The sequence below is a fragment of the Buttiauxella cochleicola genome (genome assembly GCF_021283185.1).
Taxonomy (GTDB): domain Bacteria; phylum Pseudomonadota; class Gammaproteobacteria; order Enterobacterales; family Enterobacteriaceae; genus Buttiauxella; species Buttiauxella massiliensis.
In genome coordinates this window covers 517,693-575,363 of the sequence record NZ_JAJSOS010000001.1, presented here as the reverse complement: position 1 = coordinate 575,363, position 57,671 = coordinate 517,693, and the positions used below count along the sequence as shown (strand labels likewise).

At 50.1% G+C, this 57,671-nt stretch carries 55 protein-coding genes (1 of these 55 running past the window's edge); 33 read left to right on the top strand and 22 right to left on the bottom strand.

Annotation, left to right across the window (positions count from 1 at the left end):
- Nucleotides 1–347 carry the 3' end of a DUF3999 domain-containing protein gene (locus LVQ76_RS02555; protein ID WP_232920882.1) on the top strand. The gene continues 1,051 nt to the left of window position 1, outside the view, so only the last 347 of its 1,398 coding nucleotides appear in the window; its start codon lies beyond the left edge, outside the window; its stop codon occupies nt 345–347.
- Between the two features lie 61 nt (nt 348–408).
- Here LVQ76_RS02555 and LVQ76_RS02550 read toward each other — a convergent pair whose 3' ends face one another.
- Both LVQ76_RS02550 and acpH read right to left on the bottom strand, forming a co-directional pair.
- A complete protein-coding gene (locus LVQ76_RS02550) occupies nt 409–1,011 on the bottom strand; it encodes a peroxiredoxin C (RefSeq protein ID WP_034457921.1) in 603 nt (200 codons plus the stop codon).
- 200 nt (nt 1,012–1,211) lie between these two features.
- Nucleotides 1,212–1,793 carry an ACP phosphodiesterase gene (gene acpH / locus LVQ76_RS02545; RefSeq protein ID WP_232920881.1) on the bottom strand — a complete coding sequence of 194 codons (582 nt, stop codon included), beginning with the start codon at nt 1,791–1,793 and terminating at the stop codon, nt 1,212–1,214.
- A 103-nt stretch (nt 1,794–1,896) separates the two neighbouring features.
- Between acpH and queA the strand changes: the two genes are divergently transcribed.
- The 6 genes from queA (at nt 1,897) to LVQ76_RS02515 (ending at nt 7,682) form a co-directional block, all read left to right on the top strand.
- Nucleotides 1,897–2,967, top strand: coding sequence for a tRNA preQ1(34) S-adenosylmethionine ribosyltransferase-isomerase QueA (queA, locus tag LVQ76_RS02540; RefSeq protein WP_034457925.1), 1,071 nt, complete (start codon nt 1,897–1,899; stop codon nt 2,965–2,967).
- 80 nt (nt 2,968–3,047) lie between these two features.
- A complete protein-coding gene (gene tgt / locus LVQ76_RS02535; RefSeq protein WP_232864091.1) occupies nt 3,048–4,175 on the top strand; it encodes a tRNA guanosine(34) transglycosylase Tgt in 1,128 nt (375 codons plus the stop codon).
- 21 nt (nt 4,176–4,196) lie between these two features.
- Entirely contained in the window at nt 4,197–4,529 is a 333-nt protein-coding gene (gene yajC, locus LVQ76_RS02530; RefSeq protein WP_034457929.1) for a preprotein translocase subunit YajC, read from the top strand.
- A 27-nt stretch (nt 4,530–4,556) separates the two neighbouring features.
- A complete protein-coding gene (gene secD, locus LVQ76_RS02525; RefSeq protein WP_151995543.1) occupies nt 4,557–6,404 on the top strand; it encodes a protein translocase subunit SecD in 1,848 nt (615 codons plus the stop codon).
- A gap of 10 nt (nt 6,405–6,414) precedes the next feature.
- Entirely contained in the window at nt 6,415–7,386 is a 972-nt protein-coding gene (gene secF, locus LVQ76_RS02520; RefSeq protein ID WP_120066277.1) for a protein translocase subunit SecF, read from the top strand.
- A gap of 119 nt (nt 7,387–7,505) precedes the next feature.
- Nucleotides 7,506–7,682: a hypothetical protein gene (locus LVQ76_RS02515; RefSeq protein WP_232920880.1), complete on the top strand. Its 177-nt coding sequence runs from the start codon at nt 7,506–7,508 to the stop codon at nt 7,680–7,682.
- Here LVQ76_RS02515 and LVQ76_RS02510 read toward each other — a convergent pair.
- Both LVQ76_RS02510 and LVQ76_RS02505 read right to left on the bottom strand, forming a co-directional pair.
- Nucleotides 7,679–8,557 carry a nucleoside-specific channel-forming protein Tsx gene (locus LVQ76_RS02510; RefSeq protein WP_151995542.1) on the bottom strand — a complete coding sequence of 293 codons (879 nt, stop codon included), beginning with the start codon at nt 8,555–8,557 and terminating at the stop codon, nt 7,679–7,681. The two genes, LVQ76_RS02515 and LVQ76_RS02510, sit on opposite strands and share 4 nt — an antisense overlap.
- Nucleotides 8,558–8,937: 380 nt before the next feature.
- Entirely contained in the window at nt 8,938–9,498 is a 561-nt protein-coding gene (locus tag LVQ76_RS02505; RefSeq protein WP_232920879.1) for a SadB/YajI family lipoprotein, read from the bottom strand.
- A 151-nt stretch (nt 9,499–9,649) separates the two neighbouring features.
- On the opposite strand from LVQ76_RS02505, the gene nrdR reads away from it, so the two are divergent.
- The 6 genes from nrdR (at nt 9,650) to pgpA (ending at nt 13,849) form a co-directional block, all read left to right on the top strand.
- Nucleotides 9,650–10,099: a transcriptional regulator NrdR gene (gene nrdR / locus LVQ76_RS02500; RefSeq protein ID WP_064516598.1), complete on the top strand. Its 450-nt coding sequence runs from the start codon at nt 9,650–9,652 to the stop codon at nt 10,097–10,099.
- Between the two features lie 5 nt (nt 10,100–10,104).
- Nucleotides 10,105–11,220 (top strand): bifunctional diaminohydroxyphosphoribosylaminopyrimidine deaminase/5-amino-6-(5-phosphoribosylamino)uracil reductase RibD, encoded by a 1,116-nt coding sequence (gene ribD, locus LVQ76_RS02495; RefSeq protein WP_232920878.1) that lies wholly within the window; start codon nt 10,105–10,107, stop codon nt 11,218–11,220.
- Between the two features lie 79 nt (nt 11,221–11,299).
- Nucleotides 11,300–11,770: a 6,7-dimethyl-8-ribityllumazine synthase gene (ribH, locus tag LVQ76_RS02490; RefSeq protein ID WP_034457942.1), complete on the top strand. Its 471-nt coding sequence runs from the start codon at nt 11,300–11,302 to the stop codon at nt 11,768–11,770.
- Nucleotides 11,771–11,790: 20 nt separating this feature from the next.
- Nucleotides 11,791–12,210 carry a transcription antitermination factor NusB gene (gene nusB, locus LVQ76_RS02485; protein WP_232864096.1) on the top strand — a complete coding sequence of 140 codons (420 nt, stop codon included), beginning with the start codon at nt 11,791–11,793 and terminating at the stop codon, nt 12,208–12,210.
- 168 nt (nt 12,211–12,378) lie between these two features.
- Nucleotides 12,379–13,356, top strand: a complete 978-nt coding sequence (gene thiL / locus LVQ76_RS02480; RefSeq protein WP_232920877.1) for a thiamine-phosphate kinase — start codon at nt 12,379–12,381, stop codon at nt 13,354–13,356.
- Complete coding sequence (gene pgpA, locus LVQ76_RS02475; RefSeq protein ID WP_151995538.1) at nt 13,334–13,849, top strand: phosphatidylglycerophosphatase A; 516 nt, start codon at nt 13,334–13,336, stop codon at nt 13,847–13,849. Before thiL ends, pgpA begins: the two co-directional genes overlap by 23 nt.
- 684 nt (nt 13,850–14,533) lie before the next feature.
- Here pgpA and LVQ76_RS02470 read toward each other — a convergent pair.
- The 4 genes from LVQ76_RS02470 to xseB form a co-directional block, all read right to left on the bottom strand.
- On the bottom strand, nt 14,534–15,508 hold the full coding sequence (locus LVQ76_RS02470) for an aldo/keto reductase (RefSeq protein WP_232920876.1): 975 nt from the start codon (nt 15,506–15,508) through the stop codon (nt 14,534–14,536).
- 54 nt (nt 15,509–15,562) lie between these two features.
- Nucleotides 15,563–17,425, bottom strand: coding sequence for a 1-deoxy-D-xylulose-5-phosphate synthase (gene dxs, locus LVQ76_RS02465; RefSeq protein ID WP_232864280.1), 1,863 nt, complete (start codon nt 17,423–17,425; stop codon nt 15,563–15,565).
- A 71-nt stretch (nt 17,426–17,496) separates the two neighbouring features.
- Nucleotides 17,497–18,396, bottom strand: a complete 900-nt coding sequence (gene ispA, locus LVQ76_RS02460; protein ID WP_232864099.1) for a (2E,6E)-farnesyl diphosphate synthase — start codon at nt 18,394–18,396, stop codon at nt 17,497–17,499.
- Nucleotides 18,397–18,639 carry an exodeoxyribonuclease VII small subunit gene (xseB, locus tag LVQ76_RS02455; protein WP_034493701.1) on the bottom strand — a complete coding sequence of 81 codons (243 nt, stop codon included), beginning with the start codon at nt 18,637–18,639 and terminating at the stop codon, nt 18,397–18,399.
- Nucleotides 18,640–18,843: 204 nt separating this feature from the next.
- On the opposite strand from xseB, the gene thiI reads away from it, so the two are divergent.
- Nucleotides 18,844–20,292, top strand: coding sequence for a tRNA uracil 4-sulfurtransferase ThiI (gene thiI, locus LVQ76_RS02450; protein WP_232864100.1), 1,449 nt, complete (start codon nt 18,844–18,846; stop codon nt 20,290–20,292).
- Nucleotides 20,293–20,329: 37 nt separating this feature from the next.
- Here thiI and LVQ76_RS02445 read toward each other — a convergent pair whose 3' ends face one another.
- Entirely contained in the window at nt 20,330–21,019 is a 690-nt protein-coding gene (locus tag LVQ76_RS02445) for an IclR family transcriptional regulator (RefSeq protein ID WP_232864101.1), read from the bottom strand.
- Nucleotides 21,020–21,190: 171 nt separating this feature from the next.
- Between LVQ76_RS02445 and LVQ76_RS02440 the strand changes: the two genes are divergently transcribed.
- From LVQ76_RS02440 to LVQ76_RS02430, 3 genes are read left to right on the top strand one after another with little or no spacing between them, the layout of a single operon-like run.
- Nucleotides 21,191–23,524 carry a molybdopterin-containing oxidoreductase family protein gene (locus LVQ76_RS02440; RefSeq protein ID WP_232864102.1) on the top strand — a complete coding sequence of 778 codons (2,334 nt, stop codon included), beginning with the start codon at nt 21,191–21,193 and terminating at the stop codon, nt 23,522–23,524.
- Nucleotides 23,525–23,526: 2 nt separating this feature from the next.
- Nucleotides 23,527–24,075 (top strand): 4Fe-4S dicluster domain-containing protein, encoded by a 549-nt coding sequence (locus tag LVQ76_RS02435; RefSeq protein ID WP_232864103.1) that lies wholly within the window; start codon nt 23,527–23,529, stop codon nt 24,073–24,075.
- A 9-nt stretch (nt 24,076–24,084) separates the two neighbouring features.
- The gene (locus tag LVQ76_RS02430; RefSeq protein ID WP_232920875.1) at nt 24,085–24,885 is read left to right on the top strand and encodes a dimethyl sulfoxide reductase anchor subunit family protein; all 801 of its coding nucleotides are present in this window, start codon (nt 24,085–24,087) and stop codon (nt 24,883–24,885) included.
- A 12-nt stretch (nt 24,886–24,897) separates the two neighbouring features.
- Here LVQ76_RS02430 and yajL read toward each other — a convergent pair whose 3' ends face one another.
- Both yajL and panE read right to left on the bottom strand, forming a co-directional pair.
- Entirely contained in the window at nt 24,898–25,488 is a 591-nt protein-coding gene (gene yajL / locus LVQ76_RS02425) for a protein deglycase YajL (protein WP_232904172.1), read from the bottom strand.
- On the bottom strand, nt 25,448–26,362 hold the full coding sequence (gene panE, locus LVQ76_RS02420) for a 2-dehydropantoate 2-reductase (RefSeq protein WP_232864106.1): 915 nt from the start codon (nt 26,360–26,362) through the stop codon (nt 25,448–25,450). Before panE ends, yajL begins: the two co-directional genes overlap by 41 nt.
- Nucleotides 26,363–26,489: 127 nt before the next feature.
- On the opposite strand from panE, the gene LVQ76_RS02415 reads away from it, so the two are divergent.
- Nucleotides 26,490–26,981: a YajQ family cyclic di-GMP-binding protein gene (locus LVQ76_RS02415; protein ID WP_064516617.1), complete on the top strand. Its 492-nt coding sequence runs from the start codon at nt 26,490–26,492 to the stop codon at nt 26,979–26,981.
- 14 nt (nt 26,982–26,995) lie between these two features.
- On the opposite strand, the gene LVQ76_RS02410 is transcribed toward LVQ76_RS02415, so the two are convergent.
- From LVQ76_RS02410 to LVQ76_RS02375, 8 genes are all read right to left on the bottom strand, one after another.
- The gene (locus LVQ76_RS02410; protein ID WP_232864107.1) at nt 26,996–28,360 is read right to left on the bottom strand and encodes an MFS transporter; all 1,365 of its coding nucleotides are present in this window, start codon (nt 28,358–28,360) and stop codon (nt 26,996–26,998) included.
- A gap of 147 nt (nt 28,361–28,507) precedes the next feature.
- Complete coding sequence (cyoE, locus tag LVQ76_RS02405; RefSeq protein WP_232864108.1) at nt 28,508–29,395, bottom strand: heme o synthase; 888 nt, start codon at nt 29,393–29,395, stop codon at nt 28,508–28,510.
- Nucleotides 29,396–29,530: 135 nt separating this feature from the next.
- Entirely contained in the window at nt 29,531–29,860 is a 330-nt protein-coding gene (locus tag LVQ76_RS02400; protein WP_034457975.1) for a cytochrome o ubiquinol oxidase subunit IV, read from the bottom strand.
- The gene (locus tag LVQ76_RS02395) at nt 29,860–30,474 is read right to left on the bottom strand and encodes a cytochrome o ubiquinol oxidase subunit III (RefSeq protein WP_151994737.1); all 615 of its coding nucleotides are present in this window, start codon (nt 30,472–30,474) and stop codon (nt 29,860–29,862) included. Before LVQ76_RS02395 ends, LVQ76_RS02400 begins: the two co-directional genes overlap by 1 nt.
- A complete protein-coding gene (cyoB, locus tag LVQ76_RS02390; RefSeq protein ID WP_232864109.1) occupies nt 30,464–32,455 on the bottom strand; it encodes a cytochrome o ubiquinol oxidase subunit I in 1,992 nt (663 codons plus the stop codon). The genes LVQ76_RS02395 and cyoB overlap by 11 nt, the downstream gene beginning before the upstream one ends.
- A gap of 19 nt (nt 32,456–32,474) precedes the next feature.
- Nucleotides 32,475–33,422 (bottom strand): cytochrome o ubiquinol oxidase subunit II, encoded by a 948-nt coding sequence (gene cyoA / locus LVQ76_RS02385; protein WP_064516627.1) that lies wholly within the window; start codon nt 33,420–33,422, stop codon nt 32,475–32,477.
- 473 nt (nt 33,423–33,895) lie between these two features.
- A complete protein-coding gene (ampG, locus tag LVQ76_RS02380) occupies nt 33,896–35,371 on the bottom strand; it encodes a muropeptide MFS transporter AmpG (RefSeq protein ID WP_232920874.1) in 1,476 nt (491 codons plus the stop codon).
- A gap of 48 nt (nt 35,372–35,419) precedes the next feature.
- Nucleotides 35,420–35,998 carry a lipoprotein gene (locus LVQ76_RS02375; protein WP_034457986.1) on the bottom strand — a complete coding sequence of 193 codons (579 nt, stop codon included), beginning with the start codon at nt 35,996–35,998 and terminating at the stop codon, nt 35,420–35,422.
- Nucleotides 35,999–36,303: 305 nt separating this feature from the next.
- Here LVQ76_RS02375 and bolA point away from each other — a divergent pair, with 305 nt between their 5' ends.
- The 9 genes from bolA to LVQ76_RS02330 all read left to right on the top strand — a co-directional run bounded on the left by bolA (nt 36,304) and on the right by LVQ76_RS02330 (nt 47,004).
- Nucleotides 36,304–36,621 carry a transcriptional regulator BolA gene (gene bolA, locus LVQ76_RS02370; RefSeq protein ID WP_034457988.1) on the top strand — a complete coding sequence of 106 codons (318 nt, stop codon included), beginning with the start codon at nt 36,304–36,306 and terminating at the stop codon, nt 36,619–36,621.
- 356 nt (nt 36,622–36,977) lie between these two features.
- Nucleotides 36,978–38,276: a trigger factor gene (gene tig, locus LVQ76_RS02365; protein WP_232864112.1), complete on the top strand. Its 1,299-nt coding sequence runs from the start codon at nt 36,978–36,980 to the stop codon at nt 38,274–38,276.
- A gap of 320 nt (nt 38,277–38,596) precedes the next feature.
- On the top strand, nt 38,597–39,220 hold the full coding sequence (clpP, locus tag LVQ76_RS02360; protein ID WP_064516635.1) for an ATP-dependent Clp endopeptidase proteolytic subunit ClpP: 624 nt from the start codon (nt 38,597–38,599) through the stop codon (nt 39,218–39,220).
- A 133-nt stretch (nt 39,221–39,353) separates the two neighbouring features.
- Complete coding sequence (gene clpX, locus LVQ76_RS02355) at nt 39,354–40,628, top strand: ATP-dependent protease ATP-binding subunit ClpX (protein WP_120066138.1); 1,275 nt, start codon at nt 39,354–39,356, stop codon at nt 40,626–40,628.
- A 251-nt stretch (nt 40,629–40,879) separates the two neighbouring features.
- Complete coding sequence (gene lon / locus LVQ76_RS02350) at nt 40,880–43,234, top strand: endopeptidase La (protein ID WP_151994741.1); 2,355 nt, start codon at nt 40,880–40,882, stop codon at nt 43,232–43,234.
- Between the two features lie 210 nt (nt 43,235–43,444).
- A complete protein-coding gene (gene hupB, locus LVQ76_RS02345; RefSeq protein ID WP_151994742.1) occupies nt 43,445–43,717 on the top strand; it encodes a nucleoid-associated protein HU-beta in 273 nt (90 codons plus the stop codon).
- A 357-nt stretch (nt 43,718–44,074) separates the two neighbouring features.
- Nucleotides 44,075–45,946: a peptidylprolyl isomerase gene (ppiD, locus tag LVQ76_RS02340; protein WP_232864113.1), complete on the top strand. Its 1,872-nt coding sequence runs from the start codon at nt 44,075–44,077 to the stop codon at nt 45,944–45,946.
- A gap of 163 nt (nt 45,947–46,109) precedes the next feature.
- Nucleotides 46,110–46,481: a helix-hairpin-helix domain-containing protein gene (locus LVQ76_RS02335; RefSeq protein WP_232864281.1), complete on the top strand. Its 372-nt coding sequence runs from the start codon at nt 46,110–46,112 to the stop codon at nt 46,479–46,481.
- 124 nt (nt 46,482–46,605) lie between these two features.
- Nucleotides 46,606–47,004 carry a YbgC/FadM family acyl-CoA thioesterase gene (locus LVQ76_RS02330; protein WP_151994744.1) on the top strand — a complete coding sequence of 133 codons (399 nt, stop codon included), beginning with the start codon at nt 46,606–46,608 and terminating at the stop codon, nt 47,002–47,004.
- A 49-nt stretch (nt 47,005–47,053) separates the two neighbouring features.
- On the opposite strand, the gene queC is transcribed toward LVQ76_RS02330, so the two are convergent.
- Both queC and LVQ76_RS02320 read right to left on the bottom strand, forming a co-directional pair.
- On the bottom strand, nt 47,054–47,749 hold the full coding sequence (queC, locus tag LVQ76_RS02325) for a 7-cyano-7-deazaguanine synthase QueC (RefSeq protein WP_232904165.1): 696 nt from the start codon (nt 47,747–47,749) through the stop codon (nt 47,054–47,056).
- 64 nt (nt 47,750–47,813) lie between these two features.
- Entirely contained in the window at nt 47,814–49,517 is a 1,704-nt protein-coding gene (locus tag LVQ76_RS02320; RefSeq protein ID WP_232864115.1) for an SgrR family transcriptional regulator, read from the bottom strand.
- A 103-nt stretch (nt 49,518–49,620) separates the two neighbouring features.
- Here LVQ76_RS02320 and cof point away from each other — a divergent pair, with 103 nt between their 5' ends.
- The gene (gene cof, locus LVQ76_RS02315) at nt 49,621–50,442 is read left to right on the top strand and encodes an HMP-PP phosphatase (RefSeq protein ID WP_232920873.1); all 822 of its coding nucleotides are present in this window, start codon (nt 49,621–49,623) and stop codon (nt 50,440–50,442) included.
- A gap of 42 nt (nt 50,443–50,484) precedes the next feature.
- Here the strand turns inward: cof and LVQ76_RS02310 are convergent, their stop codons facing one another.
- Nucleotides 50,485–51,534 carry a PLP-dependent cysteine synthase family protein gene (locus LVQ76_RS02310; RefSeq protein ID WP_151994748.1) on the bottom strand — a complete coding sequence of 350 codons (1,050 nt, stop codon included), beginning with the start codon at nt 51,532–51,534 and terminating at the stop codon, nt 50,485–50,487.
- A 114-nt stretch (nt 51,535–51,648) separates the two neighbouring features.
- On the opposite strand from LVQ76_RS02310, the gene LVQ76_RS02305 reads away from it, so the two are divergent.
- The 5 genes from LVQ76_RS02305 (at nt 51,649) to amtB (ending at nt 57,636) form a co-directional block, all read left to right on the top strand.
- Nucleotides 51,649–52,110, top strand: coding sequence for an Lrp/AsnC family transcriptional regulator (locus tag LVQ76_RS02305; RefSeq protein ID WP_064516763.1), 462 nt, complete (start codon nt 51,649–51,651; stop codon nt 52,108–52,110).
- Between the two features lie 66 nt (nt 52,111–52,176).
- Nucleotides 52,177–53,955: a SmdA family multidrug ABC transporter permease/ATP-binding protein gene (locus LVQ76_RS02300; RefSeq protein WP_232920872.1), complete on the top strand. Its 1,779-nt coding sequence runs from the start codon at nt 52,177–52,179 to the stop codon at nt 53,953–53,955.
- Nucleotides 53,948–55,726 (top strand): SmdB family multidrug efflux ABC transporter permease/ATP-binding protein, encoded by a 1,779-nt coding sequence (locus LVQ76_RS02295; protein WP_232920920.1) that lies wholly within the window; start codon nt 53,948–53,950, stop codon nt 55,724–55,726. The genes LVQ76_RS02300 and LVQ76_RS02295 overlap by 8 nt, the downstream gene beginning before the upstream one ends.
- Before the next feature lie 253 nt (nt 55,727–55,979).
- Nucleotides 55,980–56,318 (top strand): P-II family nitrogen regulator, encoded by a 339-nt coding sequence (gene glnK / locus LVQ76_RS02290; RefSeq protein ID WP_034458018.1) that lies wholly within the window; start codon nt 55,980–55,982, stop codon nt 56,316–56,318.
- Between the two features lie 31 nt (nt 56,319–56,349).
- On the top strand, nt 56,350–57,636 hold the full coding sequence (gene amtB, locus LVQ76_RS02285; RefSeq protein WP_151994751.1) for an ammonium transporter AmtB: 1,287 nt from the start codon (nt 56,350–56,352) through the stop codon (nt 57,634–57,636).
- The last annotated feature ends 35 nt before the right edge of the window (nt 57,637–57,671 follow it).

Here is a 57,671-nt window from a genome sequence, read left to right as displayed (position 1 = left end):
TTACCGGCAAACGGGAGAGCCAGATTCTGATCTTTAACGCTCAGGGTACCGCGCCATTTACTCTGGCATGGGGCAATAGAACGGCAAAAAGTGCTGCGCTGGACATCGGGATGCTCATTCCACCGGAACTCCGCAAAGAAACGGGGCTTGAGACTTTCGCCTCGGCGCAGGCGCAAGAACAAATCACCTTAGGCGGTGAGGCACGCTTGAATGCGGTTTCTCCCGTTGAGCGGAAAAGCCAGTGGCAGACAGTGCTGATTTGGGGCGTATTGATACTTGGCGTGGCGGTATTGCTGTGGATGGCGATGAAACTCTGGCGCGAAGTGCGCAGCGAAAAGAAAGAGTAAGGGTCGATTAGTAATAAAAAAGGCCGCTTGCGCGGCCTTTCTCGTCAAAAACGTTTAGCTATTACAGGCTAGAAACGTTTTCGCTCAGGTATTTAGCAACGCCGTCTGGAGACGCGTTCATGCCTTCTTTACCTTTTTCCCACTGAGCTGGGCACACTTCGCCGTGCTCTTCGTGGAATTGCAGCGCATCAACCATACGCAGCATTTCATCAACGTTACGGCCCAGCGGCAGGTCGTTAACAACCTGGTGACGCACGATACCGTTTTTGTCGATCAGGAAAGAACCACGCAGAGCAACGCCTGCGTCTGGATGTTCGATGCCATAAGCTTTCTGAATTTCACGCTTAATGTCAGCAACCATCGCGTATTTCACTTCACCGATGCCGCCGTTTTCAACAGGGGTTTTACGCCATGCGTTGTGAACGAATTCGGAGTCAAAAGATACACCAACGACTTCTACGCCACGTTTCTGGAATTCTTCGTAACGCTTGTCAAAAGCAATCAGCTCAGACGGGCAAACGAAAGTGAAGTCCATTGGCCAGAAGAACACAACGGTGGTTTTACCATTGGTGTGTGCTTTGAAGTTGAAGTTTTCAACGATTTCACCGCTACCGAGAACGGCTGCAGCTGTAAAGTCAGGGGCTGGACGAGTAACCAGGACCATATGTACTCCTGTTAATTTTGTTAAAGTGAGTGTTAACGCAACGGGGGGAGTATAGGGGTGGCAATCCCTCTAACTCAAGCACACTGCGCCGATTAATCAGATAGGATTTACCTATCAAAAAATGAATATTGGCACAGCGGCGATCCAAAATAGCCCTTTTTTGTAAAAGGGCAAGAATTTAATCGTGAGGCTGCGACAGGCTACAAATTCTTTTGCTCGGCCATCGCCATCATGCGTGGGTAAAACTGCCAGAACAGCTCTTCAAGCTCACCATAGTGAGCATCAAGATCTTGCCAGGAAGCTCGCAAAGCATCTAGTTTTGGTCTACGACTAGCCATGCCATTGAGAACATTAGCAATAAATGCCATGTCGCTATAACGCTCCATCCAGCGCTCTTCCCACAGATATTGATTCAGATTGATAAAGCGCGGTGGGGTGTCCGATAAGAACGGTTCAATATTGGCGCGGGCGCTGGAGATAAACTCTGGTAGCGGGATATCCGGGCTTAGCGTTTGCCAATGGCGTGAAACGAAATGATCCCACATAACATCCAGCGTAATCGGTGCGACACGGCGCGTTTGAGGACGGAACCATTGACGTGCAATCGCCACTTCCGGTAAACCGTCGGTCAGAACATCCACACGACGATGCATTCGGATGCCTGCCACCACATCGCCTGGAAAACTTTCATCCGGGTTGCCACGTACGAAATCAGCCAGCAAATTACCCAGAAGTGAGCTGTCAGCAAGGCTTGCGAGATGTAAATGGGCGAGAAAATTCATAGTAACCTTATTCGTAAATAGCGTAAGGGCGGCTTATTCCTTGCAGGGAAAGTCCCCTGGCACTAGACTGTAGCGCCACTTTTTAAGTCTTGAGTTCTAAACCATGCGCGTTGCCGATTTTTCCTTTGAATTACCTGAATCCTTGATTGCTCATTATCCACAAGCACAGCGTAGTGGGTGTCGTTTGCTGTCGCTGGAAGGGCCGACGGGTAATTTAACGCATGGCACTTTCACCGATTTGCTCGATAAGCTCAACCCTGGAGATTTGCTGGTCTTTAACAATACCCGCGTAATCCCGGCGCGTCTTTTTGGTCGTAAAGCGAGCGGCGGTAAGATTGAAGTGCTGGTCGAGCGCATGCTTGATGACAAACGTATTCTGGCGCATATCCGTGCTTCTAAAGCACCGAAACCGGGTGCTGAGTTGTTGTTGGGCGATGATGAAAGCGTACATGCCACGATGGTTGCGCGCCACGATGCGCTGTTCGAAGTGCAGTTTGAAGATGAACGCAGCGTGCTCGATATTTTAAACAGTATCGGCCATATGCCGTTGCCACCGTATATTGACCGTCCGGATGAAGAGTCTGACCGCGAGCTGTACCAGACGGTATATAGCCAGAAACCAGGTGCTGTTGCGGCTCCGACTGCGGGTCTGCACTTTGATGAGCCGTTACTGGAAGCACTGCGCAGCAAGGGTATTGAACAAGCGTTTGTCACGCTGCACGTAGGCGCCGGGACATTCCAGCCAGTGCGCGTTGATAGCATCGAAGATCACATCATGCATTCCGAATATGCGGAAGTGCCACAAGATGTTGTTGATGCCGTATTAGCCTGTAAAGCACGTGGTAATCGCGTTATCGCGGTTGGCACGACATCAGTTCGTTCGCTTGAAAGCGCGGCACAGGCTGCAAAAAATGACCTGATCGAACCTTTCTTTGGCGATACACAAATTTTCATCTACCCAGGTTATCAATACAAAGTGATTGATGCGCTGGTGACCAATTTCCACCTGCCGGAATCGACTCTGATCATGCTGGTTTCCGCGTTTGCTGGTTATAAAAACACCATGAACGCCTATAAAGAAGCCGTAAGTTCCGAATATCGCTTTTTTAGTTACGGGGATGCCATGTTCATCACGTACAATCCGCAGGCTATTGATGAGCGCCCAGGCGCGTAATCACTAAATTCTACGCCGCCGGTTACTCCGACGGCGTTTTGTCTTAACCATCAGACTGTTTCTCTGATGCTGGAGGAAATGTGAAATTTGAATTAGATACTACCGACGGACGCGCTCGTCGTGGCCGCCTGGTGTTCGACCGTGGCGTTGTAGAAACGCCTGCGTTCATGCCTGTTGGCACTTACGGCACCGTGAAAGGGATGACGCCGGAAGAAGTTGAAGCCACTGGCGCGCAAATTATTCTGGGTAACACCTTCCACCTGTGGTTGCGTCCTGGCCAGGAAATCATGAAGTTGCACGGTGACTTACATGATTTTATGCAGTGGAAAGGTCCAATCCTGACTGACTCCGGCGGTTTCCAGGTCTTCAGCCTTGGTGACATCCGTAAGATTACCGAAGCTGGTGTGCACTTCCGCAACCCAATCAACGGCGATGCAATTTTCCTCGATCCAGAAAAATCGATGGAAATTCAATACGATCTTGGCTCCGATATCGTAATGATCTTCGATGAATGTACCCCGTATCCAGCTGACTGGGATTACGCTAAGCGTTCAATGGAGATGTCTTTGCGTTGGGCACAGCGTAGTCGCGATCGCTTTGATTCTCTTGAGAATAAAAATGCGCTGTTCGGTATTATTCAGGGCAGTGTTTACGAAGATTTACGAGATATCTCGGTAAAAGGTCTGGTAGAGATTGGCTTTGATGGCTACGCTGTCGGCGGCCTGGCTGTAGGTGAACCGAAGGAAGACATGCACCGTATTCTGGAACATGTTTGTCCGCAAATTCCTGCTGACAAGCCACGTTACCTGATGGGCGTAGGGAAGCCGGAAGACTTGGTTGAAGGTGTTCGTCGCGGTATTGATATGTTCGACTGCGTGATGCCAACCCGTAACGCACGTAATGGTCATCTCTTCGTCACTGATGGCGTGGTGAAAATCCGTAATGCGAAGCATAAAGATGACACTTCGACGTTGGATGCTGAGTGTGATTGCTATACGTGTCGCAATTATTCACGTGCCTACTTGTATCATCTTGACCGTTGCAACGAAATACTCGGTGCACGCCTCAACACGATTCATAACTTGCGCTATTACCAGCGTTTAATGGCAGGTTTACGCAAGGCCATTGAAGAGGGTAAATTAGAGCAGTTCGTAAGTGATTTTTACGAGCGAATCGGTAAACCAGTTCCACCTTTGAATGTTGATTAATTTAATAATGAGGGATTTTTAATGAGCTTTATCATTTCTGATGCGGTTGCTGCAACAGGTGCTCCGGCGCAGGGTAGCCCGTACTCTTTGATTCTTATGCTGGTGGTATTTGGTCTGATCTTCTATTTCATGATCTTGCGCCCACAGCAAAAACGTACCAAAGAGCATAAAAAGCTGATGGACTCCATCTCTAAAGGGGATGAAGTGCTGACTACTGGTGGTCTGGTTGGTCGCGTAGTGAAAGTAGCTGAAACTGGCTATATCTCTATCGCGTTGAACGACACCACTGAAGTGGTTATCAAGCGTGATTTCGTAGCTGCCGTTCTGCCGAAAGGCACTATGAAGGCGCTGTAATATTCGTTTTTCCCTAAGGGAACTACCGTGCTAAACCGCTATCCTTTGTGGAAGTACATCATGCTGATCGTCGTGTTTATCGTCGGTCTGCTATACGCACTTCCCAACCTATATGGTGAGGATCCGGCAGTTCAGATCACTGGCGCGCGCGGCGTCGCCGCCAGTGAGCAAACGCTGATCCAGGTCCAGAACACCTTAAACGCAGAAAAAATCCCCGCTAAGTCTGTGGCCCTGGAAGAGGGTGCGATTCTTGCACGCTTTGACACCACTGATACACAGCTTCGTGCTCGTGAGGCTCTGATGAGCGTCCTTGGCGATAAGTACGTTGTGGCACTTAACTTAGCTGCGGCCACTCCTCGCTGGTTATCCGCTATTTCCGCAGAACCGATGAAACTCGGTCTGGATCTTCGTGGTGGCGTGCACTTCCTGATGGAAGTGGACATGGATACCGCGCTGAGCAAGTTGCAGGAACAAACCATTGATAACCTGCGTAGCGATCTTCGCGATAAGAGCATTGCGTACACCAACGTGCGTAAAGCCGATAACTATGGCGTCAATGTTGTTTTCCGTGACAGCCAAACGCGTGATCAAGCTATCTCCTATTTAACTCCACGCCATCGTGATCTGGTGATTTCTGCTCAAGGCAGCAACGCAATGCGCGCTGTAATGACAGATGCTCGCCTGAGTGAAGCGCGTGAGTATGCCGTTCAACAGAACATCAATATCCTGCGTAACCGTGTAAACCAACTGGGTGTTGCTGAACCATTGGTACAGCGTCAGGGTGCGGATCGTATTGTTGTTGAACTGCCAGGTATTCAGGATACTGCGCGTGCGAAAGAGATTCTTGGCGCGACTGCAACGCTTGAATTCCGTCTGGTCAACACTAATGTGGATGCTTCCGCTGCGGCTTCTGGCCGTGTACCGGGTGATTCCGAAGTGAAACAGACCCGTGAAGGTCAACCGGTTGTCCTGTACAAACGTGTGATTCTGACCGGTGACCATATCACTGACTCCACTTCCAGCACCGATGAATACAACCAGGCTCAGGTGAATATTTCACTCGATAGCGCTGGCGGTAACATCATGTCTAACTTCACCAAGGACAACATCGGTAAACCGATGGCAACCCTGTTTGTGGAGTACAAAGACAGCGGTAAGAAAGATTCAACAGGTCGTGCGATTCTGGCGAAACAAGAAGAAGTTATTAACGTGGCGAACATTCAGTCGCGTCTGGGTAACAGCTTCCGTATCACCGGTATTAGCAATCCAAATGAAGCGCGCCAGCTTTCTTTGCTGTTGCGTGCGGGTGCATTGATTGCACCAATTCAGATTGTTGAAGAACGTACCATCGGCCCAACTTTGGGTATGGAAAACATCAAGCAAGGTCTGGAAGCGTGTCTGGCAGGTCTGGCCGTTTCAATCATCTTTATGCTGTTCTTCTATAAGAAGTTTGGCCTGATTGCGACCTCTGCACTGTTGGTTAACCTGGTAATGATTGTTGGGATTATGTCCCTGCTGCCGGGGGCAACGCTCACCATGCCAGGGATTGCGGGGATCGTGTTAACCCTTGCCGTCGCCGTCGATGCCAACGTACTGATAAACGAACGTATTAAGGAAGAACTTAGTAACGGACGTTCGGTACAACAGGCTATCCACGAGGGCTACCAGGGCGCGTTCAGCTCTATTTTCGATGCTAACATCACGACGCTTATCAAGGTCATCATCCTGTATGCCGTAGGCACCGGGGCAATTAAAGGCTTTGCGATCACGACCGGTATTGGTGTGGCGACGTCCATGTTTACTGCTATCGTCGGTACCCGTGCCATCGTAAACCTGTTGTACGGCGGCAAACGCGTCAACAAGCTGTCTATCTGAGGAGTGCGTTGTGGCACAGGAATATACTGTTGAACAATTGAACTACGGCCGTAGAGTCCATGACTTTATGCGCTGGGATTTCTGGGCTTTCGGTATCTCCGGTTTCCTGCTAATCCTTTCTGTCGTGATTATCGGCGTGAAAGGTTTTAACTGGGGTCTGGATTTCACTGGCGGTACGGTTATCGAAATCTCGCTGGAAAAACCAGCGGATTTAGACCAGATGCGCGAAGCACTACAGAAGGCTGGCTTTGCTGAGCCGCTGGTTCAGAACTTTGGTAGCAGCCGCGATATTATGGTGCGTATGCCACCTGCTCAAGGGGAAACCGGCGGGCAAGTGCTGGGCAGCAAAGTTGTTCAGGTGATTAACGAAGCGACTAACCAGAATGCCGGTGTAAAACGCATCGAATTCGTCGGCCCAAGCGTGGGTGCGGATTTGGCGCAGAATGGTGCTCTGGCGCTGTTAGCGGCACTGATCTCTATTCTGGTTTATGTAGGCTTCCGCTTTGAGTGGCGTCTGGCTGCGGGTGTGGTTATCGCGTTGATGCACGACGTGGTGATTACGCTGGGCGTGTTGTCGTTATTCCACATTGAGATTGACCTGACAATCGTTGCATCTTTGATGTCGGTTATCGGTTACTCACTGAATGACAGTATCGTAGTATCTGACCGTATTCGTGAAAACTTCCGTAAGATTCGTCGCGGAACACCTTACGAAATCTTCAACGTTTCTTTGACGCAGACACTGCATCGTACGTTGATTACATCCGGTACTACCTTAGTCGTGATTCTGATGCTCTATCTGTTTGGTGGTGCGATGCTGAAAGGCTTCTCACTGACCATGCTTATTGGTGTTTCAATCGGTACTGTTTCTTCTATCTACGTGGCGTCTGCACTGGCGTTGAAACTGGGCATGAAGCGTGAGCACATGTTGCAGCAGAAAGTAGAGAAAGAAGGTGCGGATCAACCGTCGATTCTGCCTTAATAGTCAGGGTATTTGCTGATATCAAAAACCGCGGCCATGGTGCTGCGGTTTTTTTTCGCCAGTATAAAAGTCTGCTGACAGTATGCTCTCAGGAGGGACTAGTTTATCGGAGTTTTCGAGTGGATCTGGATCGCTGCTTGTCGGTCAAAACTACAGGATTGTACTTCTCAGAGCGTTCCGACCGTTCTCTAAACCATTTTATTGAGTTGCAGCAAATTGAAGGTTCTCTTCCAGAAACAAAAAAAGCCGACCGGCAATTAGCGGGTCGGCTTTTTAAAGATTCAGACAGCTATTAGAAGTTGTAACCAACCACTAAGTAACCACCCCAACCAGTAGAGCGCACGTTCTCATTCATAAAGCTAAGATCTGCGTCATCGTTCCACTGGCCACCGTTGTGCCAGTAACGGGCAACAACTGCATAGTGGAAGTGATCGTAGTTCAGAGAAAGAACATGGCTGGAAGCGATAGAGTTGCTGGTGCGAGCTTGTTTGCCTTTCTGGTCGAGGAAATTGTCATCACCCAGATCGGAGCCCCAGTCGAAGTTGGTGAAACCGATGTAGCTCAGGTTACCGCCCCACAGGGAAGTAATCGGTACAAAGTATTTCACTTTGAAGCGGTAGCCATCCCACTCGTTTTCGTTGGATGCGCCATAGTTCTGCCATTGGTATTTAGCGTACACGTTCATTGACAGGCTCATTGGCAGGCCAGTATCGATGTCGGTACCCAGACCCATGTACCAGGTGCTCTGGCGGCCATCTTTGTTGCGACCCATATCGTAGATATAGTTGTTTGCAACATACCACTCTTTGAACGGACCGAAGCTCAGGTCAGTGCCAGTCAGTTTATCGATAGAGAAACGCGGTTCGATTTCCATAAACAGCGGAGAACCGTGGTTCCAGATACCTTTTGCGTCAGTGTTACCACCGAAGAAGACTGGTGCATCCATGTAACCATAGAAGTCGAACCAGTCTTTCTTAGCGAAAGCTTCATATTCCAGGTAGGTATCGTTACGGATTTGTGGCCCGAAACGGGTGTGGTAGCTGCCCACAACGTTAACGCTTTGGTGCCACCAATCAGAGAGGTATTCGGTATTTTTTGTTTCTTCAGCCTGAGCCGTGAAAGAGCTTGAAAGCGCCAGGACGGTGCTAGCCGCCAAAATAATTTTTTTCATTTTATATGCCACTGTTTTTTACATGGATCCCGTGAGGGCAGGAGGTGTTTTATCACCTAAGGTCATCAACCATTAACTTGGCTTTTTATTGACGCGCCTATTATAGAAATCCCTGCTCACAAAAATATGTTTCATTTCACATTATCGTTAAGTACGTAATCGATTGCGTTCTCAATTGCGCACATTAAAAACGGGCGAGATTCTACCTGCTTCTGAAATTTAAGCAAATAGCTGGTCCGCTGTTACAGGTATATGTGATTAAGATCACTAGATTTATTCACTAAAGTGAAAGGTATTGATCGTGTTTCATTTGTTTAGTTGTAACAAAAAACACAGATGTTACTGAGGGTTACCCCCGCAAGTGCGAGGGCAATTATCTATTATTGGGCTGGTAGTGCCTGAGAAGGGTCGACTGGTTGTATATCGTGAATTCTCACAAAACCTAATTGTTCCGGCGAAAGACCTGAAAGCAACAATGGAATACTGACATCGCTCGGTGCTAACACGCTAGCTGGCGCACTGAATTGCTGCGACTGGACGTTCACTTCCTGGTAGTTATCCGTGGTGCCCTGATTTTGTCCCCATTCTACCTTGCCGGTAAAAGCGGGCAGAGGATCGTTAGACTCGCCTTTGATAACGAGTATCGCACGGGTGCCATTTGCTTCTGGAGTCATGCTGCTCAGCGACATTTGCAAATTGCCTAACTGACTATTCAGGCGTGCCGGGGTTTTAGAACCTGGTAACAAGTAGACGCCAGTCGTTGATTTCGCATTCAGCGCATTTTGTTGCGTCAACTTGATTGTCTGGTCAGTGAGCTTTGTCATTTCTTTATTCAATGAGCCTACTTCACTCTTCATTTGGCGCACTTCAGTTTGTTGGGCACAGGCGCTGAGACTCACCAGGCTGGTAACCAGGAGGATTCTTAGGTAACTCTTTGTCATCTCTAATTTTTCCTTGAAGTTTTATCCTGATTTAAGCGTAGCTTGTCGCTCATGAAAAGTCATATTTGTTGGGATGATGTGGCGTTACCTTTGTACTCCCGCTACTTCGCGGTAAACTATTGTTCATTTAAATAATCCTTCAGGACGCGCCATGCATTGCCCATTCTGTTTCGCAGTAGACACCAAAGTGATTGATTCCCGGCTTGTCGGCGAAGGGTCATCCGTGCGTCGCCGCCGTCAATGCCTGGTTTGTCATGAACGCTTCACAACTTTTGAAGTGGCGGAACTAGTGATGCCACGTGTCGTGAAAAGTAATGATGTTCGCGAACCGTTTAATGAAGACAAGCTACGTAGCGGTATTCTAAAAGCACTGGAAAAACGCCCAGTGAGCTCTGACGACGTTGAAATGGCAGTAAACCATATCAAATCCCAATTGCGTGGCACGGGCGAGCGTGAAGTACCCAGCAAAATGATCGGCAATCTGGTTATGGAACAGCTTAAGAAACTCGATAAAGTGGCGTATATCCGCTTTGCTTCGGTTTATCGCAGCTTTGAAGATATCCGCGAGTTTGGCGAAGAAATTGCCCGTTTACAGGATTAATGCTGATGTCGCTTGATGAAAAGTTTATGGCTCGTGCGCTGCAACTGGCAAAGCGCGGGAGTTTCACCACCATGCCGAACCCAAATGTCGGTTGCGTGATCGCCAAAGATGGCGAAATCGTCGGTGAAGGTTTCCATTTTCGTGCGGGCGAACCTCATGCAGAAGTTCACGCATTGCAGATGGCAGGTGACAAAGCACAAGGTGCAACAGCGTATGTCACGCTGGAGCCTTGCAGTCACCACGGTCGCACACCTCCATGTTGCGATGCGTTAATTGCGGCTGGTGTTTCGCGTGTGGTTGCCGCGATGCAAGACCCGAATCCACAAGTTGCCGGGCGTGGTTTGTACCGCCTGAAAGAAGCTGGCATTGAAGTCAGCCATGGTTTGATGATGAACGAAGCTGAGGTAATTAATCGTGGCTTCCTGAAGCGTATGCGCACTGGCTTTCCATATATCCAACTTAAACTCGGCGCGTCGCTGGACGGACGCACCGCAATGGCAAGTGGTGAAAGTCAGTGGATCACTTCGCCTGCGTCACGCCGTGATGTGCAGCGCTTGCGTGCGCAAAGTGCAGCGATTCTAAGCAGCAGTGCAACGGTGTTGGCTGACGATCCGTCTTTAACTGTGCGTTGGAATGAATTAGACAGCGCGACTCAGGCAGTTTACGCCGAAGAAAACTTACGCCAGCCAACGCGCATTATTCTCGATCGTGAAAATCTCGTGACGCCGCAACACAAAATTGTCGCTCAGGCAGGCGAAACCTGGCTTGCACGTTGTAAAGCGGATGAGCAAATATGGCCTGATGGTGTTGAGCAATTTATCGTGCCAGAGCATAACGGTCATCTCGATTTGGTCGTCATGATGATGTTACTGGGCAAACGCCAGGTGAATTCCATTTGGGTAGAAGCGGGCGCAACACTTGGTGGGGCATTACTTCAAGCCGGTCTGGTTGATGAGTTGATTGTGTATGTAGCACCGAAATTATTAGGTAACGACGCACGTGGCTTATGTAACCTGCCAGGGCTTGAAAAATTAGCCGATGCGCCAGAATTTAGCTTTAGTGAAGTCCGTCAGGTCGGCCCTGATTTGTGCCTGCATTTGACGCCGCGATACAGTCGCTAGTAAAACGTAAGCGGGCACGAAAAGTTTATGATAAAATCCGCCCCCCTAACGGGGCTAAACAGAACCGTAAAGGAAGAATATGAACATCATTGAAGCAGCCGTTGCTACTCCAGACGCTCGCGTCGCCATCACCATCGCGCGTTTTAACAACTTCATCAATGACAGCCTGCTGGATGGTGCGCTTGACGCCCTGAAACGTATCGGCCAGGTTAAGGATGAAAATATCACCGTGGTCTGGGTTCCGGGTGCTTACGAGTTGCCACTGGCGGCAGATGCACTGGCGAAAACCGGTAATTATGACGCGGTGATTGCGCTGGGTACGGTTATCCGTGGCGGCACAGCTCACTTTGAATATGTTGCTGGTGGTGCCAGCAATGGCCTGGCACATGTTGCGCAGGAAAGTGGTATTCCAGTCGCCTTTGGCGTGCTGACCACCGAAAGTATTGAACAAGCCATCGAACGCGCTGGCACAAAAGCCGGTAACAAGGGTGCAGAAGCTGCACTGACCGCGCTTGAAATGATTAATGTATTGAAAGCCATCAAGGCCTGATTTTTTGTAAGGGGAAATCTGTGAAACCTGCTGCTCGTCGCCGTGCCCGTGAGTGTGCCGTTCAGGCGCTATACTCCTGGCAGTTATCTCGAAATGACATCGCTGATGTCGAATACCAGTTCCTGGCGGAACAGGACGTCAAAGACGTTGACGTTGTCTACTTCCGCGAGCTGTTGATCGGGGTGGCTACTAACAGCGCGTATCTGGATGGGCTCATGAAGCCTTACCTGTCCCGTCAACTCGAAGAGTTGGGTCAGGTAGAAAAAGCGGTTCTGCGTATTGCACTGTTTGAATTGGCTAAGCGTGATGACGTGCCATACAAAGTGGCAATCAACGAAGCCATTGATCTTGCGAAAACCTTCGGTGCCGAAGATAGCCACAAGTTCGTAAATGGTGTGCTTGATAAGGCTGCTCCACAGATTCGTCCCCGCAAAAAGTAATCTTCTGGCCGGTGATTATTCATGAGTTTTTGAGCTACAGCTAACAACGCTGTAGCCTAAAGAATATTGAATACCCGGCCTTTTTTTATTCTATATCCGTTAGTATTCGAGTTGCAGCGAACAACCCCGCAGCTTGCAGTATGACGGGTATATTCAGAGGCGTAACGAATGGCATGCGGTGAGTTTTCCTTAATTGCCCGTTATTTTGATCGCGTAAGCAGTTCCCGTCGCGATGTGGAAACCGGAATCGGCGATGATTGTGCATTGCTGACGGTAGCCGAGAAGCAACTTTTAGCGATAAGCACCGATACGCTTGTCTCAGGTATCCACTTCCTGCCGGATATCGATCCTCGCGATTTGGGCTACAAAGCTCTGGCGGTTAATCTAAGCGATTTGGCTGCTATGGGCGCCGATCCGGCCTGGCTGACGCTGGCTATTACCCTTCCTGAAGTCGATGAAAGCTGGCTTGAAGCCTTCAGCGATAGTCTGTTTGAACAACTCGAATACTACGATATGCAGCTCATCGGCGGTGATACCACCCGTGGTCCGCTCGCGATGACGCTGGGTATCCACGGCCTTGTGCCGGTGGGGCGTGCGCTTAAACGTAGCGGAGCGCGCCCTGGCGACTGGATTTATGTCACCGGCACACCTGGCGATAGCGCGGCAGGTCTGGCTATTTTGCAGGATCGTTTAGCCGTTAAAGATGCCACACAATCTGCGTATCTGAAAAAACGCCATTTGCGACCGGCGCCGCGAATCCTTCATGGTCAGGCATTACGTGATTTAGCGAGCAGCGCGATTGATCTTTCCGACGGGCTAATTTCCGATTTGGGTCATATCCTTAAAGCCAGCGAATGCGGAGCGCGTATCGATCTCGACGCTCTGCCATATTCGGACGCCGTAAAAGCAAACGTCAGCGCCGAGCAGGCCCTGCAATGGGCGCTTTCTGGCGGAGAAGATTACGAGCTGTGCTTTACGGTGCCGGAACTCAATCGTGGCGCGCTGGATGTTGCTATTGGCAATCTTGGGATTCCATTTACTTGCATCGGCCAGGTTGGGCCTGAGTCCGAAGGGCTACAATTCTTGCAGAACGGCAAACCTGTAACGTTGAACTTAAAAGGATATGACCACTTTGCGTCGCTCTAAAGATGTGGCAAAAAGCCGTCTCAAGCTCAGCAATCCCTGGCATTTACTGGCTACCGGTTTTGGTAGTGGTTTAAGCCCGATTATGCCGGGAACGGCGGGGTCGCTTGCAGCGATCCCGTTCTGGTACCTGATGACCTTCCTGCCGTGGCAGGTTTACTCCATGGTCATCATGCTCGGTATTTGTATCGGCGTTTATCTTTGCCACCAGACCGCACGCGACATGGGCGTTCATGACCACGGCAGTATCGTGTGGGATGAGTTCATCGGCATGTGGATTACGCTGATGGCGCTGCCCATCAACGACTGGCGCTGGGTAGCCGCAGGGTTTGTGGTGTTCCGTATTCTCGATATCTGGAAACCATGGCCAATCCGTTGGTTCGACCGTAACGTTCACGGCGGAATGGGGATTATGGTGGATGATATTGTCGCGGGCGTTTTCTCCGCGGGGATTATTTACCTGATTGGGCACCACTGGCCGATTGGGTTGTTCTAGATTAATCGCCCCTCTCCCTGATGGCGAGGGAGAAACCGACTATTCCCTCTCCTGTATTGTCTCTTAGTCACATCTCTGTGAGTCGCGAGACAGTTCCGTTCACCTGGTGTTCAGTGTTTCATATAGCCACTGAACCGGTGAACGACTTAGGGTGGCCACCGTCGCCACCCTAAGAACCCGGACTCCCGGCAAATCAATCGCCGCAAGCGGTAAACCTCCATTTTGCCTCCGTGTCCGGGTCGGTTGCGATTCGTTCCAGACGATCGCGCCCTCCAGCCGTTCCCGACGGCTGGACCCGGCCACCTGGAGTCAAAATGGAGGCGATTGAAGCCGGAACCAAAGGTCAACGTCAAAACCGAAAGACCACACCGAGCCGGTTTTGACCTTGTTCCCGGTATAAATTGCCCCAGTGTTCCCCATAAATCAGGGTTGAGCTGCCGGGAGCAGCGAAAGAGAGCGATCGTCGGGAACGAGTCGCGAACGACCCTGATGTTGGGGATAAGCTGGGGTTTACCGCGCAGCGGCAATTTAATGACCGGGCGACGGGGTCGCCAGGGGGATGTCGTTATCCACCTGGCACGTTCACCGTTTTCGGGCATTAAAGAGATAACTGAACGCACGGGTGAACGGAAAATCAGCAAGGCTTGCAGAACTCACCCTGACAAAATTGCCAGGGTGAGGGCGTTACTTAAATCCAGCCCTTTCATGCGGCTGATAAACCGTTTCCAGCTCGGCAATCTCTTCCGGCTTCAGCGTTAAATCTACCGCGCCAAGCAAATCATCCAGTTGATGCTCACGCGAAACGCCAATAATCGGTGCCGCAATGCCCGGTTTACTCAGCAGCCACGCCAGCGCAACTTGCGCCCGCGACACGCCTTTATCGTCAGCCACATTTGCCAGTCGTTCGGCAATCATCGCATCGTTGTCTTTACTGCCGTCGTATAGGTTTTTACCCACTTCATCGGATACTGAACGTGCGGTAGTATCGCCCCACGGACGGGTGAGTTTGCCTCGCGCCAGTGGGCTCCACGGGATCACCGCTATCCCTTGCTCGTAGCATAGCGGCAGCATATCCAGCTCTTCTTCACGATAGATCAGATTGTAGTGATCCTGCATGGTAGCGAAACGCGCCCAGCCGTGTTGATCCTGCAAGGTCAGCGCCTGTGCGAGTTGCGAACTGTGCATCGACGACGCGCCGATATAACGCGCCTTACCCGCTTTCACCACGTCATTGAGCGCCTCGAGTGTCTCTTCGATTGGCGTGTTGTAATCCCAGCGATGGATTTGTAGCAGATCGACGTAATCGGTGCCGAGGCGGCGCAGGCTGTCATCGATTGAACGCAGTATCTGCGCACGGGAAAGACCTTCGGTTAAATCACCCACCGGGAAATAGACTTTGGTAGCGAGAACCGCATCTTCACGACGCATGAAATCTTTAAGGGCGCGCCCGACAATCTCTTCGCTGCTACCGTCGGAATAGCTGTTGGCGGTATCAAAGAAATTAATGCCGTTATCGATGGCGTGTTTGATGATGAGGCGGCTGCTCTCTTCGGGAAGCGTCCAGGCGTGATTGCCACGGTCTGGCTCTCCAAAGGTCATGCAACCCAGGCAAAGACGGGAAACCCTGAGGTCTGTTTTTCCTAACGTGTTGTATTGCATGGTTCCACTCCGGCTATTCAGGTTCTTTAAGCATAGCAGGAGTGGAGGAGGGGATTATTTAAGCCAGTCGCGAATCTTCGCTTCCATGCCCGGAGCATCCAGGCCGATAGCCGCACGCGCTTCTTCCTGGGTGCCTTGCGGGATAAAGTAATCCGGCAGACCGAGATTGAGAACCGGAACCACTTTGCGTTTTGCCATCAGCACTTCATTCACACCGCTACCCGCACCGCCGATAATGGCATTCTCTTCAATGGTCACTAACGATTCATGGCTGGCGGCCAGCTCAAGAATCAGCGCTTCATCCAGTGGTTTCACAAAACGCATATCGACCAGCGTCGCGTTAAGAGACTGCGCAACGGCTTCAGCTTCTGGCAGCAGCGTGCCGAAGTTCAGCAGCGCGACTTTCTCACCAGCGCGTTTCTTCACACCTTTACCGATTGGTAATGATTCCAGCGGCTGCAATTGCGCGCCAGTACCGTTGCCACGCGGATAACGCACGGCAGATGGGCCAGCGTTGTAGTGATAACCGGTGTGCAGCATTTGGCGGCATTCGTTTTCATCACTTGGGGTCATGATGACCATTTCCGGAATGCAGCGCAGGAAGGAGATGTCGAACGCGCCCTGGTGGGTTTGCCCGTCAGCACCAACAATCCCCGCACGGTCGATGGCAAATAACACCGGCAATTTTTGGATGGCGACGTCGTGGATTACTTGATCGTACGCGCGTTGCAGGAAGGTCGAGTAAATGGCGACAACCGGTTTGTAACCGCCAATAGCGAGGCCTGCCGCAAATGTCACGGCGTGCTGTTCAGCAATAGCAACATCAAAATACTGCGACGGATACTGGCGTGAAAACTCCACCATGCCCGAGCCTTCACGCATCGCAGGCGTGACTGCCATCAGTTTGTCGTCTTTGGCTGCGGTTTCGCATAACCAGTTACCAAAGATTTTCGAATAGCTTGGCAGGCCGCCCGCAGCTTTGGGCAACGTGCCGCTTTGCGGGTCAAATTTAGGCACCGCATGGAAGCTGATTGGGTCTTTTTCAGCAGGCGCGTAACCACGACCTTTTTTAGTCATGATGTGCAGGAACTGCGGGCCGTTCAGGTCGCGCATGTTTTTGAGCGTGTTCACCAGGCCGACCACATCGTGTCCATCAACCGGGCCAATATAGTTAAAGCCCAATTCTTCAAACAACGTGCCCGGAACCACCATACCTTTCAGGTGCTCTTCGGTACGTTTGAGCAGCTCTTTAATCGGCGGTACGCCAGAGAAAACTTTCTTGCCGCCTTCACGCAGCGATGAATAGAGTTTGCCCGAAAGCAGTTGTGCGAGGTGGTTATTGAGCGCACCGACGTTCTCGGAAATCGACATTTCATTGTCGTTGAGAATAACGAGCATATTTGGGCGAATGTCGCCCGCATGGTTCATCGCTTCAAACGCCATACCCGCAGTGATTGCGCCATCGCCAATCACACAAACTGTGCGGCGGTCTTTGCCTTCTTTTCCTGCGGCTACTGCGATACCAATTCCCGCACTGATTGAGGTGGATGAGTGGCCCACGCTCAATACGTCATATTCGCTCTCGGCGCGCCACGGGAACGGATGCAAACCACCTTTCTGGCGGATAGTGCCAATTTTGTCACGACGACCCGTAATGATTTTATGCGGATAAGCCTGATGACCGACATCCCAGATTAACTGGTCGAACGGAGTGTTATACACATAGTGAAGCGCTACGGTCAGTTCAACCGTGCCAAGGCCAGAGGCAAAGTGCCCACTGGAGCGACTTACGCTATCGAGCAGGTAACGACGCAGCTCGTCACACAGTTTCGGCAAGCTATCTTTTGGCAACAGGCGTAGCTCAGGGGCTGATTCCACCAGTGCGAGGGTCGGGTATTTGGCAATATCAAAACTCATTAGAAACTCATCGTGGTGTTTACTCTTCATCCTTCAAGCCTGCGCCCGAATGCCAAAGGGTAAGTTAATAATTATTTATCACGTTGGATTATATAGCTCGCTAACGCTTCCAGTGCGGTAGTGTCTAACGACTGGCGAGCCAGGCCTTCCAACGCCCTGAGAGAATCCTGGTAGAGATCCCAAGCTTTAGTTTTGGCATTTTCAAGCCCCAACAAGGCCGGATAGGTACTTTTACCCAGATGCTGGTCGGCGCCCTGGCGTTTACCCAGTGTAGCGGTATCACCAATAACGTCGAGGATATCGTCCTGAACCTGGAATGCCAGCCCGATGCTTTCAGCGTAACGGTCAAGCAACGGCAGGGCGTTACGGCCTGCATCACCTGCGCTCAATGCACCCAGACGAACGGCGGCACGAATTAGCGCACCTGTTTTATGGCGATGAATGCGCTCAAGGCTTTGCAAATCTACATGCTTACCTTCCGCTTCCAGATCCAGTGCCTGGCCACCGCACATTCCCGCAACGCCACTGGCTGTTGCCAGTTCTTTTACCATTGCCAGCCTGTCGGCAATCGCCACGCCAGTCATAGGTGCATCACTGAGTATAGAAAACGCCAACGTTTGTAGGGCGTCTCCGGCCAAAATGGCACTGGCTTCACCGAACTTAATGTGACAGGTCGGCTGCCCACGACGTAAATCGTCGTCGTCCATGGCAGGTAAATCATCATGAATCAATGAATAAGCATGGATACATTCGATTGCCGCAGCAGGTGCATCCAGCGTCTCTTGCGCTATGCCGAACATTTCCCCGGTCGCATAAACCAGGAAAGGGCGCAGTCTCTTGCCACCAAATAGTGCGCCATAGTGCATAGCCTCAACCAGAGGAGTGTTCTGAAACGGTAGCGGTGCCAGAAAACGCAGCAGCGCATCGTTGGCCCGCTCGGCGTGGGCCTGCAACTGATGGTTAAAATCCATTTACTCGTTATCCGGGGTAAAAGGCTTGAGTGGGGCGTCTTCGCTATCGTTTAGCAGGATTTGTACGCGTTGCTCTGCCTGTTGCAGTTTCACTTGACCCTGACGCGCCAGTTGCACGCCACGTTCAAATTCATTTAACGCCTCTTCGAGCGCTAAATCTCCGCTTTCAAGACGAGTAACAATCTGCTCAAGCTCCACAAGCGCAGTTTCAAAACTGGCCGGGACTTCGGTTTTTTTCGGCATAGTGAATGTCTGACTCTAATAATTTTTGCGACTCTGCAATGGTAGCGGAAACTGACAAGCAAGTAACCATGAGCATGTTGGTTAGCAGATGTTAGTGATATACTTGCGCGCCTCGGATGCAGCGGCAACTCGCCGTTGCAGTTCTTTAAGTCTTCCAGCCCGCATGGTTTACCGTGCCTGGCTCATCAACGAATCATAGCCGCCATGAAGTTTATCATTAAATTGTTCCCGGAAATCACAATCAAGAGTCAATCTGTGCGCATACGCTTTATTAAGATGCTCACCGGGAACATTCGCAACGTTTTAAAACACTACGATGAAGATCTGGCGGTTGTTCGCCACTGGGACAACATTGAAGTTCGCGCTAAAGATGAAAATCAGCGCATCGCCATTCGTGAAGCATTGACCCGCATTCCTGGTATTCACCACATTCTGGAAGTTGAAGATGTGCCGTTTACCGATTTGCACAATATCTTCGAACAGGCGCTGGAACTTTATCGCGAGCAACTGGAGGGCAAAACCTTCTGCGTGCGTGTGAAACGTCGTGGTAAGCATGAGTTTAGCTCGATTGAAGTTGAACGCTATGTCGGCGGCGGCCTGAATCAGCACATTGAATCAGCGCGCGTAAAACTGACTAAGCCTGAAGTGACCGTTAATCTGGAAATCGAAAACGATCGCCTGCTGCTGGTGAAAGGCCGTTACGAAGGTATCGGCGGCTTCCCGATTGGTACGCAAGAAGATGTGCTGTCGCTGATTTCCGGTGGTTTCGACTCCGGGGTTTCCAGCTATATGCTGATGCGTCGCGGTTGCCGCGTGCATTATTGCTTCTTTAACCTCGGTGGTGCGGCGCACGAAATCGGCGTTAAACAAGTGGCGCATTATCTGTGGAACCGTTTCGGTAGCTCCCACCGTGTGCGTTTCGTGGCGATCAACTTTGAGCCTGTTGTTGGCGAAATCCTCGAGAAAGTCGAAGACGGCCAGATGGGCGTGGTGCTCAAACGTATGTTCGTACGTGCCGCTTCCCGTGTGGCAGAGCGCTACGGCGTGCAGGCGCTGGTGACTGGTGAAGCACTGGGTCAGGTTTCCAGCCAGACGCTGACCAACCTGCGTTTGATCGACAATGTTTCCGATACGCTGATTTTGCGCCCGCTTATCTCTCACGATAAAGAGCACATCATCGATCTGGCACGTGAAATTGGTACCGCTGATTTCGCTCGTACCATGCCGGAATACTGTGGTGTTATCTCGAAGAGCCCAACCGTTAAAGCGGTGAAGGCGAAGATTGAAGCAGAAGAAGCCAACTTTGACTTCTCTGTCCTCGATCGTGTGATTGAAGAAGCCACCAACATCGATATCCGTGAAATTGCCAATCAGAGCAAAGAAGTGGTAACGGAAGTTGAAACCGTTGATGCGTTTGGCCCGAATGACGTGCTGCTGGATATCCGTTCTATCGACGAGCAAGACGATAAGCCATTCAAGCCAGAAGGCGTGGAAGTGGCATCACTGCCATTCTATAAACTGAGCACCGCATTCGGCGATTTGGACCAGAGCAAAAACTATTTGCTGTGGTGCGATCGTGGTGTGATGAGCCGTTTGCAGGCGCTGTATCTGCGTGAGCAAGGTTTTGAGAACGTGAAGGTTTATCGCGCTTAAATTATTCGACAAGGGTCTTTCTCACAGGAGGACCCTTTCACAACTCCAGTGTCGATAACGCTTGTTTCAATTCCCGTGCAATCTCAGGAATCTGTTCTTTTTCGAAGAATCCCATTGTGACACCAATAGCCAACAGGTTGCCTTTACGGTTCAGTATCGGGCAGGCGATTGATTGCGCACCAGGGATTCCCTGCGCAGGTTTATAGCGCACGGCGTATCCCCGTCTTGTTGTCTCTTCAATTAATTGCTGTTCTCGCTCATTCGCTGGCGTGTAATTGCCAAAGCACATATACACTTGCCCGGCAGCACTTAAGTGAAGCGGGATTGGCGTATTATCGCGAAAATCAATTTCGACATTTCGAAAACTGCGGTGATAGTGGCGTAGAACAAGATTGCCCGATTGAGCAATGACCATACCAGTTGAGAGATTCATCCGATCGCGAAACTCGCACAGCAAGTTGTTGATCAAAGAGAGTGGATCGGCGTGAGTTGCTGCACTACTGGCGAGCCGCACAATCGTGTCACCCAAGCAGTACTGCCCGCTGCCATCCTGAAACAATATTCCCGTCCGGCAAAGTGAAACAAGATACTTATGCAGACGGCTTTTTGATAAGCCGCAACCTTTTGCTATATCCGTTGCTCTAGCCCGGCCATGCTGCGTGGCGATGTACTCCATAATGGAGACCGCAATATCGACTGAATTAACACCTTGTATCGTTTCTGGCATGGTATATCCCGTTCTCAATCTTCGCTGAGTCTATCACTAAACCCTCTGATATCGATCCGACTTCACATTCCTTAAACCTTGATTTCGGGATTAAACGATCGTTGATATCTCTCAAGTTCACCATTGGTTTACCATGGTTCACTAATGGTGATTAAAAACAGGAGGTATTTCATGGAAGCGTTGAGCAAATATCGATTACAACGAAGAATGTTACTTAAAGGGATGGGCGTTATTGGGTTAGCTTCACTTACACCCTGTATGTTGGGTTTACGTCAGGCAAACGGCGAGCCACTACCACGGGTGCGCCTGAAACTCTCGGATTACAAGACCTACCGCTCCACCTGTGCAATGGAGTGCTTGCATTGCAATTTGACTGCCTTTGTCTGGCAAGACCGTTTGATGAAAATCGAGGCAAGCAAAGATTTCAATGTGAAATGTTGCCTGCGCGGTATTAGCCGTACCAAATGGGTATATCACCCACTACGTTTGACCCAGCCACTTTTGCGTACCGGTGAGAAAGGGAAAGGGATTTTTAAACCGATCGGTTGGGATGAAGCTCTCGATCTTATCGAAAATAAGATTCGTGACACGATTGAGGCTCATGGCAATGAAGGGCTGTTAATCACTACCCATGCCGGGAATATGGACTCCATCAAGAATGATATGGGGAAAGCCTTTTTCGACTATCTGGGTGGATCAACCAAACAGGCGGGATCTCTTTGCTGTGCAGCGGTGACTGCAGCCATGATACCCATGCTAGGCCTACGCTATGCAGATACACGCGATACGATAGCTGACAGTCGTTACATTCTTTGCTGGGGGAACAATCCAGCAGTAACCATGCATGCTTATTTCAAAAATTATAGTCAGGCGCAGCGCAATGGCGCACGCATGGTGGTTATCGATCCTCGTTTCAATGAAACGGCGGCAAAAGCAGATGAGTGGATCCCTATTGTTCCGGGTACTGACATTGCTTTGGCTTTGGGGATGATCAAAATCATCATTGATGAAAAGCGTTATGACGCGGAATTTTTGAGAGCACATACCGGTGCCGTTTATCTAATAGACGCACAGCAAAAATTATTGCGTGAAAAAGCTGAAGATCCGGATAGCTATCTGGTCTTCGATACCCGCAGTCAGCGCGTTGTGCGTCATGACTTACCCGGAGTAATACCTGCTCTTTTCAGCAACGAATTGCCAGTTGGCAGCGCGTTTACCACCGTTCTTGACCAGATAAAACAAGAAGCAGAGCCCTGGAATGTTCAACGAGTAACAGAAGAAACTGATATTCCTGAACAGACGGTATTGCGACTTGCTCGTGATTACGCCAGCACAACACCTTCGATGATTATCCAGAATATGTCCGGTGCGCAACGCACTGAATTTGGGACTTATGTCGCTGCGAGCCAATTCTATCTGGCATTGCTCACTGGGAATATTGGTAAACGGGGCGCTGGTGTTTGCGATGCCGGTGGCGCAAGGCAGATGGCTAAGTTCTCCCCCATTATCCCACCTGCACCAAATGCAAAAAAAATTGCGCCAATTCCTGTGTCGAAAATTGGGGAATGGATTGTCCAGCAGAAACCTCATCCTGTTAAGTTCTGGTGGAACATGACGATGGGAGCTATGACTCAACTCCCCAATACCAACCAGGTTCGGGAAGCCTTCAAAAGCGTTCCTTTTGTTGTGGTTGCGGACAACTTGATGACTTCCTCGGCGCTGTATGCGGATCTGGTGCTTCCAGTTACGACCATTTTTGAAGATGTAAGCCTGATGGCTGGTGTGCGTAGTCATTACGTGCAATTGATGGAAAAGGCTGTGGAACCGCCGGGTGAAGCGAAACCTGATTATTGGATTTTTGCCCGACTCGCAGAGCGCTTTGGCTTTGGTGAGGTGTTCAACCAGCCAATAGAGCACTACATCGATGCTTGCCTGGAAGGTTCTGGTATTACTCGTGAGATGTTGGCTAAAGGACCTGTTCGCCCAACGGAGGGCGATTGGATTCCATTCAAAGACGGGCAATTCCGGACCAGTACGGGCAAAGCAAATCTGTTTATAGAAGAGTGGCAAAAGAAAAACTTTTCACCGGTGGTCACCTGGAAACAGGTTTCTGAGTCAGTAAAAGGCTCTCCTGAGCTCGCGAAAAAATATCCTCTAATGGCGGTACAGCGAAAGCTGGCCCGCAGCGTTCATTCTAGCCACGGCATGAATGAATGGATCCTCGAGGTTCAACGTAACCGTCCAAACGTGATGATTCATCCCGATGATGCGCGCTCGCGCGATATCAGCGCTGGCGAATGGGTGGTGGTTTATAACCATCGCGGCGAACATCGGGCGATAGCGGATGTAACCACTCATATAAAGCGTGGTGTGGTGTCGTTAGATAACGGTTGGTGGGAACAACAGGGCGGTAGTAGTAGCCATGTAACGAATGATCATGTGGAACCATTAAGCAACGGACATTGCTGTAACAGTACGTTGGTTGATGTGAGAAGGGAGGCGTAACTGTGGCTAAACAATATGGTTTTCTCATCGATATGAAAAACTGCTATGGCTGCAAAACATGCAGCATGGCGTGTAAATCAGAAAACGAAACACCTCTGGGCGTGCTTTGGCGACGTGTAAGGGAGTGTCGGACGGATGATCCAAACAGTCAGGCATTTATTACGATGTCCTGTAACCACTGTGACGATCCTCAATGCATAAAAGTTTGCCCGGCGAATACCTACCATAAACGTCCTGATGGCATCGTAGTACAGGATCACGACCGCTGTATCGGTTGCCGTATGTGCATTATGGCTTGTCCATATAACGCACCCGTGTTCGATCCCAATGAAGGTAAAACGAGTAAATGTAATCTTTGTGCCGAGAGGCTAGATGAAGGTTTATTACCGCGTTGTGTTGAGTCTTGCCCTGCAGGGGTGCTGCGCTTTGGCGAAATTTCGGCACTACGAGCGGAATATCAAACTCCCTGGGAACGGCTGGAGAAACGTTATCACCTGCCTGACCACCGGATCAGTGGGCCAAATATCGTGATCATTCCTGCGGATGAATAAGGAGCTTATATGGAAATTTATGAATTACCGCTCGTGTTCTTTACTGTTCTGGCGCAATGGGGGATAGGTGGTGTCATCGCTTTAACTCTTTGCCTGGTTGGGAGAGATAGGGTTTTTGATACGCTAACAACGCGCAAAATTGCATCAGCTTTTTGGCTGGTAACTGTAGTAGGTTCCTGTGCTTCTTTGGCACATTTGGGGTCGCCATTGGGAGCCTATCGGGCTTTTGCTGGGATAGGGCGCTCATGGCTTAGTCGTGAAGTCGTTGCCTTTATTTTGCTTAATGGCGCTCTGACGTTGTGGCTCATAATGTGCTGGTTTGCGAACGGTTCAGTATGGATGAAAGCCGCCAACTGGGGCGTGTGTTTACTGGGCATTGGCGCAATACTTGTAAGCTCTCAGATCTATTACCAGATGACGCTGCACCCATTGTGGAACACACTCGCCACTCCGTCCGCTTTCTTCGGCACCTCAATATTGCTTGGATTTGCCAGTGTCAGCGTCATGGCAAATTATGTTCAGCAAAATCTCCCGGCTACGCTTAAATTTGGGTTGTTGCTGGGAATCGCGTTGGTCGCAATGTCGCTGTGGATGCGATACAGAATTCCCGGTGCGGAAGCCAGCAGTGCGTTGTTCTGGTGGCAGTTGCTGGCAAGTCTTGTCGTAAGTGGCTGGCTATTATCTCGCGCAGGCAGTAGAAAAATCCCGTTATTTGCAGGGATATTGCTGGTAGGGATAATTCTATCGGGTGAATTTGCAGGCAGGATGTTGTTTTATGGCAACGTCATGAGCGGAGCGCCCTGGTTTTAGGGCGCTTACAGATTAGACCCGATAATCGAAAATACCCGGAGGCAAGACAACCTGAGCCGCTACTTCAGCGGCTTTTTCTTTCCCTGCCAGCAGATGGATAATCTTTAGGGCAAAATCCATCGCAGTACCTGGCCCTTGACTGGTCAACAGGTTAAAACGCGGATCCCAGACCATACGTTTATCTTGCCATTGTTCTTCTGGAATCGTCTCTTTTAGCCCAGGAAAACCAGTCATATTGGCGATTGGGAAAAGTTCATGCGGAACTAATACCGTACCGGCTGCGGCACATATAGCGGCAACGATGCGTCCTGAAAGATGGAATTGGCGCACGGTTTCAACCAGCAGTGGGCTGTCGCGGAAACATTCCGCACCTTTTAAGCCGCCCGGCAACACGATGATATCGAACTCACCGTCCGCCACTTCAACCAGCGGTGCGTCAGCCAGCAGTTTTACCCCACGCGAACAGGTAATCGTCAGATCCCCATCGCTGGCAACGCTTGCTGTAGTAACGCTAATACCGCCACGGACCAGAAGATCGATAGTGGTGACAGCTTCGGTCTCTTCAGTCCCAGGAGCCAGACAAACCAGTGCTCGAGCGCTCATATTCATTCTCCTTACGCTTTATTTGCTCATACAAGCGGCTGTTCACCGGCACTGAAAGGCCATGGGCGCGCGCGCGTTGCAGTAAATAACCAGTAATGTAATCAATCTCAGTGTGGCGTTCGATGCGCACATCCTGAAGCATCGATGAAATGTTTTCCGCCGTGCTTTCGATAACTTCGCCGACATAATAAATCAAGTCTTCGGCCGTAGTGTGGTGACCTTCACGTTCCATTACTCTGGCGACCTCATGGCATATCTCATCAACTTCGCTCTGATGATGGCGCAGCTCACCATTCGGGCAATTGTAGAGTGCAGTAAGTGGGTTTATCACACAGTTCACAGCCAGTTTTTTCCAGTTCGCTGCAAGAATGTTGTCGTGCCAGGCTATTTCAGGTAACGCATGGTGCAGCATATCTGCAAGAAAGCTAAAATCGTTGCCCGCAGCGTTCCCAGGCCCAATATGTGTGATGCCATTGGCTACGTGAATAATGATGTTGTTATCGCGTCGGGCAGCATGCGTGGTAGCACCTGATAAAAGGGGTTGGTGCAATGCCCCTAATTCTTCGAGAGTGCCCATACCATTATGTAGCAGCAGAATAGGGCAGTTAGTCGGAAGTTTGCCGGCCAGTGCTTTCACGGCGTCAGAAACCTGCCATGCTTTTAGTGTCACCAGCAATAATTCACTACTTGCGAGAAAATCAGGATCGTTGGCGATAAGCGTTTGGTTGAACACGCTACCATCGGTTTCGACCAGATTGACATGGCAAAAAGGTTGCGGCACGCGCAGCCATCCTTGAACTTCATGTCCCTGCTTAAAAAGCGATGCCAGCCAGAGTTGGCCGAGCGCACCGCAACCTAGCACGGTGATTTTCATTTTGCCTCCTGGCAGCAGATGTTTTGCTTAATCTATATTATACAGGGCTCTCTCCTGCTTTAACGGGTTGTTTTGCGCGGCCCAGCAGGTATTATGCAACGCAACAAAAAGAGAGGGAGAAGAAAGCATGCCATCTTTTGACATTGTGTCTGAAATTGATATCCAGGAAGTGCGTAACGCGATTGAAAACGCGGAACGTGAGGTTGCTACTCGTTTTGACTTCCGTAATGTGCCGGCAACATTTGAACTGAATGAGAAAAATCAGTCCATCAAAGTTGCCAGCGAGTCTGACTTCCAGGTCAACCAACTGTTGGATATTCTTCGTGCCAAGCTGCTTAAGCGCGGTATCGAAGGAGCTTCAATTGATGTGCCGGAAGAGTTCGTGCACAGCGGTAAAACCTGGAGCGTTGAAGCGAAGCTCAAGCAGGGCATTGAATCGACTATCGCCAAGAAAATTGTGAAGCTGATTAAAGACAGCAAGACCAAAGTTCAGGTGCAGATTCAGGGCGAAGAGCTGCGTGTAACCGGCAAATCTCGCGACGATTTACAGGCCGCAATGGCGCTGGTTCGTGGTGGTGATTTGGGGCAACCGTTCCAGTTTAAAAACTTCCGCGACTGATTTTTAAAGGGGCTTTATGCCCCTTTCACCAACTGTTCAATCTCAAATCGATTCGTTAGCTTGCTGTCTATCTTCACGTAGGCGCTGCGTTCCTGCGCGATAATATTCACATCACTCACGCCATGTTGAGCCAGCAAACGCTGTTTTAGTGATTCGTCTGCGGTCACATCTTCCGGAAGTTCAATTCGCAGGCTTGCCACATACGGTGGCTCAGTCATAGTGCTACTGACTAGTAGCCACACCATTGCCAGTAATGCGCCCATCAAGAATACCGTCTGCGAATCAAATAACCCGTCAATCCATCCGCCCAGTGAACCGCCAATGGCTACGCCTAAAAACTGGCTGGTGGAGTAAATCCCCATCGCCGTTCCTTTGTAACCTGCCGGAGATTCCTTGCTGATAAGCGACGGTAAAATAGCCTCCATTAGGTTAAAGGCGAGGAAGAACAATTGGACACCCAACACCAGTTCCCAGAAGTGCGGGCCGGAACCCCACAGAACAATTTCAGCGATTAGCAATAATGCAACACAGCCCACAAACACGCGTTTCATACGGCGTTTTACTTCCGCATAAATGATAAATGGAACCACTGAAGCAAAAGCAATCAACATAGTGCAAAGGTAAACTTTCCAGTGCTCAGACGCCGGGAACCCCGCCTGCTCGAGTTGGCCTGGGAGCGCGACAAACGTCGACATCAACATGATGTGCAGGCACATGATGCCGAAGTTCAGCTTCAGTAGTTTCGGCTCGGCCAGCACTTTGCTAAAGCAGCCTTTCACCATGCCGGACTCGCGGTTCAACACATGGCTTTTGGTGTTTGGCACCACCCACAGGGTGATTAAAATGCCGCAACTTGCCAATACGGCAATCATCCAGAACAGTGCGTTTAAGCCGAGGCTATGGGTGATGATTGGGCCTAGTACCATGGCGATGGCAAAGGTGACGCCGAAGCTTACGCCGATAAAAGCCATGGCTTTGGTACGATTCTGTTCGCGGGTTAAATCCGAAAGCAGTGCCATTACAGCCGCAGCAATTGCACCTGAGCCTTGTAATGCACGGCCAAGAATAACGCCCCAGATAGAGTCAGACAGCGCAGCTATTACGCTACCAAGCACGAATATCAGCAAGCCACCGATAATTAGCGGTTTGCGGCCAATACGGTCGGAAAGCAGACCAAAAGGAATCTGGAAGACAGCTTGAGCAAGACCATAGATGCCGATGGCAATACCAATTAGCGCTTCACTGGCACCCTGTAGCGCCATTCCGTAAGTAGTAAGAACCGGTAGCACCATAAACATGCCGAGCATGCGTAGTGAAAATACCGTGCCTAAACCCCACGTCGCTCGTAACTCGACGGGCGTCATTTTGTAATCGTTCATTACCACCTCAGATAAAAAGCAGGCCTTAGTGTAGTGCGTGGGCAGGGGAGGGTAAATGGCTGGTTGTTTAATAAATATTACAATGTGGAATGCTTGATGGCACTAATAAAAAAGGGCGCAATTGCGCCCTTTTATGAGGTTCATGACTTACCAGACGTAAGTCATAAGATTTTGTGAATCTGGCACCATGAAATCGACCGACATCATCACGCTTAATGAGGTAATAGCAACGATTGAAAAGACGAACAATTTGCGCGCCCAGACTTTATCGTCTTCCACTTTATAACCACGTAATGCCATGCCCAACCACCAGACGCTGACTGCAGCAGCAACGACCAGATATTTCCATCCGGCATAACCACCCAGCGACAGCATCAACGTTGCGACAGCAAAAGCGATGATATAAACTGTGATGTGGTTTTTCGCGACCGAAATCCCTTTAACCACCGGCAACACCGGAATGTTGGCGGCCTGGTAATCTTTAAAGCGGAAGATAGCTATCGCGTACGAGTGCGGCATCTGCCACAGGCTAAAGATAGCCAGCAGGATTAAAGCACCGGCATCAAATTCATTGGTTACAGCGCAGTAACCAATAACCGGCGGTGCAGCACCTGACAGGCTGCCAATTAGCGTGCCGTAAACGGATTTGCGTTTCATGTACAGGCTATAAACGCCGACATAAACCACAAAGCCCATTACACCTAACCACATAGCCAGCGGATTAGCACCAAACCACAGCAGCATGAAGCCAGCAATACCCAACAAGGTGGCGTATACCAGCGAGGTTTTCGGCGCAATCAAGCCTTTGACCAAAACCCTGTTCTTGGTTCTCTCCATCTTGCGGTCAATATCGCGGTCGATGAAGTTGTTATAAACACAACCCGACGCCACGACCAACGACACCCCAACCAGGGTGGAGATAAACAGGGAATAATCAATACTGCCCTTTGAGGCCAGTAAAAATCCGCCAATGACAGAAATTAAATTGCCGAAAATAATTCCTGGTTTTGTTACTTGCAGGTATTGCTTAATCATATATACCCGTCATCCTTCAGATTGCAGGGGTGTTGGCTGCCCTCTTTCACCCCGGTCACTTAGCTTACTAAGCTCCCGGGGATTCACTCGGTTGCCGCCTTCCTGCAACCCGAATGATTTGGGTATAGGCCGTTCTTAGTGAACCATCATGTTCTGGTTGAGGTTCCACATAATCCAGATAGAGCCGACCACCAGAATGGCTATTATCAGCGCAGTAAAGGCAAAGGCCACCAGGTTCCAACGCTCCTCAGAAGAGGTGTTCATGTGCAGGAAGCACACCAGGTGAACCAAAATCTGTACCACAGCACTTACCAGCACCACGCCAAGAATGACGGCATGGGATGCTGTACCTGTCATCACCATCCAGAACGGGATTGCCGTCAGGATGATAGACAGGATAAAACCAGTCATATAGGTTTTAACGCTACCGTGGTGGGCGCCAGCGTGTTCATTTGAATGGCTCATTACATCGCCCCCATCAGATAAACAACCGAGAATACACAGATCCAAACCACATCCAGGAAGTGCCAGAACAAGCTCAGGCACATCAGGCGAGTGCGGTTAGCAGGGGTCAAGCCGCGACGGTAAACGTGGAACATCATCAACGCCATCCAGACCAGACCCGAAGTTACGTGCAGACCGTGCGTACCAACCAGGGCAAAGAAGCCTGACAGGAAGCCGCTACGATCCGGACCGAAACCTTCTTTGATCAGGTGATGGAATTCATAGATTTCCATCGCGACGAAGCCCGCACCAAACAGGAAGGTCAGCGCAAGCCAGGAGATAACCTGGCTCTTGTTGCCTTTGTTCATGGAGATGATCGCCATGCCGTAGGTGATGGAGCTGAACAACAGCAGGGCAGTTTCAACCAGCACAAATGGCAGTTCGAAAATGTCTTTCCCTGCCGGGCCGCCGGCAGTGCCATTCACCAGAACGGCATAGGTAGCAAACAAGCAACAGAACAGAATGCAGTCGCTCATCAGATAGATCCAGAAACCAAAGACCTTATTGGTTCCTGCATCGTGATGCCCATGCTCAGCGGCGTGGGCGTTAGCGTGAGTGAGAGTTTCAGTTGACATTTTTCAGCCCTGCTTTGGTAATTTCATCGAAGTGCTGGTTTTCCAGTTTTTCGACTTCCGCAACCGGAACGTAGTAATCCACATCTTCGTCGAAGCTTTTCGCAATCCAGGTGATGATGATGCCTGCGAATGAAGCAATCGCCAGCCACCAGATGTGCCAGATCATCGCAAAACCAAACACGGTAGCGAACGCAGCAATTACGATGCCCGCAGCGCTGTTACGTGGCATATGAATCTCTTCATAATGCGTTGGCTGTTTGTACGCTTCACCTTTCTCTTTCATTTCCCAGAATGCATCACGTTCATGAACGTGTGGCAGGTGGGCAAAGTTGTAGAACGGAGGAGGGGAAGAAGTTGCCCACTCCAGCGTACGGCCACCCCACGGGTCACCAGTCAGATCACGGTTCTGCTCACGGTCACGGATTGATACGTAGAACTGAATCAGCTGGCACAGGATGCCCAGAGCAATCAGCGCTGCACCGCAAGCTGCAACAACCAGCAGAGTGTGGAACTGCGGATCAATCTGTTGGCTCAGGCGACGGGTCATACCCATGAAGCCCAGCACGTACAGCGGCATAAATGCGACGAAGAAGCCGATGATCCAGAACCAGAATGCACGCTTGCCCCAGGTTTCGTTCAGCGTGAAGCCGAAGGCTTTTGGCCACCAGTAAGTCAGGCCAGCGAAGCAACCGAACACCACACCACCGATAATCACGTTATGGAAGTGAGCAATCAGGAACAGGCTGTTGTGCAGTACGAAGTCAGCACCCGGAACCGCTAACAGAACACCGGTCATGCCACCGATAGAGAAGGTGACGATGAAGCCAATGGTCCACAGCATCGCGGAGTTGAAGACGATACGACCCTGATACATGGTGAACAGCCAGTTGAAGATCTTCACCCCTGTTGGGATGGCGATAATCATAGTGGCGATACCGAAGAACGCATTGACGTTCGCGCCGCTGCCCATGGTGAAGAAGTGGTGCAGCCAAACGATGAACGACAGTACCGTAATCGCGATGGTCGCCCACACCAGAGAGGTGTAACCGAACAGGCGTTTTTTCGAGAATGTCGCAACCACTTCTGAGAACACACCAAACACCGGCAGCACCAGGATATAAACTTCCGGGTGACCCCATGCCCAGATGAGGTTGATATACATCATCATGTTGCCACCCATATCATTGGTAAAGAAATGGGTGCCAAGGTAGCGGTCAAGGGTCAACAGTGCGACGGTCACGGTGAAGATTGGGAATGCCGCGATAATCAGTACGTTGGTACACAGCGAAGCCCAGGTAAACACCGGCATTTTGAACATTGTCATGCCAGGCGTACGCATATTCAGGATAGTAACGAAGAAGTTAATACCCGTTAATGTCGTACCGATACCCGAGAGCTGAAGTGCCCATATCCAGTAGTCGACGCCAACCCCCGGACTGTATTCAATGCCCGATAGCGGCGGATAAGCCACCCAACCGGTTTGCGCGAATTCACCTACCCCAAGAGACAGGTTAACCAGCACCACACCCACAACAGTGAACCAGAAGCTCAGGTTGTTCAGGAATGGGAAGGCAACGTCACGCGCACCAATCTGCAACGGCACGACAACGTTCATCAAGCCGATAACAAATGGCATCGCCACGAAGAAGATCATGATTACGCCGTGGGCGGTAAAGATCTGGTCGTAGTGATGAGGTGGCAGGAAGCCTGCTTCTCCGGCGGAAGCCAGAACTTGCTGGCTACGCATCATGATGGCATCAGCAAAGCCACGCAGAAGCATGACGATTGCGACAATCACGTACATTATGCCGAGGCGTTTGTGGTCAACCGAGGTGAACCACTCTTTCCATAAATATTCCCACTTACCGAAGTAAGTGATAGCTGCAACTAGCGCCAGTCCCCCGACGATAATTGCTGCCACCGTAACCATGACAATGGGCTCATGGTATGGGATTGCATCCAGTGTAAGTTTTCCGAACATCGTATTATTCCTCGGCCCCTTAGTGAGAGGTTTCCGCGTGACTCATGTCCATGCCTTCCATACCTTCGTGCGCAGCGTGCTCGCCTTCAGGTTGGGTCATGTCCATGCTCTTCCCGTGCCCCATGAATTTGTTGATTACGTCTTTAAACAAATCTGGCTTAACAGCGGAGAAGTATTCGACTTTGTTGTATTCGCTAGGCTGTGCCAGTTTCTCGTAAGTTGCCATATCGTTCATGACTTCTGGAGATTGTTTAGCTTTAGCAACCCATTGGTTAAAGGTGTCCATATCTGGGGTGGCGATTGCCTTGAACTTCATCCCAGAGAAACCTTTACCACTGTAGTTAGACGAAATACCGTCGTAGGTGCCTGCTTCGTCAGCAATCAAGTGCAATTTGGTCTGCATACCTGCCATTGCGTAGATTTGGCTGCCCAGGCGCGGAATAAAGAAGGAGTTCATCACTGAGTTAGAAGTGATTTTGAATTCCACCGGGGTATTGGCTGGGAAGGCGATTTCATTCACCGTAGCAATACCTTGCTCTGGATAGATGAAGAACCATTTCCAGTCCATGGCGATAACTTCGATGGTCACCGGCTTTGCATCGTGAACAAGCGGTTTGCTTGGCTCAAGAGCGTGCGTGGTTTTCCAGGTTAGTACCGCGAGGAAGATGACGATAAGGATAGGAATCGTCCAGACCACAGCTTCAACTTTGTTCGAATGCGACCAGTTGGGGCTGTATTTGGCGTTTGTGTTTGAAGCACGATACTTCCAGGCAAAACCGATAGCCATTGCGATAGCGGGTATTACTACTATCAACATCAGCCCGATTGCTGTCAGTATCAATGAACGTTGTTCCAGTCCAATTTGTCCTTTGGGGTCCAGAAGTGCAGAATCACAGCCACTCAGTAAAAAAGTGCCTGTAATTAATGCCATCCATCCCAAACTTTTATTGTATTTCCTGAGTCTCATTTAACGACCTCAATTCCGGGGAGCTCTAATTGTCGTTTAAAGTGTGAAGGCATTTTACGGGAAGGTTACATTACTGTAAACATGAATGGCGTAGTGTCAGTGTGGTGTTACCGGGTTCTGCCGACAATGTCACATAGAATGCAACAAACTGTAAAATATCGAGATAGCCCGCACCTTGCTGGGTTATAACGAAAACCTATGTTGCTATAAATAGTGTAGGTTAATTGGTATAACCAATCATTTGGCTAAACATAAATTTAACAAAATAGCATCAATTAACAAACGAGATGAGCTGTAAATTAATTGACCGGCTGGCTGAATCGGTTAAAGGTACGAAGAAAATAATTTTCCTGCTAATAATGTAAAAAAAGAGTCTTGCTTTCGAGAAATAATTCACCCAACGAATAACTGCGTGTTAACTGAACAATATAATCACGCGTCGAAACTTATTATTAATATTTATTGGGTGATTTTTAGACCAGTGCCGTTTTTCGCAAAGCCAGGTAATCGAGCAACCCACCAAACAAAATCCCGCCAATAGCAAAAAGCGCACCCCATTCGAGGAACTGAAGGTTGAACGCCCAGTTTGTCAGGCCGATGGCATTGGTAATCAACACCACCAACCACACGGCGAGAAGCGCACAGCCCAGCATCAATGCCCGTAGAGCAATGCGATAGGCGGATGAAAATTCACTGCGTGGGATAAAACCATCGTTATTCTGGGTGTATTCCAGCGTTGTTTTGCACACTAACAGCAGCAAAATACCAGGAACAGCGGCTACTACTGAGAACAAGTAAAACGTCGGCCAGCCGTGAGCTTCAACAAACCAACCGGCAATCGGGCCGACATAAACTCGACCTACAGCCGAAAGTGCCGAAAGCAGCGCAAACTGAGTCGCAGAAAACGATTTATTACACAGCGTCATAAGCAACGCGACAAATGCCGCCGTGCCCATGCCACCGCAAAGATTCTCAAAGAAAACGGCGGTTGCCATGCTGAACATATGTTTATCAGTGACGGATAAAATCCAGTAACCGGCGTTGGATACACCCTGTAAAACGCCAAATATCAGCAACGCGCGGAACAGCGACAGGCGCTGCATCAAAATGCCACCGTACAGTGCACCAATTATAGTGGCAATCAGTCCCAGCGTTTTATTCACCATGCCGACTTCGCCCGCGTCAAAACCGACGCCGCGAATTAAAAATGTGGTCGTCAGACTCATCGCGAAGGCATCGCCGAGTTTGTACAACACGATAAGCAGTAGGATTAGCCAGGCATTGTTGCGGCCAAAGAAATCACGCAGCGGCGCGACGACGGCTTGTTCAAGGCTTTTTGGGACCGGAATTGCATCGGTGGGCTCTGGGGCTAGCAATGTCGCGATGATACAAGGCAGCATCAATGCGGCCATCAACCAGTACATGCCTTGCCAGCCAAGATATCTATCCGCAAGCCATAGTGCTAAACCACCCGATACCAGCATCGCCAGGCGATAACCCAACACACTGATTGCTGCACCCGTGCCGCGTTCTTCAGCCGGAAGAACATCCGTTTTCCACGCATCAAAGACGATATCTTGAGAAGCCGAGCAGAAAGCAATGACAACCGCCAATGCTGCCATCCAACGTAACTGCGAGCCGGGTTCAAGGAAACCCATGCCCGCAATAGCAACCAGCAACAGAATTTGGGTGATCAGCAACCAACCACGACGCCGTCCAAGTAGCGGCGGCGTATATCTGTCCATAATCGGCGACCACAGAAACTTAAATACATAGGCTTGCCCGACAAGCGAGAAGAAACCAATGGTTTTAAGATCGATGTTCTCGACCGTCATCCATGCTTGTAGCGTGCCGGAGGTGAGGGCGAGTGGAAGACCGGATGCAAAACCTAAAATCAAAAGGATGGCTGACTTAGGTTGCTGGAAGAGACGCAGATAATGATTGGGCATACTTTGCTCTACAGCCAGCCCGCATGATGCGGGCTGGTGGGGTATTGATTAACGAGCGTTCTGCTTAATAAAGTCGTGAACGCTGGTGTCCTGAGCCATATCAGCAATGGTATCAGTCAATACGGAGTTCACCGCGTTGGCGATATTCTTGTTGGTGGCCTGGAACGCCCCTTCTACGTTATAGCTAGAACGGTAGTTTTTGGTCATCTTGTTGCCATTTTTCGCTGTCGCAATGATCACGATGTCAGCTTTAGTGGCGATGTTGTAGCGCACGCTGCCCTGAGACACGTCAGCAAACAACTGGTTTACGATGATTTGCAGATCAACCGGACTGTTTGGTCCAACCATGTAACCACGAGCAGTCATCTGTTTTTCCAGCACTTCTTGTAGCAAGAAGCGCAGGTCACGAGATGGAGTCAATGTAACCAGTTGGTTATCACGAGTGACTTTAGCCAGAGCCTGGTCTTTACGTTGATCTGCACCGTTGATGCTGACAGTCACACCCATCAAGCTTGGGTCTTGCTGTGGCAAGCTAATGGTTGGAGAAACATCAATGGTAGTTGGTGGTGTTGCACAGCTGGCCAGCATAAATACGGCGACCAACGGGAATAATAGTTTTTTTAACATGTTCGCTATCTCAATGTACTCAAGGGGCAGGCAGATAAAAAATCACGCCATCATAACACTGCGTTTGCCCAGGGGAAGTAGTTAACGCACGTAATTTCATCGCGTTGCGCTTTTTCTGAGCGGTTGCAAAGCTATCTGACCACTTTGCCCTCGATTAGTGCCGTAATCACATTAATCTACAGGGGCTTGGCTAAGAAAATCAGACGAAAGCTAAATAATTGTTGTAATTCCGTTATTAAAACGGCTAAAAGCGGCTAACATTTAAAGGGATGAGTGGCATCTCTACGTAGTCGAGGAGAAAGTTCATGATGATGCGCGAGCAAATAGAATCAAAATTAAGGGCAGCGTTTGAACCCGTGATCCTGGAAGTCGCGGATGAAAGCTATCGTCACAATGTCCCGGCAGGTTCAGAGAGTCATTTCAAAGTGGTTCTGGTCAGCGATCGTTTTGTGGGTGAGCGTTTTTTAAATCGTCATCGTATGATTTATGGCACTTTGAGTGCAGAACTCTCGTCAACGGTGCATGCGCTGGCACTGCATACCTACACCATAAAGGAATGGGAGGGGTTGCATGACACTATTCTCGCCTCCCCACCTTGCCGTGGAGCAGGGTCAATCGCCTGAAGTTAACCTTCAGACTTGCAACTGAGGGAACTTTTCCTTTATGTTGCGGTATATGAATCGTGTTTTATAAAACGGCCTGCGGGCCGTTTTGTTTTGTCTGAAATAGCCCTCGTTATTCCAGGGTTTGGGCAAAAAATCCAAAAGAACTGTGAAAAGGGCCGCAGCAACACTGTGTTGCCGTTCTCGACTCACCTTGGTGATGCCGCTATAATGCTGCGTCTTATTTTTCGGAATGTCTTCGGGACGATTCTGACGACAGGGAATGTGATTCTGATACAGAAGGCATCCCGGTTCTGCGAAGTGCAAATGAGCGCTTCCAGAGTTGACCGAGCACTGTGATTTTTTGAGGTAACAAGATGCAAGTTTCAGTTGAAACCACTCAGGGCCTTGGCCGCCGTCTCACGATTACTATCGCTGCAGACAGCATCGAAACCGCTGTAAAAAGCGAGCTGGTCAACGTGGCAAAGAAAGCCCGTATCGACGGTTTCCGTAAAGGAAAAGTGCCGATGACTGTTATCGCACAACGCTATGGCGCTTCTGTTCGCCAGGACGTGTTGGGCGAATTGATGAGCCGCAACTTTGTTGAAGCGATCATCAAAGAAAAAATCAATCCAGCTGGCGCACCGAACTACGTTCCAGGCGAATACAAACTGGGCGAAGACTTCACCTACGCGGTTGAGTTTGAAGTGTACCCAGAAGTTGAGCTGCAGGGTCTGGAAGCAATCGAAGTTGAAAAACCGGTTGTAGAAGTGACTGACGAAGACGTTGATGCAATGCTGGACACCCTGCGTAAGCAACAGGCGACCTGGAAAGATTCAGACGCTGCTGCAACTGCAGAAGACCGCGTAACTATCGATTTCACCGGTTCTGTAGACGGCGAAGTATTCGAAGGCGGCAAAGCGTCTGACTTCGTGCTGGCAATGGGCCAGGGTCGTATGATCCCAGGTTTTGAAGACGGTCTGGTTGGTCACAAAGCTGGCGAAGAATTCACTATCGAAGTGACCTTCCCGGAAGATTACCACGCTGAAAACCTGAAAGGTAAAGCGGCTAAGTTCGACATCGTTCTGAAGAAAGTAGAAGAGCGTGAACTGCCAGAATTTACTGAAGAATTCATCAAGCGTTTCGGCGTTGAAGATGGTTCTGTAGCTGGTCTGCGCACCGAAGTTCGTAAAAACATGGATCGTGAGCTGAAAGGCGCTGTGCGTAACCGCATCAAGTCTCAAGCAATCGACGGTCTGGTTAATGCGAACAACATCGATGTTCCAGCTGCACTGATCGACAGCGAAATCGACGTTCTGCGTCGCCAGGCTGCTCAGCGTTTTGGTGGCAACGAAAAACAAGCGCTGGAACTGCCACGTGAACTGTTCGAAGAACAAGCTAAACGTCGCGTAGTTGTTGGCCTGCTGCTGGGCGAAGTCATTCGTACCCACGAGCTGAAAGCTGATGAAGAACGCGTTAAAGGTCTGATCGAAGAAATGGCTTCTGCCTACGAAGATCCGACTGAAGTTGTAGAATTCTACAGCAAAAACAAAGAACTGATGGACAACATGCGTAATGTTGCTCTGGAAGAACAAGCTGTTGAAGCTGTTCTGTCTAAAGCGAAAGTGACTGAGAAAGCCACTAACTTTAGCGAACTGATGAACCAGCAAGCGTAAGCATAATTTTTGGCATCATCGCCAAAATATTGCTGCATCAAGCCCGTCACCTACTGGTGGCGGGCTTTTTTTATCAGTGACTCCCTGAAAACCCATCAATAAAACGCAGTTTCAGGGTTAGCGTAACAAGAAAAGGTTGTTATGCTTGAAACAGGGCAAGCTTATCCCCATAAATAAGGGCATGGCTCGAAAATGGATCCCTGACTGATAATCCGTCCGAATAAGGTAATAGGTGTAAGCAGGAGCGTAGTCTTCTTCTGGCACCTCAAGTAGAATCAGTGCTGCAGGTATCGAAGGCTTAATTATTCCAGGAGACGGAAATGTCATACAGTGGCGAAAGAGATCAATTTGCACCCCATATGGCCCTGGTGCCGATGGTTGTTGAACAGACATCGCGTGGCGAGCGTTCATACGATATCTATTCCCGTCTGCTTAAGGAACGTGTCATCTTTATGACGGGCCAGGTCGAAGACCATATGGCTAACCTGATCGTAGCGCAGATGCTGTTCCTGGAAGCAGAAAACCCAGAAAAAGACATCTATCTCTACATCAACTCACCAGGTGGTGTGATTACCGCTGGTATGTCTATCTACGATACGATGCAATTTATTAAACCAGATGTCAGTACCATCTGTATGGGACAAGCCTGTTCTATGGGTGCATTCCTGCTGACCGCTGGGGCGAAGGGTAAGCGCTTCTGCTTACCGAACTCACGAGTGATGATTCACCAGCCGCTGGGCGGTTATCAGGGCCAGGCTACGGATATCGAAATCCATGCCCGCGAAATCCTGAAAGTGAAAGCTCGTATGAACGAACTTATGGCGCAACACACGGGCAAATCTCTTGAAGAAATAGAGAGAGACACCGAGCGTGACCGTTTCCTCGCAGCAAATGAAGCGGTAGAGTATGGCTTAGTTGACTCAATCCTGACTCACCGTAGCTAATGCCCGAAAATAGTGAGCCGTGTACTATTATTGTTATAGCAGCGGCTCATAGCGCGCTTACGATTGGCTGCGCCGTAGAATGGCACTTGCGCCGTCCTGTTCGGTGCACAGAAACAAATAAGAGGTTTTACCGATGACAGATAAGCGCAAAGACGGTTCAGGCAAACTGCTGTACTGCTCTTTTTGCGGCAAAAGCCAGCATGAAGTGCGTAAACTGATTGCCGGGCCGTCAGTGTATATCTGCGATGAGTGTGTCGACTTATGTAACGACATTATTCGCGAAGAGATTAAAGAAGTCGCTCCGCACCGGGAACGTAGTGCGCTGCCGACTCCGCATGAAATCCGTCACCATCTCGATGATTACGTCATCGGTCAGGAACAGGCTAAAAAAGTCCTGGCGGTTGCGGTTTACAACCACTACAAACGTCTGCGTAACGGCGACAGCACCAACGGTATCGAACTGGGCAAAAGTAACATTCTGCTCATCGGGCCGACGGGTAGCGGGAAAACCCTGCTGGCTGAAACCCTGGCACGTTTACTGGATGTTCCATTCACCATGGCTGATGCCACAACGTTAACCGAAGCAGGTTACGTGGGTGAAGATGTCGAAAACATCATCCAGAAACTGCTGCAGAAATGTGATTACGATGTGCAGAAAGCACAGCGCGGTATCGTGTATATCGATGAGATCGACAAAATCTCCCGCAAATCTGATAACCCGTCCATCACTCGTGATGTGTCTGGTGAAGGTGTGCAGCAGGCGTTGCTGAAACTTATCGAAGGTACTGTCGCGGCGGTTCCGCCTCAGGGTGGCCGTAAGCATCCACAGCAAGAGTTCTTGCAGGTTGATACCTCCAAGATTCTGTTTATCTGTGGAGGTGCATTCGCAGGGCTGGACAAAGTTATTGCTAACCGCGTTGAAACCGGTTCAGGTATTGGCTTTGGCGCGACCGTAAAAGGTAAATCTCAGAAGGCGACCGAAGGTCAGCTGTTAGGCCAGGTTGAGCCTGAGGATTTGATCAAATTTGGTCTGATTCCTGAATTTATCGGCCGTCTGCCAGTTGTTGCTACGCTGACTGAACTGAGCGAAGAAGCACTGATTCAGATCCTGAAAGAGCCGAAAAACGCCCTGACCAAGCAGTACCAGGCGTTGTTCAATCTGGAAGGTGTTGATCTGGAATTCCGTGACGAAGCGCTGGATGCCATTGCTAAGAAAGCAATGGCACGTAAAACCGGTGCTCGTGGTCTGCGCTCCATCGTAGAAGGCGCATTGCTGGATACCATGTACGATCTTCCTTCTATGGAAGACGTCGAGAAAGTGGTGATTGACGAATCCGTCATCGACGGTCAAAGCAAGCCATTATTAATTTATGGCAAGCCGGAAGAGCTACAAGCATCCGGTGAATAATTCGCCAAAATAACCAGTCAGTTAGTCTAAAAAGGGGGATTTATATCCCCCTTTTGCTTTTCCTTCATTCCTGGCATTGAATGCTCGGGAAACATCCCCATATACTGAATTACTTGTTGGTGATGCCATGATTCCTGTCATCCTTCAAGTGCAGGAGCGTTGTTTACGCCTTCCTGCAAATTGAAAGATTTAAGGTATAAACAGAGGACATCGCCCCATCACCAGGCGGACCTTAACTAAGAGAGAGCTCTATGAATCCTGAGCGTTCTGAACGCATTGAAATCCCCGTATTGCCATTGCGCGATGTGGTGGTTTATCCGCACATGGTAATTCCACTGTTTGTCGGGCGAGAAAAATCCATTCGTTGCCTGGAAGCGGCCATGGATCATGATAAAAAAATCATGCTGGTGGCGCAGAAAGAAGCCTCGACAGATGAGCCAGGTGTCAATGACCTGTTCTCAGTGGGAACCGTCGCATCCATTTTGCAAATGCTGAAACTGCCAGACGGCACGGTAAAAGTGCTGGTTGAGGGTTTACAGCGTGCGCGTATCACCACGCTTTCTGACAACGGTGACCATTTCTCAGCGCAGGCTGAGTACCTGAATTCGCCAGCTATCGAAGAGCGCGAACAGGAAGTGCTGGTGCGCACCGCAATTGGTCAGTTTGAAGGCTATATCAAACTGAACAAAAAAATCCCGCCAGAAGTGCTGACATCGCTGAACAGCATTGACGATCCTGCTCGTCTGGCTGACACCATTGCTGCACATATGCCGTTGAAACTGACTGATAAACAGTCAGTTCTTGAGATGTCCGATATTAACGAACGTCTTGAATATCTGATGGCCATGATGGAGTCAGAAATCGATCTGCTGCAGGTTGAGAAACGTATTCGCAACCGCGTTAAAAAGCAGATGGAAAAGAGCCAGCGTGAGTACTATCTGAACGAGCAAATGAAAGCCATTCAGAAAGAACTCGGCGAAATGGACGACACGCCAGATGAAAACGAAGCGCTAAAACGCAAAATCGACGCGGCTAAAATGCCGAAAGAAGCGCGTGAAAAAACCGAAGCGGAATTGCAAAAACTGAAAATGATGTCGCCAATGTCTGCGGAAGCAACAGTGGTTCGTGGCTACATCGATTGGATGGTGCAGGTACCGTGGAATGCGCGCAGCAAAGTGAAAAAAGATCTGCGTCAGGCGCAGGAAGTCCTCGATACCGATCATTACGGCCTTGAGCGCGTGAAAGATCGTATCCTGGAATACCTCGCAGTCCAGAGTCGCGTTAACAAGCTCAAAGGTCCAATCCTGTGCCTGGTTGGGCCTCCTGGTGTAGGTAAAACCTCTCTGGGTCAGTCCATCGCACGTGCGACCGGACGTAAATACGTGCGCATGGCTTTGGGCGGCGTGCGTGATGAAGCGGAAATTCGCGGTCACCGTCGTACATACATCGGTTCTATGCCAGGCAAACTGATTCAGAAAATGGCGAAAGTGGGCGTTAAAAACCCATTATTCCTGTTGGATGAAATCGACAAAATGTCTTCAGACATGCGTGGCGATCCGGCATCTGCTCTTCTGGAAGTCCTTGATCCAGAACAGAACGTGGCGTTTAACGACCACTATCTGGAAGTGGATTACGATCTCAGCGACGTGATGTTCGTGGCAACCTCTAACTCCATGAACATTCCGGCACCGCTGCTGGACCGTATGGAAGTTATTCGTCTTTCCGGTTACACCGAAGATGAGAAGCTGAACATTGCCAAACAGCATCTGTTGACCAAGCAGATTGAACGCAATGCGCTGAAGAAAGGTGAGATCACGGTTGAGGATAGTGCTATAAGCGGCATTATTCGTTACTACACTCGTGAAGCGGGCGTGCGTAGTCTGGAGCGTGAAATCTCCAAACTGTGCCGTAAAGCGGTCAAACAGCTGCTGCTGGATAAATCGCTCAAGCACATCACCATTAACGGCGACAATCTGAAAGATTTCCTCGGCGTTCAGCGCTTTGACTATGGTCGTGCTGACAGCGAAAACCGTGTGGGCCAGGTAACTGGTCTTGCGTGGACCGAAGTGGGTGGCGATCTGCTGACTATCGAAACCGCATGTGTGCCGGGCAAAGGCAAGCTGACTTACACCGGTTCTCTGGGTGAAGTTATGCAAGAGTCTATCCAGGCTGCACTGACCGTAGTGCGCGCCCGTGCAGAGAAATTAGGCATCAATGCTGATTTCTATGAAAAACGTGATATCCACGTTCACGTGCCAGAAGGTGCGACGCCGAAAGATGGCCCAAGTGCGGGTATTGCGATGTGTACTGCGCTGGTATCTTGCCTGACAGGGAACCCTGTTCGTGCAGATGTGGCTATGACCGGTGAAATCACCTTGCGTGGTCAGGTTCTGCCAATCGGTGGTTTGAAAGAAAAATTGCTGGCGGCACACCGTGGCGGTATCAAAACGGTTCTGATTCCGGATGAAAATAAACGCGATCTGGAAGAGATTCCTGACAACGTTCTCGCCGACCTGGATATTCATCCGGTGAAGCGCATTGAGGAAGTTCTGACCCTTGCATTACAGAACGAACCTTACGGAATGCAGGTTGTGACCGCAAAATAGTGACCTGACGCATATTCGGTTAATAAAATCAGAGCTGGCTGGTGAATTGTCACTTGCCAGCTTTTTTTTGTATCGCTACTTTAGATCGCTGGCGATGCATGCCATTAACAACGGGTGTTGTAAGGGCATGACAGGCCTGATATAACTGCTGCGCGGTCGCACTTTGAAGGATACTGGTGCGATATAAATTATAAAGAGAGGAAGAGAAGAGTGAATAAATCTCAACTGATAGACAAAATTGCCGCCGATGCTGATATTTCTAAAGCTGCGGCTGGACGTGCATTAGATGCTGTGATTGCTGCTGTTACCGACTCTCTGAAATCTGGGGAAGAAGTTGCATTGGTTGGCTTTGGTACATTTGCTGTTAAAGACCGTGCTGCCCGTACAGGCCGTAACCCTCAGACAGGCAAAGAAATCACTATCGCTGCTGCAAAAGTACCAGGTTTCCGTGCTGGTAAAGCGTTGAAAGAAGCAGTTAACTGATTTATCGCTAGCTAATACCCGTTAGCATTCGAGTTGCAGGTAGGCGGCCAGAGAGCTTATCCCGATGAGCTTACTTCAGTAAGTGATTTGGGTAAGTGAGTACAGCCAACGCCCCTACAGCTTGAAGAATGATGGTTATACAGGGCAAGGCTAGTAAAGTTAGGTCAGGGCGCATCGTTAGATGTGCCTTTTTTTATGCCTGATGGCTAATTTTGCGCATGTTTGATGATTTGAACCCGTTTTCTTGTCACAATACCCGCTTGCACGCAGCGGCACAGCAGTACGCATATTCAGGGATGCCCATTTAGCGACTGCGCTGGGTTTACCATTCACACTACAGTGGAGTGTTGTTACACCATGATGGACAATTTACGTACGGCGGCAAACAGCCTCGTAATCAAGATAATTTTCGGGATCATTATCGTGTCATTCATTTTGACTGGCGTGAGTGGCTACCTGATTGGCGGTAGTGCCAACTACGCCGCAAAAGTGAATGGCCAGGAAATCAGCCGTGGTCAGTTTGAAAATGCTGTTGCCAGTGAGCGTAATCGCCAGCAGCAACAGCTTGGCGAACAGTTCTCTGTGCTAGCCGGCAATGAAGGCTACATGAAGCAGATGCGCCAACAGGTACTGTCGCGCATGATTGATGAAGCGTTAATGGACCAATACGCCAAACATCTTGGTCTTGGCATCAGCGACGAACAAATCAAACAAGCCATCTTTAAAGAACCCGCATTCCAGAACAACGGCAAATTCGATAACGCGCGTTATACCGCGATTATCGGCAACATGGGTATGACTGCGGATCAATACGCTCAGGCACTGCGTAATCAACTTACCACTCAGCAGCTGATTAATGCCGTTGTGGGTACTGATTTCATGCTGGCGGGTGAAACTGACGAACTGGCAGCCCTGGTGTCGCAGCAACGTGTGGTTCGTGAAGCCACAATTGATGTAAACGCACTGGCTGCGAAGCAGGAAGTTTCCGAGCAGGAAATCAACTCCAGCTATGAGCAGAACAAAAACAACTACATTGCCCCTGAGCAGTTCAAAGTAAGCTACATCATGCTTGATGCGGCTTCTCAGAATGTCGAAATAGCCGATACAGATATTCAGGCTTACTACGACCAGCATCAGGACGAGTTCACTCAGCCTCAACGTAACCGTTACAGCGTGATTCAGACTAAAACTGAAGCCGAAGCTAAAGCGATTCTTGATGAACTGAGCAAAGGCGGTGATTTTGCTGCTCTGGCAAAAGAAAAATCAGCTGACATTATTTCCGCCCGTAACGGTGGTGACATGGGTTGGCTTGAACCAGGCACTACACCTGATGAGCTGAAAAATGCCGGTCTGAAAGACAAAGGCCAGCTTTCTGGTGTGATCAAATCTTCTGTTGGCTTCCTGGTTGTTCGTCTTGATGACATTCAGCCTGCGCAAACTAAACCATTGGCAGAAGTAAAAGACGCCATTGCTACGAAAGTGAAGCAAGAGAAAGCGGTTGATGCTTACTACGCTTTGCAGCAGAAAGTTAGCGATGCGGCGAGCAATGACAACGAATCTCTGGCAAGTGCTGAGAAAGTCGCTGGTGTTAAAGCTGTCGAGACCGGTTGGTTTGGTCACGACAACTTACCTGCTGAGCTGAACTTCAAACCTGTTTCAGATGCTATTTTCAATGGTGGTCTGGTCGGTGCGAATGGTGCTCCGGGTATGAACTCCGACATCATTACAGTAGATGGTGATCGTGCGTTTGTTATTCGTGTCGCTGAGCACAAAGCTGAAGCTATCAAACCGTTGGCTGAAGTTCGCGAGCAAGTTATCGCGCAGGTTAAACATCAGAAAGCTGAGCAACAAGCTAAGCTGGATGCAGACAAGCTGCTGAATGCGTTGAAGTTGGGTAAAGGTGATGAAGCTATGAAAGCCGCTGGCTTGAGCTTCGGTGAAGCGAAAACGCTGACCCGTACTGGTCAGGACCCAATCAGTCAGGCTGCCTTTAATCTGCCATTACCAGCAAAAGATAAGCCAGCCTACGGCGTGGCAAATGACATGCAGGGTAATGTGGTTCTGTTAGCTCTGGATCAAGTTAAACCCGGTGACATGCCGGCAGAACAGAAAAAAGCGATGGTTCAGGGTATCACCCAGAACAACGCCCAGATCACTTTCGAAGCGCTGATGACCAACTTGCGCAAAGAAGCGAAAATTAAGATGGGTGACAGCATCGAACAGCAGTAATTAACCTCGAGGTTTCTCGCAGTTAACTGCAATGCTCTGCAACATTCAAAGGCCGCTTTCGCGGCCTTTTCCACATTTGAAGATTGCCATTTGTAGCTGTTTTTTTTCCTCGGTAAGGTGGCTTCGCTGTCAACACACAAGGAGAAACAGCATGAAAAAAGGAATCAAAAGTGGAATACAAGCAGTGTGCATTGCCGTGGCATTTATTGGTACAAGTATCTGCACTCAGGCTTTGGCTGCCCCAGTTGCTGTCAAAAATGATACGGCCCAAGCTCAACAGCGCAGCGATAAAACCCCTGCAACCCCCGTTGCAACCGCTAAATCGAGCGATGCTGATGATGGCGTGGTAAGTATTAACACGGCGAGCGCAGAAGCTTTAGCAAAAGCAATGAATGGTGTTGGCTTGAAAAAGGCGCAGTCGATAGTGAGTTACCGGGAAGAGTACGGCCCATTCAAGGCACTGGAACAATTGCAAGAGGTACCAGGGATTGGCAGTGCATTGGTAGAACGTAATCTGTCTCACATTAAGCTTTAACGCTTAGTGCTCCTTGCTCGCGCAGGCGGGAAAGTTTGCTATGCTAAATAACAGGTCATACCAGTTTGGTGTGGCCTGATACCTCACCTGAATATTAAAACTACAGTGAAAGGGTTTTAGCGCTATGCAAACACAAATCAAAGTTCGGGGTTACCATCTTGATTTCTATCAGCATGTTAACAATGCCCGCTACCTTGAGTTTCTCGAAGAAGCCCGCTGGGAAGGGCTGGAAAATGCGGCAGGATTCCAATGGATGACAGAGCACAACATCGCCTTCATCGTGGTGAATATCAACATCAATTATCGTCGTCCGGCGGTGCTTGGTGATTTGCTACGTATTGAGAGTTCGTTACAACAACTCAATGGTAAAAGCGGTGTTTTGAGCCAGGTGGTTAAACTTGAACCAGAAGGTGAGATCGTCGCAGATGCGTTACTGACTTTCGTTTGTATCGATTTGAAAACTCAGAAGTCGGTTCCACTGGAAGGGGAACTGCGGGAGAAGTTAGTTCAAATGATGGAGTAATCAAGTCGATAAAGGGGCGTGGCAATTAGCGGACCACGCCCACTAATATTTATTTCAGGCCGGTTTTCTTTTTCATTGCTGCCATTACCCCAGGTTTATCCGCCAGGAAATGGTTAAGCCCGTTAGAACGCAGGTTGCAGGCGGCACATTCGCCACAGCCGTCGCCTTTAATGCCGTTATAGCAGGTCAGCGTTTCGCTACGCACCAGATCCAGTTGCTGCCAGTAATCCGCCAACGCCCATGTTTCTGCTTTATCGAGCCACATCAGTGGTGTTTCGAAGCGAATATCGCGAGCCATACCAAGACTTACGGCATGATTCAGAGCTTTTACGAATTCATCACGACAATCCGGGTAACCGGAGAAATCCGTTTCACAAACACCGGTGATCACCGCTTCGGCCTCAACCTGATAAGCGTAAATCGCCGTCAGCGTCAGGAACAGAATATTGCGTCCTGGAACAAAAGTGCTTGGAATACCTTTTTCTTCGGGATCGTATCCTGGTACTGGAATGCTATCGCGCGTCAGGCTGCTGACAGCCAGTTCATTCAATAGCGTTACATCCAGCACTTTATGCGCACGCGCACCCAGTTTCAGCGCCAGTTCACGAGCAACGTCAATCTCAGCACGGTGGCGCTGGCCATAATCAAATGTCACACAGTGGACTTCATCATACTGCTGTAATGCCTGAATCAGGCAGGTTGTGGAATCCTGGCCACCACTAAAGACGACAACTGCACGTTTCATGAGTAATCCTGTTAAACAGCTAAAAACCTATGGTAACTCGTGGGCAGATAGCTGCCCAGCTTCTTCACGCCATCGTTGGTGGCGGTATCCACGCCTGGGTAAAATCGAACCAGCCCCAGGCGTTGAGCTCAATGCCGTTGACACCCGGCGGCGCGCTGATTTGGTAGCGGTAATTAAACAGCGGTGAGACTATCGCATCGCGCATTAGTGCGCTGAATACCTCCTGCAAACCGGTGCTGCGCGCGTGTTCATCCGGATGGATTTGTACGCGGTCGAGCGTTGCCTGCAAATGGGTGTACTGGCTTTCAGTAAGCACCGCAGGCCACAGCACATCGCTGCGTAACCACTGCTCCAGCGTGTAGACAGGTGCTTCGCCAATCAGACGGTCACCCATCATTAAATCGGCCTCAGCCAACGCCTCACATCCTGCCCAGTTTTTCGCATCATGAAATATCAGTGTGAGCTCGCAACCCAAATCAGCCAGATGTGTTTTAAGCTGCTGCGCCATGACGTGCAACTCAACGGGCAAGTGATAAATCAACGTTAATTGCGGCGGCAGCGTTATCGATTTGGACAATGGCCATTCGGGGAGTTTCCAGCCAGGGATCATCTCGCTGCTTGGGGTGATCAGCGACTCATCGACCGGAAGGCTTTCAATCAACTGCTGCTGCTGAATGATTTGCATCAGGAAGCGTGCCTGTTCTGGTGTTAAATTGCCGTTTTGTTTTACCGCCAGATAGCAAAACCCAAGACTAATGCTATTGCTGACAGGACGTAGATGAACCAACTCGTCTTGCTGACCAATGGCGATTTGCACCGGATGGCGGCAACTGGTGCCCAGTTCGGTGTCGAACAATTGCGGGGTAATCCAGAACTCTACTGCTTTGAGCAGCGGGTGGCTGAGGTGGTAATACTCAAAACTCTCGATACGCACCAGGTTCTCTTTAAAGCTGTTGATGCGAAATGGCCCACAGCCGATTTGGGTATCTTCAGGATGCGCCAGGCGGCTGCAATAACTCGCCAGCCGATGCGCCAGCCAGTAATCGGGAGTATGCAATACAAAGCGGATACATTGCGTATGGGCAAGCTCAATGCTCTTCACGCTGATGAACAAACGTCGCATCGCAGGGAGCGTCAATAACATCATCAGCCGTTGCTGTAACTGCGTGGTTTCCACCGGTTCGCCATTATGCCAGTGCAGTGTCGAGCGAATGAAAAAGTACCAACTGAGGCCATCTTCGGAGACTTGCCAGTGGTGAGCCAGATCGGGCTGCGGTGCCGCGCAGTTCGAGGTGAATCGGGTGAGCCCGGCAAACACCTGGCCCGCGAGGTGCTGTTCGGCACGACCAGGCAGGAACCCCGGTTGCAACGGTTCTAATGGGCGATAGTAGGGAATACGTAAAGTCGGCGTATCGTTTTGCCATTGCCCTCCAAGGAACGGTTGCAGCAATTGGCGCAGCTGTTCAGGGGCGATTTGCGCAAGCTCTAGCGCATTCTGGTGCTGCCCTTTATGGAGTACTTGTTCCATCATTCCGGAACGCACGCTTTCTGGAGTCACCAGAAAACTCAATGTTCCGCGTTTACCGCGCCCAGACTGGGCATGCCATGTCAGCCAACCCGCATCTTCAAGTTGATTAAGCAGCGTTCGTACATGGCGCTCACTGCAAAAGCAGCGCGCCGCGAGTTCAGCTACCGTCACTTGCTGCGGTTCTCCCGCCGAAGGCTGCCATAAGCGTTGAAATTGGTTTAATCGGTTTAACAGTCGCATTGGTGTAAACCCGGAACAATTTTCAGAAAGTATTCACTATTAGTTCCGTATATGCCAGGCGATACTGCCCTCAGTGTTTTAGTCGTCACAAATCGGAGTAAACATGGCTCGTCTGGCTGCATTTGATATGGATGGTACGCTGTTAATGCCCAATCATCTTTTGGGTGAAGAAACCGTGCGTACCCTTAACCGTCTGCGGGATGAACGCCAGATAACCCTCGCGTTTGCCACGGGCCGCCATGTGCTGGAAATGCGTCATGTGCTGAGCAAACTCTCCCTTGAAGCGTTTTTGATTACCGGCAACGGCACGCGTATTCACTCAACGCAGGGCGATCTTCTGCATCGCCAGGATCTATCTCCTGAGGCGGCGGAAATGGTTATCCACGGGCAGTGGGATACTCAGGCGAGTCTGCATGTGTTTAATGACACCGGTTGGCTCACCCAATATGAAGTCGGCGAAATGCTGAATGCTCACGTTTATAGTGGTTTTAGCCCGAAAATTGTCGACGTCAAACGCCTCCCGTCCGATGAAGTCACCAAAATTTGTTTCTGCGCTCCTCACGAGGATCTTGTTCGTTTGAAAGTTCAGTTGGATGAGGCTTTAAGCGGGCGGGCATTCTTATGTTTCTCGGCAGTAGATTGCCTGGAAGTGTTACCGATTGGCTGCAACAAAGGCTCTGCGCTCAATGTATTGAGCCAGCACCTGGGTTTAACGATGAAAGATTGCATGGCGTTTGGCGACGCGATGAACGATCGCGAAATGCTCTCAAGCGTGGGTCATGGTTTGATCATGGGCAACGCAATGGCGCAACTGAAAGAAGATTTACCGCATTTACCTGTTATTGGGCACTGCAATAAACAGGCTGTTTCTCATTATTTGACGCATTGGCTAGATACACCAAACCTCACTTATTCCCCCGAATGATAAGGCATTAAGCCGGCCGGGCGTTTGCCCGGCTTTTTTTCGTTATCTTTCAAGCAGCTTTTCGATTTCCGCTCGGGCTGGCAGCACATCACCAATATTCGCTTTCACCCACTCTGCGTTGTAATAGGTTTCGAGATAGCGCTCACCACTGTCACAAAGCAGTGTCACAATTGAACCCGTGCGGCCTTCAGTGCGCATGCGTGCAGCCAATTGCAGAACACCCCACATATTTGTGCCAGTTGATGCGCCAACTTTGCGGCCGAGAATCGTTTCCAGCCACTGCATAGTTGCAATGCTTGCGGTATCTGGCACGCGCATCATTTCATCAATGACATCCGGGATAAACGACGGTTCGCAGCGTGGGCGACCAATCCCTTCAATTTTGCTGCCAATGGCACTGCGCAAACTGCAATCACGATTCTGCCAGTAATCCATAAATACAGAGTTTTGCGGATCGACTACGGTCAGTTTTGTTGGGTGACCCTGGTAGCGCAAGTAACGCCCGATGGTCGCCGATGTACCGCCAGTGCCCGCGCTCATTACAATATAATCTGGCACCGGGTGAGGCTCATGTTCCATTTGGCGGAAAATACTGTCGGCAATATTGTTGTTACCGCGCCAGTCTGTCGCACGTTCGGCGTACGTGAACTGGTCCATATAATGGCCATTCAACTCACGCTCCAGCATTTCGGAGGCCGCGTAAATTTCGCATGCGCTCTCTACGAAATGGCAGCGGCCACCGTAAAATTCAATTTGCTCTACTTTCCGTTTGGCGGTGCAGGCGGGCATGACGGCAATAAACGGTAAACCTAACAAACGGGCAAAATAGGCTTCAGAAACCGCAGTTGAACCGGAAGACGCTTCAATGATCGTCGTACCTTCTTTAATCCAGCCGTTACACAAACCATATAGAAACAGCGAGCGAGCAAGACGATGCTTGAGGCTACCCGTTGGGTGTGTGCTTTCATCTTTCAGATAGAGCTGAATACCGGGAAAACCAGGTAGCGCCAGGCGAATCAAATGTGTGTCGGCAGAGCGTTGGTAGTCGGCATTAATTTCGCTAATCGCGTGGTTTACCCAGGTACTGGTCATAGTGATGTCCGTTTGTCTATTTGTGCTTAGAGTAATGCAAATGGAAGATAAAAAAGTTGCCTTTTAGCCTTCATTGGCGATTCAATGGAGAAAAATTTTCTCCTGGATACTGCCATGTTAGATAAAATTGACCGTAAGCTGCTATCCTTGCTGCAAAACGACTGCACCCTCTCTTTGCAGGCTCTCGCGGATGCCGTTAATCTGACCACCACACCCTGCTGGAAGCGCCTGAAACGTCTTGAAGACGACGGTGTTATCCGGGCAAAAGTAGCATTACTAGACCCGGAAAAACTCGGCCTTGGGCTGACGGCTTTTGTGCTTATCAAAACTCAACAACACAGTAGTGAGTGGTACTGCAAATTTGTTTCGGTCGTTGCGGAAATGCCCGAAGTGTTGGGGTTTTGGCGTATGGCTGGCGAGTATGACTACCTGATGCGTGTGCAGGTAGAAGATATGAAACGGTATGACGATTTTTACAAACGGCTGGTGAACGGCATTCCAGGTTTAACTGATGTGACTTCGAGTTTCGCCATGGAACAGATAAAATACACCACGGCTTTGCCTTTAGAGCGCTAAGTCCCGCGCTCCCGGCCTTCAATTTCTGCCATGCATCGGCAGACGATATCTCAGGAATCTGACTGCGTGCGATTATTTGCTCAATTAAGCTGGTACTTCACCCGTGAGTGGCGACGCTATCTCGGGGCGGTTGCCTTGCTTATTATCATTGCCATCTTGCAGCTTGTGCCGCCAAAACTGGTGGGCGTGATTGTCGATGGTGTTACCCAACAGACGCTTTCAGGCACCGACGTGTTGATGTGGATTGGCGTCATGCTGGTTATCGCAGTGGTTGTCTACATGCTGCGTTACGTCTGGCGCGTACTGTTATTCGGTGCGTCTTATCAACTCGCCGTTGAACTGCGCGAAGATTACTACCGTCAACTGAGCCGCCAGCACCCCGAATTTTACCTGCGTCACCGCACCGGTGATTTAATGGCGCGCGCAACAAACGATGTCGACCGTGTGGTATTTGCCGCAGGTGAGGGCGTATTAACGCTGGTGGATTCACTCGTGATGGGCTGCGCGGTGTTGATTGTGATGTCGACGCAAATCAGCTGGGAATTAACGCTGCTTGCGCTATTGCCGATGCCGGTTATGGCATTGGTTATCAAACGTTACGGCGACCAGTTACACCAGCGATTCAAACTGGCACAGGCTGCATTTTCCACGCTCAATGACCGCACTCAGGAAAGCCTGTCCAGCATCCGCATGATCAAAGCATTCGGGCTCGAAGACAGGCAGTCTGCGTTGTTTGCCGCCGAAGCAAAAGATGCCGGTGCGAAGAATATGAAAGTTGCCCGCGTGGATGCGCGTTTTGACCCAACGATTTATATCACTATTGGCACAGCAAACCTGCTGGCGATTGGCGGCGGCAGTTGGATGGTAATTCAGGGCACGCTGACGCTTGGACAACTCACCAGCTTTGTGATGTACCTCGGCCTGATGATTTGGCCGATGCTGGCGCTGGCGTGGATGTTCAACATTGTTGAGCGTGGCAGCGCAGCGTACAGCCGTATTCGCAGCATGTTGGAGGAAGCGCCTTCAGTGAAAGATGGCGAGCAAGAAGCGCCTGCCGGGCGCGGCACGGTTGAAGCCAATATTCAGGCGTTCCACTACCCACAAACTGCACGACCGACTCTTGAGAACGTTTCGTTTACCCTGAAACCGGGCGAAATGCTTGGCCTGTGCGGGCCAACGGGTGCTGGGAAAACTACCATTCTGTCGCTTATCCAGCGCCATTTTGATATCGACCAGGGTGAGATTTGCTTCCACGGGATCCCGCTGGCACAGATGCAACTCGACTCATGGCGTAGCCGCCTGGCGGTAGTCAACCAAACGCCATTCCTGTTTTCCGACACCGTTGGCAGCAACATCGCGCTGGGTAAACCTGGTGCCACGCAGGAAGAGATCGAACACGTCGCAAGGCTTGCCAGCGTGCACGAAGATATTTTACGTCTGCCACAAGGCTATGAAACTGAAGTCGGCGAGCGGGGCGTGATGCTTTCCGGTGGCCAGAAACAGCGTCTTTCTATTGCGCGAGCATTGTTGCTCGATGCAGAAATTTTAATTCTCGATGATGCACTTTCTGCAGTTGATGGGCGTACAGAACACCAAATTCTTCATAACCTGCGCCAGTGGGGCGAAAACCGCACGGTTATCATCAGTGCGCACCGTTTGTCGGCGCTGACCGAAGCCAGTGAAATTCTGGTAATGCAACACGGCCAGGTGGTGGATCGTGGTAATCACGATGCGCTGGTGGGTAAGCCTGGTTGGTATCGCGATATGTATCGCTATCAACAATTGGAAGCGGCGCTGGATGATGCGCCAGAAGCAACGCCAGACGAGGAATCCGCCAATGCGTAAGGCAATCAAGCAGTGGCCAACTATCAAACGCTTGCTGGCTTACGGCTCACCGTGGCGTAAACCGCTTGCAGGAGCGGTTGTGATGCTGTGGATTGCGGCGGCTGCTGAAGTGACTGGTCCTATTCTGGTGAGTTATTTCATCGATAATATGGTGTCTGAACATCGGTTGCCGGTTGCCGCTGTGGCAGGACTTGCGACTGCGTATTTGCTACTGTCGATTTCGGCCGCGGGCCTACACTACTGGCAGGCATTGCTGTTTAACCAGGCAGCCGTTGGCGTAGTGCAAAAATTACGTACTGATGTAATGGATGCTGCATTGCGCCAGCCATTAAGCACTTTTGATACCCAACCGGTTGGGCAGTTGATCTCTCGCGTCACCAACGATACCGAAGTGATCCGCGATCTCTATGTGACGGTTGTAGCCACCGTATTACGTAGTGCGGCATTGATTGGTGCGATGCTGGTGGCGATGTTCACACTCGACTGGCGCATGGCGATGGTGGCGATTTGCATCTTCCCGGCAGTGATTATCGTGATGTTTATTTATCAGCGATACAGCACCCCGATTGTGCGCCGCGTTCGTAGTTATCTGGCCGATATCAACGATGGCTTCAACGAAGTCATCAACGGCATGAGCGTTATCCAGCAGTTCCGCCAGCAGGCCCGTTTTGGCGAGCGTATGAATGCCGCGAGCCGCTCGCACTACATGGCGCGAATGCAGACTCTGCGCCTTGATGGCTTTTTACTGCGCCCGTTGCTTAGTCTGTTCTCTGCAATGGTGTTGTGTGGCTTGTTGATGCTGTTTGGTTTTACCTCGGTTGGCACCATTGAAGTTGGCGTGTTATACGCATTTATCAACTACCTCGGGCGTCTTAATGAGCCATTAATCGAACTCACCACCCAACAATCCATGCTGCAACAGGCGGTGGTTGCAGGTGAGCGAGTATTCGAGCTAATGGACGGTAAGCGCCAGGATTACGGCAACGACGACCGCCCGCTGGAGAGCGGCCATATCGAAGTCGATAACGTCTCTTTTGCTTATCGCGGCGATCGCCTGGTATTGCAGGACATTAATCTGGATGTTCCTGCGCGCAGTTTTGTGGCGTTGGTGGGGCACACAGGCAGCGGGAAAAGCACTCTTGCTAACTTGCTGATGGGTTATTACCCACTCACCAACGGTGAAATCCGCCTGGATGGTCGCCCGCTTGATACCTTGAGTCATCGCGTGCTGCGCCAGGGTGTTGCAATGGTTCAGCAAGACCCGGTGGTGTTGGCGGATTCTTTCTTTGCCAACGTTACGCTTGGGCGTGACATCAGCGAAGATGCCGTCTGGCAAGCGCTGGAGACGGTGCAACTTGCGGACCTTGCTCGAACCATGGCTGATGGAATTCATACACGGCTGGGCGAGCAGGGTAATAATTTGTCCGTCGGCCAGAAACAGCTACTGGCGCTGGCTCGGGTGCTGGTGGATGCTCCGCAGATTCTGATCCTTGATGAAGCAACCGCAAATATCGACTCTGGCACCGAGCAGGCAATCCAACAAGCACTGGCAGCCGTCCGTGAGCACACCACGCTGGTCGTTATCGCGCACCGCTTATCGACTATTACCGATGCCGACACGATTCTGGTGCTGCACCGCGGTCAGGCTGTAGAGCGTGGCACACATAGCGAATTACTGGCTGCACAAGGGCGTTACTGGCAAATGTACCAACTGCAACTGGCTGGTGAAGAATTAGCCGCCACCACGCGTGAAGAACCCGCAACCGCGTAATGCACCAAAATCACGCATAAAGCCAATGGTTATCACCATTGGTGCAGAAGCGAAACGCACCATGCACTGAAATGGTGCGTTTTTATTCTCTAAGAACTTTCTTAATCCCAGTCATCGTAATTTCACTCCTGAAAATCCCCATTTGGCGCAGCTTAGCGCGCAGAAATAACCTCTTTTTCAAATTTGGCATGACCTTTGCTTTATCTAATTTGTATCGCAGAGGCAATTACCCAATTCTGACTGGAGGGGATCTATGAAGCTGGTTACCGTGGTGATCAAACCGTTCAAACTCGAAGACGTTCGTGAAGCATTGTCTTCAATCGGTATTCAAGGGCTGACCGTGACTGAAGTGAAAGGCTTTGGTCGTCAAAAGGGTCATGCAGAGTTGTACCGCGGTGCTGAGTACAGCGTCAATTTCCTGCCTAAAGTGAAAATTGATGTGGCAATTGCCGATGATCAACTCGATGAAGTTATTGATGTCATTAGCAAAGCTGCCTATACCGGCAAGATCGGCGATGGCAAAATTTTCGTTGCTGAGTTGCAACGAGTCGTCCGCATTCGTACCGGCGAAGCCGACGAAGCTGCACTGTAATCGTCTTGCCACTCGTGAAGGGATGGAAAAAATGAAAAAATTAGCCTCTATCTTAGGCGTTGTAGCCCTGGCACTTGCGCCATCAATTGCCCTCGCGGCACCGGCTGTAGTCGATAAAGCAGACAACGCCTTTATGATGATTAGCACCGCATTGGTGCTGTTTATGACAATTCCTGGGCTGGCACTGTTTTACGGCGGCCTGATTCGCTCTAAAAACGTGCTGTCAATGCTGACTCAGATTACGGTTACGTTTGCGTTGGTTTGTGTACTGTGGGTGGTTTACGGCTACTCATTAACCTTCGGTGCTGGTGGTAACTTCTTCGGTAACTTCGATTGGGTAATGTTGAAGAACATCCAGCTCACCGCGCTGACTGGTTCTTTCTACCAATATATTCATGTTGCGTTCCAGGGCTCCTTCGCCTGTATCACTGTTGGCCTGATTGTTGGTGCACTAGCTGAACGTATTCGCTTCTCGGCTGTACTTATCTTTGTCGTAATTTGGCTGACGCTTTCATACCTGCCGATTGCACATATGGTATGGGGTGGTGGTCTGCTGGCAACGCACGGTGCGATGGACTTTGCAGGTGGTACAGTGGTTCACATCAACGCCGCAGTAGCAGGCCTGGTGGGCGCTTACCTGATTGGCAAACGTGTGGGTTACGGTAAAGAAGCCTTCAAACCGCACAACCTGCCGATGGTGTTTACCGGCACGGCAATTCTGTACTTCGGCTGGTTCGGCTTCAACGCAGGCTCTGCAAGCGCTGCTAACGAAATTGCTGCATTGGCCTTTGTGAATACTGTTGTTGCAACAGCGGCTGCGGTACTCGGTTGGGTATTTGGCGAGTGGGCATTGCGCGGCAAACCATCTTTGCTGGGGGCATGTTCCGGTGCTATCGCAGGTCTGGTTGGTATTACTCCTGCCTGTGGTTATGTTGGTGTCGGCGGTGCATTGATTATCGGTATCGTTGCTGGTCTGGCTGGCTTGTGGGGCGTGACGCTGCTGAAAAAATGGCTGCGTGTAGATGACCCTTGCGATGTGTTCGGCGTCCATGGCGTGTGCGGTATCGTTGGTTGCATCATGACAGGTATCTTCGCCGCTCCATCCCTTGGCGGTGTGGGTTACGCAGAAGGCGTGACTATGGGCCATCAAGTACTGGTGCAGTTAGAAAGTATCGGTGTGACGATTCTGTGGTCTGCTGTAGTCGCATTCATCGGCTTCAAAGTTGCCGACCTGACTGTGGGCCTGCGTGTACCTGAAGAGCATGAGCGCGAAGGTCTGGATGTGAACAGCCACGGCGAAAATGCTTACAACGCATAAGTAAGACATTAAATAAAATAGCGGAGCACAGGCTC

Coding starts and splice junctions, on each gene's coding strand:
- LVQ76_RS02550 (WP_034457921.1), bottom strand. CDS start 1,011: ATGGTCCTGGTTACTCGTCCAGCCCCTGACTTTACAGCTGCAGCCGTT.
- acpH (WP_232920881.1), bottom strand. CDS start 1,793: ATGAATTTTCTCGCCCATTTACATCTCGCAAGCCTTGCTGACAGCTCA.
- queA (WP_034457925.1), top strand. CDS start 1,897: ATGCGCGTTGCCGATTTTTCCTTTGAATTACCTGAATCCTTGATTGCT.
- yajC (WP_034457929.1), top strand. CDS start 4,197: ATGAGCTTTATCATTTCTGATGCGGTTGCTGCAACAGGTGCTCCGGCG.
- LVQ76_RS02510 (WP_151995542.1), bottom strand. CDS start 8,557: ATGAAAAAAATTATTTTGGCGGCTAGCACCGTCCTGGCGCTTTCAAGC.
- LVQ76_RS02505 (WP_232920879.1), bottom strand. CDS start 9,498: ATGACAAAGAGTTACCTAAGAATCCTCCTGGTTACCAGCCTGGTGAGT.
- nrdR (WP_064516598.1), top strand. CDS start 9,650: ATGCATTGCCCATTCTGTTTCGCAGTAGACACCAAAGTGATTGATTCC.
- ribD (WP_232920878.1), top strand. CDS start 10,105: ATGTCGCTTGATGAAAAGTTTATGGCTCGTGCGCTGCAACTGGCAAAG.
- ribH (WP_034457942.1), top strand. CDS start 11,300: ATGAACATCATTGAAGCAGCCGTTGCTACTCCAGACGCTCGCGTCGCC.
- thiL (WP_232920877.1), top strand. CDS start 12,379: ATGGCATGCGGTGAGTTTTCCTTAATTGCCCGTTATTTTGATCGCGTA.
- pgpA (WP_151995538.1), top strand. CDS start 13,334: ATGACCACTTTGCGTCGCTCTAAAGATGTGGCAAAAAGCCGTCTCAAG.
- LVQ76_RS02470 (WP_232920876.1), bottom strand. CDS start 15,508: ATGCAATACAACACGTTAGGAAAAACAGACCTCAGGGTTTCCCGTCTT.
- dxs (WP_232864280.1), bottom strand. CDS start 17,425: ATGAGTTTTGATATTGCCAAATACCCGACCCTCGCACTGGTGGAATCA.
- ispA (WP_232864099.1), bottom strand. CDS start 18,396: ATGGATTTTAACCATCAGTTGCAGGCCCACGCCGAGCGGGCCAACGAT.
- xseB (WP_034493701.1), bottom strand. CDS start 18,639: ATGCCGAAAAAAACCGAAGTCCCGGCCAGTTTTGAAACTGCGCTTGTG.
- thiI (WP_232864100.1), top strand. CDS start 18,844: ATGAAGTTTATCATTAAATTGTTCCCGGAAATCACAATCAAGAGTCAA.
- LVQ76_RS02445 (WP_232864101.1), bottom strand. CDS start 21,019: ATGCCAGAAACGATACAAGGTGTTAATTCAGTCGATATTGCGGTCTCC.
- LVQ76_RS02440 (WP_232864102.1), top strand. CDS start 21,191: ATGGAAGCGTTGAGCAAATATCGATTACAACGAAGAATGTTACTTAAA.
- LVQ76_RS02430 (WP_232920875.1), top strand. CDS start 24,085: ATGGAAATTTATGAATTACCGCTCGTGTTCTTTACTGTTCTGGCGCAA.
- yajL (WP_232904172.1), bottom strand. CDS start 25,488: ATGAGCGCTCGAGCACTGGTTTGTCTGGCTCCTGGGACTGAAGAGACC.
- panE (WP_232864106.1), bottom strand. CDS start 26,362: ATGAAAATCACCGTGCTAGGTTGCGGTGCGCTCGGCCAACTCTGGCTG.
- LVQ76_RS02415 (WP_064516617.1), top strand. CDS start 26,490: ATGCCATCTTTTGACATTGTGTCTGAAATTGATATCCAGGAAGTGCGT.
- LVQ76_RS02410 (WP_232864107.1), bottom strand. CDS start 28,360: ATGAACGATTACAAAATGACGCCCGTCGAGTTACGAGCGACGTGGGGT.
- cyoE (WP_232864108.1), bottom strand. CDS start 29,395: ATGATTAAGCAATACCTGCAAGTAACAAAACCAGGAATTATTTTCGGC.
- LVQ76_RS02400 (WP_034457975.1), bottom strand. CDS start 29,860: ATGAGCCATTCAAATGAACACGCTGGCGCCCACCACGGTAGCGTTAAA.
- LVQ76_RS02395 (WP_151994737.1), bottom strand. CDS start 30,474: ATGTCAACTGAAACTCTCACTCACGCTAACGCCCACGCCGCTGAGCAT.
- cyoB (WP_232864109.1), bottom strand. CDS start 32,455: ATGTTCGGAAAACTTACACTGGATGCAATCCCATACCATGAGCCCATT.
- cyoA (WP_064516627.1), bottom strand. CDS start 33,422: ATGAGACTCAGGAAATACAATAAAAGTTTGGGATGGATGGCATTAATT.
- ampG (WP_232920874.1), bottom strand. CDS start 35,371: ATGCCCAATCATTATCTGCGTCTCTTCCAGCAACCTAAGTCAGCCATC.
- LVQ76_RS02375 (WP_034457986.1), bottom strand. CDS start 35,998: ATGTTAAAAAAACTATTATTCCCGTTGGTCGCCGTATTTATGCTGGCC.
- bolA (WP_034457988.1), top strand. CDS start 36,304: ATGATGATGCGCGAGCAAATAGAATCAAAATTAAGGGCAGCGTTTGAA.
- tig (WP_232864112.1), top strand. CDS start 36,978: ATGCAAGTTTCAGTTGAAACCACTCAGGGCCTTGGCCGCCGTCTCACG.
- clpP (WP_064516635.1), top strand. CDS start 38,597: ATGTCATACAGTGGCGAAAGAGATCAATTTGCACCCCATATGGCCCTG.
- clpX (WP_120066138.1), top strand. CDS start 39,354: ATGACAGATAAGCGCAAAGACGGTTCAGGCAAACTGCTGTACTGCTCT.
- lon (WP_151994741.1), top strand. CDS start 40,880: ATGAATCCTGAGCGTTCTGAACGCATTGAAATCCCCGTATTGCCATTG.
- ppiD (WP_232864113.1), top strand. CDS start 44,075: ATGATGGACAATTTACGTACGGCGGCAAACAGCCTCGTAATCAAGATA.
- LVQ76_RS02330 (WP_151994744.1), top strand. CDS start 46,606: ATGCAAACACAAATCAAAGTTCGGGGTTACCATCTTGATTTCTATCAG.
- queC (WP_232904165.1), bottom strand. CDS start 47,749: ATGAAACGTGCAGTTGTCGTCTTTAGTGGTGGCCAGGATTCCACAACC.
- LVQ76_RS02320 (WP_232864115.1), bottom strand. CDS start 49,517: ATGCGACTGTTAAACCGATTAAACCAATTTCAACGCTTATGGCAGCCT.
- cof (WP_232920873.1), top strand. CDS start 49,621: ATGGCTCGTCTGGCTGCATTTGATATGGATGGTACGCTGTTAATGCCC.
- LVQ76_RS02310 (WP_151994748.1), bottom strand. CDS start 51,534: ATGACCAGTACCTGGGTAAACCACGCGATTAGCGAAATTAATGCCGAC.
- LVQ76_RS02305 (WP_064516763.1), top strand. CDS start 51,649: ATGTTAGATAAAATTGACCGTAAGCTGCTATCCTTGCTGCAAAACGAC.
- LVQ76_RS02295 (WP_232920920.1), top strand. CDS start 53,948: ATGCGTAAGGCAATCAAGCAGTGGCCAACTATCAAACGCTTGCTGGCT.
- glnK (WP_034458018.1), top strand. CDS start 55,980: ATGAAGCTGGTTACCGTGGTGATCAAACCGTTCAAACTCGAAGACGTT.
- amtB (WP_151994751.1), top strand. CDS start 56,350: ATGAAAAAATTAGCCTCTATCTTAGGCGTTGTAGCCCTGGCACTTGCG.